48 protein-coding genes and 2 pseudogenes (1 of these 50 running past the window's edge) are annotated in these 57671 nt (G+C 53.4%); 28 read left to right on the top strand and 22 right to left on the bottom strand.

The genetic code is table 11. The features are described from left to right. The 22 genes and pseudogenes from MKleb_RS11445 to MKleb_RS11545 all read left to right on the top strand — a co-directional run. Positions 1–357 (top strand): annotated as a pseudogene (locus MKleb_RS11445) (DUF2345 domain-containing protein); its annotated part reaches 1425 nt to the left of the window's first position; the annotation flags it as partial. 9 nt (positions 358–366) lie between these two features. Further along, positions 367–2727 (top strand): hypothetical protein, encoded by a 2361-nt coding sequence (locus tag MKleb_RS11450; protein ID WP_025105897.1) that lies wholly within the window; start codon positions 367–369, stop codon positions 2725–2727. 2 nt (positions 2728–2729) lie between these two features. Next, complete coding sequence (locus tag MKleb_RS11455; RefSeq protein WP_025105896.1) at positions 2730–3659, top strand: hypothetical protein; 930 nt, start codon at positions 2730–2732, stop codon at positions 3657–3659. A 359-nt stretch (positions 3660–4018) separates the two neighbouring features. Next, positions 4019–4153: a hypothetical protein gene (locus MKleb_RS30140; RefSeq protein ID WP_256204533.1), complete on the top strand. Its 135-nt coding sequence runs from the start codon at positions 4019–4021 to the stop codon at positions 4151–4153. Between the two features lie 11 nt (positions 4154–4164). Then, positions 4165–4353, top strand: coding sequence for a hypothetical protein (locus MKleb_RS29905; protein WP_224226604.1), 189 nt, complete (start codon positions 4165–4167; stop codon positions 4351–4353). A 485-nt stretch (positions 4354–4838) separates the two neighbouring features. Beyond that, complete coding sequence (locus MKleb_RS11465) at positions 4839–5330, top strand: hypothetical protein (RefSeq protein WP_025105894.1); 492 nt, start codon at positions 4839–4841, stop codon at positions 5328–5330. Positions 5331–5567: 237 nt separating this feature from the next. Continuing rightward, on the top strand, positions 5568–5753 hold the full coding sequence (locus MKleb_RS11470; RefSeq protein ID WP_129896991.1) for a hypothetical protein: 186 nt from the start codon (positions 5568–5570) through the stop codon (positions 5751–5753). 90 nt (positions 5754–5843) lie between these two features. Further along, positions 5844–8186 (top strand): type VI secretion system Vgr family protein, encoded by a 2343-nt coding sequence (locus tag MKleb_RS11475; RefSeq protein WP_406740809.1) that lies wholly within the window; start codon positions 5844–5846, stop codon positions 8184–8186. A gap of 6 nt (positions 8187–8192) precedes the next feature. After that, the gene (locus MKleb_RS11480) at positions 8193–8738 is read left to right on the top strand and encodes a DUF3828 domain-containing protein (RefSeq protein WP_224226603.1); all 546 of its coding nucleotides are present in this window, start codon (positions 8193–8195) and stop codon (positions 8736–8738) included. A gap of 73 nt (positions 8739–8811) precedes the next feature. Then, complete coding sequence (locus tag MKleb_RS11485; protein WP_025105892.1) at positions 8812–9282, top strand: DUF3828 domain-containing protein; 471 nt, start codon at positions 8812–8814, stop codon at positions 9280–9282. A gap of 342 nt (positions 9283–9624) precedes the next feature. Beyond that, positions 9625–12198, top strand: a complete 2574-nt coding sequence (locus tag MKleb_RS11490; protein ID WP_258182381.1) for an N-acetylglucosaminidase — start codon at positions 9625–9627, stop codon at positions 12196–12198. 2 nt (positions 12199–12200) lie between these two features. Next, positions 12201–12977: a hypothetical protein gene (locus MKleb_RS11495; RefSeq protein ID WP_217076672.1), complete on the top strand. Its 777-nt coding sequence runs from the start codon at positions 12201–12203 to the stop codon at positions 12975–12977. A gap of 27 nt (positions 12978–13004) precedes the next feature. Continuing rightward, on the top strand, positions 13005–13268 hold the full coding sequence (locus tag MKleb_RS11500; RefSeq protein ID WP_071998059.1) for a PAAR domain-containing protein: 264 nt from the start codon (positions 13005–13007) through the stop codon (positions 13266–13268). A 2-nt stretch (positions 13269–13270) separates the two neighbouring features. After that, positions 13271–14479, top strand: coding sequence for a membrane protein (locus MKleb_RS11505; RefSeq protein WP_025105889.1), 1209 nt, complete (start codon positions 13271–13273; stop codon positions 14477–14479). After that, entirely contained in the window at positions 14472–17843 is a 3372-nt protein-coding gene (locus tag MKleb_RS11510; RefSeq protein WP_217076674.1) for an ImcF-related family protein, read from the top strand. Before MKleb_RS11505 ends, MKleb_RS11510 begins: the two co-directional genes overlap by 8 nt. Positions 17844–18233: 390 nt before the next feature. Continuing rightward, positions 18234–19490, top strand: coding sequence for a type VI secretion system baseplate subunit TssF (locus tag MKleb_RS11515; RefSeq protein WP_217076676.1), 1257 nt, complete (start codon positions 18234–18236; stop codon positions 19488–19490). Next, positions 19454–20536: a type VI secretion system baseplate subunit TssG gene (gene tssG / locus MKleb_RS11520; protein ID WP_116281042.1), complete on the top strand. Its 1083-nt coding sequence runs from the start codon at positions 19454–19456 to the stop codon at positions 20534–20536. The genes MKleb_RS11515 and tssG overlap by 37 nt, the downstream gene beginning before the upstream one ends. A 160-nt stretch (positions 20537–20696) precedes the next feature. Further along, entirely contained in the window at positions 20697–21221 is a 525-nt protein-coding gene (gene tssJ, locus MKleb_RS11525; protein ID WP_025105885.1) for a type VI secretion system lipoprotein TssJ, read from the top strand. Between the two features lie 4 nt (positions 21222–21225). Then, a pseudogene (locus tag MKleb_RS11530) lies at positions 21226–22697 on the top strand (type VI secretion system Vgr family protein); the annotation flags it as partial. Between the two features lie 587 nt (positions 22698–23284). Beyond that, positions 23285–24373 carry an ABC transporter substrate-binding protein gene (locus tag MKleb_RS11535; RefSeq protein WP_004851647.1) on the top strand — a complete coding sequence of 363 codons (1089 nt, stop codon included), beginning with the start codon at positions 23285–23287 and terminating at the stop codon, positions 24371–24373. A 71-nt stretch (positions 24374–24444) separates the two neighbouring features. Further along, positions 24445–26214 (top strand): ABC transporter permease, encoded by a 1770-nt coding sequence (locus MKleb_RS11540; RefSeq protein ID WP_025105882.1) that lies wholly within the window; start codon positions 24445–24447, stop codon positions 26212–26214. Continuing rightward, positions 26207–27277 carry an ABC transporter ATP-binding protein gene (locus tag MKleb_RS11545; RefSeq protein ID WP_064357249.1) on the top strand — a complete coding sequence of 357 codons (1071 nt, stop codon included), beginning with the start codon at positions 26207–26209 and terminating at the stop codon, positions 27275–27277. Before MKleb_RS11540 ends, MKleb_RS11545 begins: the two co-directional genes overlap by 8 nt. 56 nt (positions 27278–27333) lie before the next feature. On the opposite strand, the gene MKleb_RS11550 is transcribed toward MKleb_RS11545, so the two are convergent. Genes MKleb_RS11550 through budA form a run of 3 tightly spaced genes read right to left on the bottom strand, consistent with a single transcriptional unit; the run spans position 27334 to position 30597 of the window. Beyond that, positions 27334–28104: a (S)-acetoin forming diacetyl reductase gene (locus tag MKleb_RS11550; RefSeq protein ID WP_025105880.1), complete on the bottom strand. Its 771-nt coding sequence runs from the start codon at positions 28102–28104 to the stop codon at positions 27334–27336. Between the two features lie 23 nt (positions 28105–28127). Further along, positions 28128–29807 (bottom strand): acetolactate synthase AlsS, encoded by a 1680-nt coding sequence (alsS, locus tag MKleb_RS11555; protein WP_014838692.1) that lies wholly within the window; start codon positions 29805–29807, stop codon positions 28128–28130. Positions 29808–29817: 10 nt separating this feature from the next. Then, complete coding sequence (gene budA, locus MKleb_RS11560) at positions 29818–30597, bottom strand: acetolactate decarboxylase (RefSeq protein ID WP_004851637.1); 780 nt, start codon at positions 30595–30597, stop codon at positions 29818–29820. 106 nt (positions 30598–30703) lie between these two features. Between budA and MKleb_RS11565 the strand changes: the two genes are divergently transcribed. Then, on the top strand, positions 30704–31576 hold the full coding sequence (locus MKleb_RS11565) for a LysR family transcriptional regulator (RefSeq protein WP_025105879.1): 873 nt from the start codon (positions 30704–30706) through the stop codon (positions 31574–31576). A gap of 28 nt (positions 31577–31604) precedes the next feature. Here the strand turns inward: MKleb_RS11565 and cspF are convergent, their stop codons facing one another. Then, complete coding sequence (gene cspF, locus MKleb_RS11570; RefSeq protein ID WP_004136705.1) at positions 31605–31817, bottom strand: cold shock-like protein CspF; 213 nt, start codon at positions 31815–31817, stop codon at positions 31605–31607. Positions 31818–31987: 170 nt separating this feature from the next. After that, positions 31988–32158 carry a YnfU family zinc-binding protein gene (locus MKleb_RS11575; protein ID WP_213220741.1) on the bottom strand — a complete coding sequence of 57 codons (171 nt, stop codon included), beginning with the start codon at positions 32156–32158 and terminating at the stop codon, positions 31988–31990. A 464-nt stretch (positions 32159–32622) separates the two neighbouring features. On the opposite strand from MKleb_RS11575, the gene MKleb_RS11580 reads away from it, so the two are divergent. Both MKleb_RS11580 and MKleb_RS11585 read left to right on the top strand, forming a co-directional pair. Continuing rightward, positions 32623–33810 (top strand): trans-sulfuration enzyme family protein, encoded by a 1188-nt coding sequence (locus MKleb_RS11580; protein ID WP_025105878.1) that lies wholly within the window; start codon positions 32623–32625, stop codon positions 33808–33810. Continuing rightward, on the top strand, positions 33803–35221 hold the full coding sequence (locus tag MKleb_RS11585; RefSeq protein WP_217076678.1) for a Na+/H+ antiporter NhaC family protein: 1419 nt from the start codon (positions 33803–33805) through the stop codon (positions 35219–35221). Before MKleb_RS11580 ends, MKleb_RS11585 begins: the two co-directional genes overlap by 8 nt. 121 nt (positions 35222–35342) lie before the next feature. On the opposite strand, the gene MKleb_RS11590 is transcribed toward MKleb_RS11585, so the two are convergent. Next, entirely contained in the window at positions 35343–35483 is a 141-nt protein-coding gene (locus MKleb_RS11590) for a hypothetical protein (protein ID WP_004851627.1), read from the bottom strand. Between the two features lie 315 nt (positions 35484–35798). Between MKleb_RS11590 and MKleb_RS11595 the strand changes: the two genes are divergently transcribed. Then, positions 35799–36707 carry a DUF535 family protein gene (locus MKleb_RS11595; protein ID WP_025105876.1) on the top strand — a complete coding sequence of 303 codons (909 nt, stop codon included), beginning with the start codon at positions 35799–35801 and terminating at the stop codon, positions 36705–36707. Positions 36708–36822: 115 nt separating this feature from the next. Here the strand turns inward: MKleb_RS11595 and MKleb_RS11600 are convergent, their stop codons facing one another. After that, positions 36823–37494 carry a helix-turn-helix domain-containing protein gene (locus MKleb_RS11600; protein WP_025105875.1) on the bottom strand — a complete coding sequence of 224 codons (672 nt, stop codon included), beginning with the start codon at positions 37492–37494 and terminating at the stop codon, positions 36823–36825. A 404-nt stretch (positions 37495–37898) separates the two neighbouring features. Between MKleb_RS11600 and MKleb_RS11605 the strand changes: the two genes are divergently transcribed. Beyond that, positions 37899–38450, top strand: coding sequence for a tyrosine-type DNA invertase (locus tag MKleb_RS11605; RefSeq protein WP_014838689.1), 552 nt, complete (start codon positions 37899–37901; stop codon positions 38448–38450). Positions 38451–38487: 37 nt separating this feature from the next. On the opposite strand, the gene MKleb_RS11610 is transcribed toward MKleb_RS11605, so the two are convergent. The 6 genes from MKleb_RS11610 to MKleb_RS11635 all read right to left on the bottom strand — a co-directional run bounded on the left by MKleb_RS11610 (position 38488) and on the right by MKleb_RS11635 (position 45022). Next, complete coding sequence (locus MKleb_RS11610; RefSeq protein WP_025105874.1) at positions 38488–39015, bottom strand: fimbrial protein; 528 nt, start codon at positions 39013–39015, stop codon at positions 38488–38490. 45 nt (positions 39016–39060) lie between these two features. After that, positions 39061–40062 (bottom strand): fimbrial protein, encoded by a 1002-nt coding sequence (locus MKleb_RS11615; RefSeq protein WP_025105873.1) that lies wholly within the window; start codon positions 40060–40062, stop codon positions 39061–39063. A 15-nt stretch (positions 40063–40077) separates the two neighbouring features. Then, a complete protein-coding gene (locus MKleb_RS11620; RefSeq protein WP_025105872.1) occupies positions 40078–42648 on the bottom strand; it encodes a fimbria/pilus outer membrane usher protein in 2571 nt (856 codons plus the stop codon). Positions 42649–42708: 60 nt separating this feature from the next. Further along, positions 42709–43398 carry a fimbrial biogenesis chaperone gene (locus tag MKleb_RS11625; protein ID WP_025105871.1) on the bottom strand — a complete coding sequence of 230 codons (690 nt, stop codon included), beginning with the start codon at positions 43396–43398 and terminating at the stop codon, positions 42709–42711. A 100-nt stretch (positions 43399–43498) separates the two neighbouring features. Further along, positions 43499–44017 (bottom strand): fimbrial protein, encoded by a 519-nt coding sequence (locus MKleb_RS11630; RefSeq protein WP_025105870.1) that lies wholly within the window; start codon positions 44015–44017, stop codon positions 43499–43501. 456 nt (positions 44018–44473) lie between these two features. Continuing rightward, on the bottom strand, positions 44474–45022 hold the full coding sequence (locus tag MKleb_RS11635; RefSeq protein WP_025105869.1) for a tyrosine-type DNA invertase: 549 nt from the start codon (positions 45020–45022) through the stop codon (positions 44474–44476). A gap of 424 nt (positions 45023–45446) precedes the next feature. Between MKleb_RS11635 and MKleb_RS11640 the strand changes: the two genes are divergently transcribed. After that, positions 45447–47852: a membrane-bound PQQ-dependent dehydrogenase, glucose/quinate/shikimate family gene (locus MKleb_RS11640; RefSeq protein ID WP_025105868.1), complete on the top strand. Its 2406-nt coding sequence runs from the start codon at positions 45447–45449 to the stop codon at positions 47850–47852. Positions 47853–47927: 75 nt separating this feature from the next. Here the strand turns inward: MKleb_RS11640 and MKleb_RS11645 are convergent, their stop codons facing one another. The 9 genes from MKleb_RS11645 to MKleb_RS11685 all read right to left on the bottom strand — a co-directional run bounded on the left by MKleb_RS11645 (position 47928) and on the right by MKleb_RS11685 (position 57477). Continuing rightward, entirely contained in the window at positions 47928–48893 is a 966-nt protein-coding gene (locus MKleb_RS11645; RefSeq protein ID WP_217076680.1) for an ABC transporter ATP-binding protein, read from the bottom strand. Then, positions 48890–49870, bottom strand: coding sequence for an ABC transporter ATP-binding protein (locus tag MKleb_RS11650; protein ID WP_049083735.1), 981 nt, complete (start codon positions 49868–49870; stop codon positions 48890–48892). Before MKleb_RS11650 ends, MKleb_RS11645 begins: the two co-directional genes overlap by 4 nt. Further along, a complete protein-coding gene (opp4C, locus tag MKleb_RS11655; protein ID WP_004851599.1) occupies positions 49867–50814 on the bottom strand; it encodes an oligopeptide ABC transporter permease in 948 nt (315 codons plus the stop codon). The genes MKleb_RS11650 and opp4C overlap by 4 nt, the downstream gene beginning before the upstream one ends. Next, on the bottom strand, positions 50814–51773 hold the full coding sequence (locus tag MKleb_RS11660) for an ABC transporter permease (protein WP_025105864.1): 960 nt from the start codon (positions 51771–51773) through the stop codon (positions 50814–50816). Before MKleb_RS11660 ends, opp4C begins: the two co-directional genes overlap by 1 nt. A 43-nt stretch (positions 51774–51816) precedes the next feature. Next, a complete protein-coding gene (locus tag MKleb_RS11665) occupies positions 51817–53520 on the bottom strand; it encodes an ABC transporter substrate-binding protein (RefSeq protein ID WP_025105863.1) in 1704 nt (567 codons plus the stop codon). A gap of 149 nt (positions 53521–53669) precedes the next feature. After that, positions 53670–54716: a methionine ABC transporter ATP-binding protein gene (locus MKleb_RS11670; RefSeq protein ID WP_217076683.1), complete on the bottom strand. Its 1047-nt coding sequence runs from the start codon at positions 54714–54716 to the stop codon at positions 53670–53672. Positions 54717–54778: 62 nt separating this feature from the next. Further along, positions 54779–55555, bottom strand: a complete 777-nt coding sequence (locus tag MKleb_RS11675; protein ID WP_217076685.1) for a MetQ/NlpA family ABC transporter substrate-binding protein — start codon at positions 55553–55555, stop codon at positions 54779–54781. 22 nt (positions 55556–55577) lie between these two features. Next, entirely contained in the window at positions 55578–56252 is a 675-nt protein-coding gene (locus tag MKleb_RS11680; RefSeq protein ID WP_025105860.1) for a methionine ABC transporter permease, read from the bottom strand. A gap of 1 nt (position 56253) precedes the next feature. After that, the gene (locus tag MKleb_RS11685; RefSeq protein ID WP_217076687.1) at positions 56254–57477 is read right to left on the bottom strand and encodes an SfnB family sulfur acquisition oxidoreductase; all 1224 of its coding nucleotides are present in this window, start codon (positions 57475–57477) and stop codon (positions 56254–56256) included. Positions 57478–57671 lie beyond the last annotated feature (194 nt).

The following is a 57671-nucleotide window of genomic DNA, read 5'->3' on the forward strand; positions in this document are numbered from 1 at the left end:
CTGGGTATGTTTGTCTATAAAGAAGGGGGTAAGCTGGTCGCCAACCAGGGAGATATCGAAATTCAGGCTCAGCACAACACAATGGTGCTTATGGCAAAGCAGCAGGTGGCGATAACCAGTAGTGAGGATGGGATTTCCATCAGCACGCCGGAAACGCTGACGCTGAATGGCGGCGGATCGTATATGAAGCTGAGTAAAAACGGGATTGAGCATGGTTCTGAAGGGATGATGGTGATGAAAGTGGCTAACTACCTGGTTACCCGTACCGGGGCATCATTGAAAGGTGTCACGGAGGCGTTCAGGAAAACTACACTGGAACTGGTTCCTCCCCAGCGGCGTGGAAGGATTTCAAGGTAATAATTTCATATGAAAATCAGTTACCCCCTCAGGGACACCAGCGATAAAGAATTTCGCTCACTGGAAGATGTTATGCGGCTTATCGACGGGGAAGCGCACGGGACCTGGCTGCTGGGGGCGAATGGCCTGTGGCATGGCGGGATCCATATCAGCGATATCTCTAATCCCTTTTCCGCCCTCAATCCAGATGCGACTAATACCGGGGAGCCTGTACCGCTTCAGTTTATGGCAGACGGTATTATTGTGGCGTACCGGGTAAACAAAGAATACCTGACAGCACCCTACTGTGGACAACAGCTGCGCTACAGCAGCAGCTTTGTGCTGGTGAAATCGCAGTGTAAACCTGATCCACAAAAGGAAAAGAGCTGGCTGGAGTTTTACAGCCTGTATATGCATCTGGCACCGGTTGCTGATTACCCGAAATCTCCCTGCTATAAAGTCAGGGGCGGTCACAGTGGCATACTGTTACGCCAGTATAAAAACGGGCAAAACGGGTTGCCCGAGGGGGAGCCGGACAACGGTGAGGCCGGGACATATGCTGCTCCGGCAAAAACGAAAAAGAGCCTGAAGGCGGGGGATCGTTTTGTCTCCTCCCGGACGAGGCGTTTTTACGTCACGAAGAATGGCAAAGCCACCCTGACAACCTTTGGCCTGGTCCGTTTGCTGAAAGAGAATATTCCGGGCAAAGTACAGTACTGGGTGACGCTGGATCCAGAACTGATGGAGCCGGATGGTGAAATGCAGGCGCTGATGCCTGGATGGATGCAGAGGGCAAAACAAAAAGGCGCTTTTGACTCTGTGGAGCTAACTGGCGAAACGGAAGAATGGAATGTCAGCGCCGGAACGCCTGTCGGGTTTATGGGATGTACGGAATCGCCCGGTGAGGGAAATACCCTGCTGGATAAAGAGTGGTTCGTGCATCTGGAGGTGCTGAGTACAGACCCGAACATGCCGGGATTTTTATCTAACCCTGAAAAAGTGAACGGTGATAAACGCTCCGTTCTGGCAGCAAAGGGAAACGCCCTGTTTATCCGGCAGGATACGACGGGACAACCCGTCTTTACCGCGACATCAGCACGACTGAGCGCACAGTGCCTGCTTCCTCGGGAGTCAGCAACGCCAGTCGGGGATGAATCGCAAAAATGGTGGTATAAGATCAGCGGAAGTGGCTGGCTACCGCAAAGTGATGTGGAAGAAGTGAGTCAGTACGACCTGCTGAAACTCGGGTTTCAGGCGCTGGAGGAAAGCAGCGGCGGCGATGTAATGAACAGCCCGTATGAAAGCTGGATACCTCAGGCGTTTGGGACGATAAGCCAATCAGCGGAGCAGGGAGCCGATTATCAGTACGGCCTGGTGCCGCCGTTTTATCGTGACCTGATGGCGGAGATGGACAGCAACCGTGACGGGAAAGTGACGGCAGAGGAAATCAGGCAGGCGCTGGCGGTGCGTGATCCGCTGGTGAAGAATGTGGTCAACCGGCTGGTGGTAAAACATCACAGCGAGTGGTGCGGTGGACGTTCGACGGGGCGCTGGGAAGGGTTTTATAAGGCTCTGGACTTGCTGGAAGTGAAATACTGTGAGAAATGGCAGGCGGATCTGGAATGGATGAGTAAGGTGCCGCCATTTGATAAGGATGAGGCGGTGTGGCATTTTCATCCGGTAATTTTTTTGGATTCTCTGAAAGATAAATCAGAGCTAATTAATGTTGATGCTTTTATTTCCCAGTATGAAAACGAACATGTTTCCTTTGCTCCAGGTACGCCGATTCTATCCCAAGGTTCAAAAAATAATTTGCGAAAAATTTTGGAAAGTATAAATGAATTTTACCCTCACCATATGGAGTATGTGCCGAATTTATATGGAATTTCGTATATGCTAGCTACAGCGAGGCATGAGACATATTATTTCCCAACCGGCGAGTATTTTAGTGAACAACCAGAAGTAGGTAGTGTGATTTATTTTAATAAATACGATCCAGTACTTGCTGCAACACAAACATTAAAGAAAAGAGCAATAGCTAACGGCAATACGCAGCAGGGGGATGGATATAAGTATCGAGGTAGAGGTTGTGTGCATCTTACCTGGAAAAATAACTATCAGAAAGCGAAAGATAAATTTGGAGTAGATTTTGTGAATCAACCAGAACTTGCGGCTGATTTTAAGCATGCTGTGCGAATTATGATTTGGGGTATGGAGGAAGGTATATTCACTGGGAAAAAACTTTCCGCATATATGATTAATAATGGAATGGATTATGAGGGTGCTCGGCAAATAATTAATGGCAATGATCAAAAAACTCTAATAGCTTCCTATGCCAAGAAGTTTCAATCAATTTTAGAAAACACATCCTCTCTTTCCAGTGGGCTTTAAATATGAATAAATATATTTTTTTGTTGGTGTTTTTTTTAAGTGGATGTTCCATGCTAAGTTTTGCGGATGGCTCAATAAATTATGGCTATGATAAATCAAATGATTTAATTTATGCAAAAAAAGACGGCAAAGAAGATGTGTTGAAATTTATTGAAGATTATACAGGTAATCCATCCTACTCATATGATTTTTTTTCAGGTTCCCCTGCGATTATAGCTGATAGTAGATCTCTTCATGATTCTACCGTTTATGCGACATTGAAATATAACGACAATAAATTCATCATTGATTGTTTGTATTTGAATGTGAAAAGTAAAAAGAACGGAGTCTTGGTTAAAAAGGGTTTTTGTAGCTTAGATATGTCGCCAGCGAAAAATTACGCTGATTTTATAGAGGAGAAAGTAGGTAAAACTGAGGATGACATGGATTCTATAGATACAGGCTTAATCTTAAGTGGCAAAAAAAATTATCTACCCATTGTTATTTATAATAGTAAAAATAAAATGATATACCAATTGTATCGTAATAAACAAGCATTGTTAGATGACGATTATTCTGTTTTTATCTTAGGTAGCGATGGTGAGTGTGATGTTTTTGTAAATTCCCCATGGGTTGTATACAACAATAAGGAATTAGAGGGGGTTGAAATTATGAGTGAGAGAATTTCAGATGGTAAGATTGCACTAAATAAATTAGTCCCACATAAAGTCGATTCTAATGAATGCTCATCATATCCTGCGATAAATGTCATAAAACTTAAATCCTATTTTTATGACTCCTCGTACAAAATAAAGAAATCTTACCTTGTTAAAGGAGATAAGGTTAATTTGTTATCTATTAGTGCAGATGGTAAATGGTGTAAGGTAAACTATATTAACATTAAAAACATATCTACTAATAACATCATGTTGTGTGCGGATCTAAGTATTTAGTTTGTTCTTACAATTTTTTTTGTGAGCGTCATGTGGACAACAACTGCGCTACAGCAGCAGCTTTGTGCTGGTGAAATCGCAGTGTCAACCCGAACCACAAAAGAAAAAAACTGGCTGAAGTTTTATAGTCTGTATATGCATCTGGCTCCGGTCGCTGATTATCCGAAGTCTCCTTGATATAAAGTCAGGGATGGACACGGTGGTATACTGTTACGCCAGTATAAAAACGGACAATACGGCTTACCGGAGGGGGAACCGGACAACGATGAAGCCGGGACATATTCTGCTCCGGAAAAACGAGAAAGAGCCTGAACGCAGGCGACCGTTTTGTTTCTTCCCTGACGGGGCGTTTTTATATCATGAAGAATGGAAACACGATCCTGACAACCTGTGGCCTGGTCCGCTTACTGAAAGATAATATTCCGGGCAAAGAACAGTACTGGGTAACACTGGATCCGGAACTGATGGAACCGAAGGGCGAAATACAGGGCTGATGCCGGAATGGATGCAGAAGGCAAAACAAAAACGCGCTTTTGACTCTGTGGTGCTAACGGGTGAAACGGAAGAATGGAAGGTCAGTGCCGGAACGCCTGTCGGCTTTATGGGATGCATAGAATCACCCGGCGGGGGAAATAAACTCGTGGATAAAGAGTGGCTTGTGCATCTGGAGGTGCTGAATGCAGATCCAAATTAGAAATGTTGTTGTTCTTCTTCGATGGCATGTAAATTATAAAAATAATAACATCTAGTATCCATATTATTATGAGGTTAAAATATATAAACACGCACGAAGTGCGAGGGATATAAAAATTTTGGATGGGGAAAAAGATCCTGAATTATCTGGTTATCAAATCAAAAGCAACGGAAATATTAAAAACTTTCCATTGGATAATGCGGTGAAATAAATCACTTTTTGCGCGTGAAGTATAGTATGCGATTTTATATCTACTGTGTAAAAGAGCAGGATTAGAACAACCTGATTTAGTGATAAGCAATACTGAATATGGTGTAGAGTCAGCATTTTCCTTCTGGGTAAGTAAAGGATTAAACAAAACTGCCAAAACATTGAGTGTCCAAGATGTCACACAAAAAATTAATGGTGGGCAGAATGGTTACTCTGATCGCCTACAGAGGTTTAATGCAGTGGCCCCATTATTGAGAGTAGATAAGGAGTAATTTATGTGTGGCTTTATTTTGGGGTTGTCCTTATTGATTTCTTCTTTTTATGCACTAGCTAAAGCCAACATAGCGCAAGGACCATTCAAAATTCATTTTTTAATTCTTTTGTTGTTTTTTTCTTTTTTGCCAAAGATAGCCATTTCTGATAATGGGGTAGATCATAAGCTGTGGGTGCATGAAAAAGTTTCTGCTGTTGATGTTTTTGGTAAGCGTGATTTAGATACGATCAAAAAATTAGATGAAATATACAGTAAAGTAACTTTTACGTTTAGTGGTAAAACGCTAACAATAAAAATGATTTTCTTGAAGATAACAATGTGTGTTCAATTGACTATGTTAAAATTAAAAAAAACACCCATATCATATTATTTGTTTGAGAAAACAGTAGCATTATATGAATGGCTTTTTAAGTATGAAGATGTGTCTCTGCCTAAGTATATTTATCTTTTGATAGCTCTTTTACCGGGGGATGAATGTCCACTTCACTTATAGTGAGATCCTCGAAGTTAATGATTATCTGATTGTTTCGGATCAAAGCTATGTTTTATTTTTTAAAGAAGCGGATGCAAAGAATAATAATCAAAAAAAAGATGGCTGGGCAACTTATTGTCAGAAGGGAAATCCTACCCACGAATATGATGGTATAAGTGAATACTCTTGTTTTTTTCTGATTTGAAATTAAGAGATGCTTATAGGGAATTCAGGAGGATTCAATGTGATAATACGCTCTTGAAAAAAACAACCCCCGGTACAAATAAAGCCGATAAATTTAATGATACAATGGTTAGTTATGAATGGCAGGAGAGTAATTCGTTAAAAATAACAGTAATAAGAGATAATGAGAGTACGACTTTTTATTTTAATGAAGATTCAACGGGAACCAGCCTTGAAGTTACAGAAGAAACTCAATATTAAATTTGAAGAAATATATTTTGCCTGACCAAGAAACATTGTACGGATATTTAACTGGCAGACAGAAGGAGCAATGCAATGAACGGATCACGGATGAATAAAGGACTCAGTCTGACAGAAAAGCTGATCGGCCAGTCACGGTATTGTGTTGACGTTCATGGCTGCACGGAATTTCTGGATGTGTTGCGTTACAACGCCGTTGAATCACTCAGCCAGCCATGGCGCTATGACGTGGCGGTCACCTGCTCTTCTGCGGATATTGCCTGTGACGCGTTACTGTTGAAGCCCGCGTCATTTACTTTCCAGACCCCGATGTTTGACGGAACACCGGCCCTGCCGGTCAGGACGGTATTCGGCGTGGTGGAGTCGTTTCGCCGCGTGTCCACCTCGAATGATGAGACCCGGTACGCGCTGACGATCGTTCCCCGTATTGCTCTGCTGGGCTATACGAAAGGGAGCGAAATCTACCTCAATCAGTCGGTTATTGAGGTGGTTGAACAGGTCCTGCGTAAACACGGGCTGGAGGGGGCGGACTTTGAGTTTCGGCTGTCCCGCGAGTATCCGGTGCGGGAGCTAATTACCCGGTGGCGGGAAACCGATCTTGAGTTCATTGAGCGTTTGCTGGCTGAAGTCGGCATTTACTGGCGCTTTGCGATGGACAGTCGTCTTGAACAGGACGTGGTGATTTTTCAGGACAGCCAGCAGCAGTATGAATTTGGCGTCACCCTGCCATTGCGCAACCAGGCCGGGATCAGTGACAGCGGGCAGGAGAGCATCTGGGGTATTCAGACCGCATATAAGGTGGTGAGCGGGAGTGCGGCCACCCGGGACTACAACTACCGTGAAGCGCTACAACCTCAGGACAGTGCCGAAAGCATATTCAGCAAGGAAGGGATCACCACCGGAGAAACGTACCATTATGCTGAACCCTTCCTGACGGCAGGTGACGCTGAAAGCCCGGAGACCGGGGCATACTTCGCCCGTCTGCGTCATGAGCGCATTCTCAATGAGCAGTATCGCGTCAGCGGGCGTTCCTCCAGCCCTCATCTCGCTCCGGGTCAGGTACTGGAAACGGACGGAACGCTTCCCGATGCCGTCAGGGAAGGCATCGTCATCACCACGGTGCGCACCAGTGGTTCGCGCAAAAGTAGCTTTACGCTGACGTTTGAGGGCATCCCCTACAGTGAAACCGTCTGTTATCGTCCGGCACTGCTCAATCGACCGGTGATATCCGGCTCGCTGCCTGCCCGGGTGGAAAGCACACAGAAAGGCGACACCTATTCCTGGCTCGACCCGGACGGGCGATACCGGGTAAAACTGGACTTTGACCGCAGCAGTACTGAACAGGGCTATGCCTATTTGTGGCTGCGGCTGGCTAAACCGTATGCCGGTGATACGTACGGATTCCACTCCCCGCTTATCGACGGAACGGAAGTGGCCGTCGTTTTTGACGGCGGAGACCCGGATCGTCCCTACATCGCTTATGCCCTGCATGATTCAGAACATCCGGACCATGTCACCAGTGACAATCATACGCGGAACGTGTGGCGTACCCCGGCGAACAATAAGTTGCGGATGGAGGATAAGCGCCAGGAAGAGCATATCAAGCTCGCGACGGAATATGGCAAAACGCAACTGAACCTGGGACACCTGGTCAACAGCCAGCGTGAAAAGCGCGGCGCCGGTTTTGAACTGCGTACGGACGAGCATGGCGCGGTTCGTGCGGCAAAAGGGCTGTTCCTGACGGCGGATGCCCAGGCCAAAGCCCAGGGCCCGGTGCTGGAAATGGCGCCTGCCATTAACCAGCTTAACCAGGCCAACAGCCAGATGCAGGCGCTGAACAGCGCTGCTGAAGCCGCCGGAGCCCTGATCTGTGACATCAATACCCAGATTAGTCTTGTGACCGACAAAATCAAAGATCTCCAGTCTTCGGTCCTGCTGGGTAGTGCTCCGCAGGGGGTGGCAATGACCTCAGGTGAACACCTTCAGCTCAGCAGTAGCCGCAATACCATGATCAATGCCGGTCAGCATCTTGATGTCGGTGCGATGAAGAATCTGTCTGTAACGGTAGAAAAAGCCCTGCGTATGTTTGTCCATAAAGAAGGGGCTAAGCTGGTTGCCAACCAGGGAGACATCGAGATTCAGGCTCAGCACAACACGATGGCACTGTTTTCTGAAAAGCAGCTGACGGTGACCAGTAGTGAAGACGAAATTATTATCAGCACGCCGGAAACACTGACACTTAACGGTGGCGGGTCTTACCTGAGGCTGAGTAAGAACGGCATTGAACATGGTTCATCAGGTGAGTTCATTATGAAAACGTCTGACTATCTGGTACCAGGCACCGGCGCGAATCTCCCCAACGAAACACCTAATTTCAGCCTGACGGATATCACCCAGGAAAATAAAATCAGCAGCAAATCTTTTAATGACTAAGGGCTGATGATGGATCCATTAATTCCTCATATGCGTAATGTGTTTTTATTTGCATTTTTGCTTTGTTTATCAAATTTTACACAGGCATCCGAGCAAACAAGCCCAGAAAGCATCGTGTACAATTTTTATAAGTCATATTTGAAAGAAGAATCATCGGACAACAGTCGATTTCTCAGTCAATATGTTTCTGATGAATTAATGAAAAGCATTAACGACTCTATGATGTGTAATTATGATTCTGATGATTCAGCGTCGGCAGAAGAACTCGAAGGGAAATGTTCACAAAAGCGCGAATGCAAGCAGTTTAAAGGGCGTTATATTTGTAACTGGCATGGTGCTTGGGTTGATACTGATGTTGATTATTTTACAAAATCACAAGATGTGTATCCTTCATGGAAAGCAAGTATAAGTACCTTTGATGTATATCGGAAAGAGAATGACTCTTCAGTCAACGTTATTTTAGGAGCAGGTTCCGAGCCTAAAGTTAAATTTAAGGTTGTGCTAGAAAGAATTGATGAGAAGTGGAAAATCACCAGCGTAACGGAACAATAAGAACGTGGTCATTTTCTAAATTTCTCACCTCGACTACTTATACAAATACCAACATATCTACGGAGAGACGTTCATGTTGAAGAAGATTATTTTTGCTTGTTGCTTATTCTGCGTGGCCAATATAGCCTCAGCTTCAGCAAACGATAGTTCAATGCCTCGGGAAATTGTTGCAAAATTTTATCATGATTACCTTGTTGCGTCTGAAACGCCTGATATGGAATCAGCTGATAAACTAACTCAAAAAGCTATTTTTGAATATACAACTGAGCATCTCAGAAGTCTGCGGGATAATGATGAATCGGGTGCTGATTATTTTGTCGATGCTCAGGATATTTGTGAAGAATGGAAAGACAGCATTAATGTGGAAACTGTTTCAGAGAATGACCAGGTCGCACAAGTGAAGCTAACATTAGGATATGGTAAGGGCGTATCCCTGTATGCCGTTAACCTGGTTAAAGAAAAAGGGAACTGGTTAATGGATTCTGTTAAGCCCATATCTCATAGTAGTATTTATTGCCCTCGACAAGCAGAGGGGGGAGAATAAATGCTGGACAAGAATGTAGCAGTTAGTGTTTTAAACACTCAAGCCCTGGCCAGAGCGAAAATTAACGCTGAAAATTTTAAAAATGGCATAGATAAAAAGCTTAAATATGGCGAGTCAAAATGTGCCCGCTATGTTAAAAAAGCATTAATCGCTGGAGGGGCATCTGCAAAAAATTCAGGAATTGAATCAGCTAAAAATTATGGCCCATGGCTGCTTGAAAATAACTTTAAAGTTGTGGATAACGCTACAACAGTGCGTACTGGCGGTGTATTCACAATTTCTGGTCAGCAAGTGGGGGATGTTGTCGTAATCCAGGCAGCACCACATCATGTGCATGGTCATATGGCGATGTTTAATGGTACACACTGGGTATCTGATTTTGTCCAGGAAAGGGGGTTCTATCCTGCCCAGATATATCGTGATCAAAACATACCCTATGCACTTTATCGTTATGGCGCTAATACCACATCAGAGCAGAACGCCACGGCTATCCGAAAAGGAAAAATCAAAATAGTCTGGCCGATCCCCTCCAACAGTCGGGGAAGTGAGTTCAAAAATCAGGAAGAGATCCTCTCTCATATTGGGGGGGAATCCACCGGGCAGTATATGATTGGTCGCAGTGGGATGTGGCATGGCGGGATCCATATCACGGAAGCAACGACCCCGTGGTGTGCTCTGAGTGGCAAGTCTCCTCTTGAAGCATTAGATTTCCCAGTTCCCTTTAAAGGTGAGCAGGCTGTGCGATGCATGGCTGACGGCGAAGTGGTTGCTTATCGTGTCTGCAAGGATTATCTGACGCTTGCATGGGAATCCGGCCCACTGAGCTTTTCTGGTTCGTTTGTTCTGGTTAAACACTTTATTCAACCGGGGGAGAAAGAATCCAGCGGGCTGCATTTCTACACCCTGTATATGCATCTTGCGCCGTATTCAGCTTATGAGGCTGAAGCAGAAAATCAGTGGGCCATTCAGAATACTCTAAGAGCATATTCTGAAATGGACTGGCTGACGGCAAAACTGACTTCAGATAAAACTTCTCCACAAATTGCAGGGCACATACCTAAAGGGGCAAGAGTGGAGTGGGACCCGGCAGACAGCAATCTTAACGCCACAGGAAATAACAAGCGAAAATATGGTCTTGTAACACTGAAAGGATTACCAGAAGAAACCAGCAGTACCCTCACACCTGGTCAGCGCTATTGGGTTGTTGTGGATAACAACAATATTAAGCCAGCGCCGGGGGCTGGTCCAGGCTGGTGGCGGCATTTGCTTCCTCCCGCAAAGGAAGTCATGGTATTCGATAAGACAGTAAGTCTCAGTTTTCCATTTGCTATTAAGGCCGGTGACCCGATTGGCCACATGGGCTACTATCAGGCACCAAAAGATGGTGGTTATGAGGCACGATACCAGGTACATATCGAATGCACGAGCATGGATGATAATCTGGAGAATTTCCTGACCAACCCAGAAAAAGTGGGGGAGAAAAACCCGCTCTGGTTGAAGTATTCTCCTGGCCTTGCTCTTTTCACAAAAGATGTTGCGAAGGGCACTTTCGCAAAGGGCTCGACGTCGACAACGCGGACAGGCATTCTACCGTTGAGTAAGGTCACAACTGAAACTGATACCTCAACAAAGCAAGAATACTGGCAGCTGCGACCAGAAAATGCTTACGTCCCCAAAGGCCAGGCGGAACCTCAACTCTTGTCGCAGTATGATCTGGCAAAGCTGGGCTTCAGAACTGAAACCTCAGAGCCTACCAGTTTTGATTACTTGGATGGAAAAAACCAGCCTGTTGGATTCTTCCGCAGCCTTATCAACTCGCTCTATGAGGTTGCGACCAGTGATACGCGAACCAGTCATGCCCTGGTTAAGCATAATTATCAGCGCCTGCTGGATAAAATTGATAGTGGAAGCGACCGTTACTCTCCGATGGAATACTGGAGAGCACTTCATAATCCCGACTATCGTGACACCATCCAGAAAACAATCGTAAAACATCCCAGCGATTGGTACTTCAAAAAAGATGATGCTATCTGGCAACCTTTCCTCAATGCGCTGAAAAAAGAAGCCCCAGAATGGAAGAAATATAGCGAAGATTTTCTTGATAAAATGGCATGGATGCAGGATGTGTCCACTGAGAAACTAGGGCCTTCACTGTGGCATATGCATCCTATCCTTTTTTTGGGTACGTTAAAAAGTGCTAACCGGATTACTATCGTCTACAAGAATTACGATTATACTTTAGATTATGCCTTGAACAAGCAAATGTCACTTACTGGCGATAGTGTTCCTACATATGGCAATTATGGTGCCGTAACACGTGAGCAAGTTCGGGACTATATGAATCCTGAGCTTCATCAGGAAAACAGTGAAATATATCAATTCCTCGACATTTCTGCACCTTCGGGTATTTCTCGCGAAGATTTAGGTAAGTTACTTTCCGGTCAAGGTGTGTTATCAGGGAAAGAAGATGTATTTATTGCTGCTGCACAAAAATATAATGTAAGCGAAATTTATTTAGCATCACATGCAATTCTGGAAACTGACCGTGGTAGACATGCGTTTGCCAATGGAAGCAAAATGTATAACAACAGGCATGTTTATAATATGTACGGTATAGGTGTTTTTCCTGGCAACACTCAAAACGGGGTTGTAGTTGCTTATAACAAAGGTTGGTTCTCAGTAGATGAGGCTATCGATGGTGGCGCAAAATGGATTTCGGAAAAATTTGTTAATAATAGTAAAAACCAACAAAACACGTTATATAAAATGAGATGGAACCCATCCAATCCCGGAACCAGGCAGTATGCAACATCGATAAACTGGGCTCTTATACAAAAAACTGACATGAAGAAAATGTTTGATCAGTTCCCGGATGCAAACTTACGTTTCGAAATACCTGTTTATAAGAAGGGCTAAAAATGATGAAAATCTTGCTATTAATAATGTCTATGCTGTCATTTCATTCTTATGCTGCTTGCGATGAGTCTTGGAAAAAAGCTGACTACGAACAAAACATACACTCATATAAAGTGATTAACAAAACTTTTTTCCATTCAACGCCAGATGACAACTCAAGAAATAATAAGCTTTTTCTAATTAGTAACAACACGTTTGTCGGCTTTTTGAAATCCGGAGGATATGAGTTCGGGAGATATACAAGAAAAGATGGCAGCATTGTCATGGGATGGCTTAAAGACGATGATCTCTCTGAAACGGAAAAAACAAACACACCAGAATTTAATGGCGCTGACTTAAGCATTTACTCCCCAAATGGAAATATAGAATTAAGCTCTTCGTTCGAAGGGTTTTATAAAGCATGGGGTAGGTGTGGGAAAAAAGAGCAACTTGAAACGGGGGCCTGGAGCAACTATATATCGAAAGGTGATGAAACGTACAAGTATTTTGATAACTACTGGAAAGGATTCATTGTTCGCTCTTCAAATATAAACTACAAGCATTTTGGTGATGATTTTGATTTATATCGAATTACTACCATAACTGTAATAAATAATAAGTACATCACTGGTCGTGGTATATATGTTGGCATGAATGAAAATGAAATAATAAATGCTTATGGAGAACCCACATCAAGAAGCAAAGACAAAATAAGCTATCATTTCAAAAATAACACCCTGAGTTTCATGCTAGATAATGATGTAATTAAAAATATCATTTTGGAAGAGAGCATCCTGTAAATCCCCCCTATAAATAAAAGGCATAGTATGCTTCAGATAATACGTAAAGGCGATAAAACCACTCACGGCGGTTCTGTACTGACCGCTTCTGAAACGATGAAATTCGGTGGTATTGGTGTTGCCCGCAAAGGCGACAAAGTGTCCTGCCCGGTTCCGGGACATGGCCCTACAACTATCATAGAAGGCAATCCTGATTATCTTGATCATGGTATCCCGGTTGCATTTCACGGCCACAAATGCGCCTGTGGTTGCACGTTGATCAGTTCATTTTCCGCTGCAAAGGTTGCCTGATTATGCCCGTTTGGCTGGATGCCATCCCTGAAAAGGCTCCTAAGGTAGCGCGTCCCGGCACCGGTCGTTGGTTGCTATTCCTCGCGTTTATCATGCTGGGGGGCATAGCGCTCACGCTATGGTGCTGGACGTCAGAGAGAACCGGATTTGTCTTCTGGTTCACCGCTTTGGGTCTTCCATTTTGTACCTGGGGGCTTATTTTCGGCTTACGCCGGTTTGCCTACAAAGCCGAACAGGTGGGGGCCGAGTCCCGAAATGTCGAGCGAGAAGCGCTTATTGACAGTGAAATTCTGCGCGGTCAACGCTGCGCCTGGATCCTCGGTACTTATATTCAGAGTCCGGCCGGAAACAGCGCTGATGACCTGCTGAAGGCAATGAAAGTCGCGGCCCCCGCTATCGACTTCTCTCGCCCAAGAGGATATGACAAACCGGTCAGATACGCGGCATTAACAGAATACCAGACTGATTTAACAAAGGCCCTGACAGCGGCGGTGACTAAACTGACAACGCGTGTAGAAGGGATCGTTCAGCCGCTTCCGCCGGAGTTGCCATGCTGGCTGGTACTGGATTGTGATAACGACCTGTACCCCTTGATTGAAGAGCAGCTTAAGGCCGCTCTCTCACTAAAGACCGGCAGGATTTTTCGCCTGATGGCCGGAAAAGGTCTGGGGGCGTTTGATGCCTGGCTGGACAAGCGATGGGACAACCCGGGCATTCTGGTTGCCATTACCGTGTCGTTACCGGCGTATCCCCGGGAAGAAGATGCTGATGCTGTCTCAATGGTGGTATTAAGCAACCGCAAAGCCCATGCCTGGCCGGATGCTCTCCGCCTTCATCGCCCCGAAAGGGGAACAGAAACAACGCTCACAAAGACGCTCACCCGGGCGCTGCTCTGGTCGAAGACCCTGCCCAATGAACTCAAAGGAAGCTGGATCTCCGGTCCCACATTGACGTCGGACAGCGGCTGGAATAATGCCTGCGAAGAGAGCGAAGTGGAATTTAGTCTTTCAGAAGACAATTCCAGTATCGATCCCGTGCTGGGATATACCGGCCATGCTGCTCCATGGCTGGCCATCACGCTTGCTAATGCTGACGTTGAACAACGAGGGGCGCAGGTTATCGCCGCACAACCCGCCGCTGATAAGGACGACATCTGGGTCGCCGTCATCACCAAAGAAGAAGTTCGCAAGGAATCGCCTAAGAATGTCTAAGGTAAAAGTAAAAACTCTCATCGGCTCGGTTGTGACTGTCGCCTTTTTCCTGACAGTCATCGTGGCATTTTTGTTTTATGCCTTTCCGGAAAATGTGGCCTCAGCCACCGGCTTCGGACCGTATGACGGTCAACGGATACTCACATTCTGCGCCATACTGGTTGCCGCGATATTTTTGATCGGCTGGCTAATAGAGAAGGCTTTCGACCACGCGGGTAAATCCGGGTTGTATTTCCAGTGGGGCCAGAAAAAGGCTGAGAGTATCACTCCGGTGACGAACACCATTCTCAGTGAAGAAGATGACGATGAACCGGTCTTCAGCGAAGACGCCGTGTCCGAACACCTGCGCTTTCGCTATGGACGCCGCTGGCAGCGTAAGGTGCGACTCCTGCTGGTGATGGGCAACCCGGACGATGTCCATAAAGCAGCCCCGGGTCTGTGCCATGACCTCTGGCAGGAAGGTGACGGCAACGTACTGATTTATGGCGGTGATGCGCAGTCACTTCCGGATGAGATCTTCCTTTCAAAACTGAAGCGTCTGCGATCTGGCCAGCCGGTTGATGGCATTATTCAGGTGATGAGTACTTCAGCCCTCCCGACGGATAGCGAACGGGATGCTTTCTTGCGTTGCCGCCAGAAAGCCGATCATCAGCTGGGCTGGCAGGCGCCTGTCTGGCTGTGGCTGACTGATAAAGCGAAAGGTGCTCAGCAGGACGCGGACACGGCTGCGACAGGGGTGATATTCGGACCGGAAGGCACTATAAAAGAGGCGGATAGGGCATTGACTACGCTGTCTCAGCGCCTGCAAAAAGCCGGTATGGCACAGATACTGAATAATCCGGCTCATAACGGCCTGCTCCAGTTATCTTCCCGTCTGCAACACGAACTGAAAGCCAGTCTGACCGTTTTGCTCAGTGGGTTGATGCAGGGATCTGCGGCCTGGCGTTTACGCGGTGTCATGTTCAGCCCTGAACTGGCCGTTGCCGGAACGGTACCGAACACGCGCCTCGACACACCGACATGGAAAGCCGTCATTGATGACTGTGATGCCATCAGCGGCAGGAAGCTGGGCTTCGACTGGCAGAAGATGCTGAGGTTAATTCTGCTTTCCCTGATTGTCCTGTGGGGGACCGGTACATTGCAGTCCCTGATCGTTAACCGAACCCAGATTTATGAGGCACAGGAAACGGCGAGGCAGGCAGCGGATACCGCAAAACCACTTGCTGAACGCCTGCACAACCAGCTCGTACTCCAGCAAGCTATTGCCCGTCTGCAACATCGTGAGGCGACCGGAGCTCCATGGTACACCCGTTTTGGTCTTAATCAGGACAGCGATACGCTGGCCGCACTTTGGCCCCTGTATGCGAAAAATAACGCACAGCTGATGAGGGATGCCACAGCCGATAGTCTCAGGCAGCAGCTGAATTCGTTTGTGCAACTTCCTCCTGCCAGTGATGCCCGAACGCAGGGCACACAGCATACCTACGACGTGCTCAAAAGTTATCTGATGCTGGCCCGTCCTGACAAAGCAGACGCAGACTGGCTGGCAAAAAACGTCCTGAAAGCCTTACCGAAACGTCAGAATGTGCCGGATGGCACATGGCAGGACCTGGCACCGAAACTGCTGGGCTTTTATGCGCAGAACCTCCCGGCTCATCCGGAATGGAAAATTAAGCCTGACGCTGAATTAATCAGCACGGTCCGTCAGATCCTGCTCAAGCAGATTGGCCAGCGGAACGCTGAGTCCGGGTTATATCAGGACATGCTTAAGCGCGTGGCCAGCAACTGGCCTGATTTAACGCTTGCCGATATGACCGGCGACACCGATGCCTCAACGGTATTCAGCACTGACGAAGTCGTCCCGGGTATGTTTACGCGTCAGGCCTGGGAAGAACAGGTTCAGGATGCGATTAACGAGGTCGTCAAGACACGCCGCGATGAAATTGACTGGGTACTGACGGATAAGACGCACCAGACAGGGGGCGATATCTCCCCGGAGGCGCTGAAAGCCCGTCTGACAGAACGCTATTTTACCGATTTTGGTAACGCCTGGCTGAATATGGTCAACAGCATTCAGTGGCAGGATGCGACTTCGCTTGCGGAAGCCATTGCCCAGCTCAGCCTGATCGGCGATGTGCGCCGGTCGCCCCTGGTGGCCTTGATGAACACCCTCAACTACCAGGGAAAAACGGGCGAGAAGGGCGAAGCGCTGGCGGATTCGATAGTGGATTCGGCGAAAAAACTGGTTGGCCGGAAAAAATATGCCCGACAGTTCATTGAGCAGGCGCAGGGGCCGAAGGGGCCGCTGGAGGACGTTTTTGGTCCCCTGACGGGTTTCATGGAAGGAAAGGAGGGGACCGGACGTAATGGTAATCTGAGCTTCCAGTCCTGGCTTGCCCGTGTTACACAGGTCCGCCTTAAACTTCAGCAGGTCACCAGTGCGCCGGATCCGCAGGCGATGTCCCAGATGCTGGCCCAGACCGTGTTTCAGGGCAAAGCTATCGATCTCACCGATACGCGTGACTATAGCAGTCTGGTGGCGGCAAGCCTGGGTCAGGAGTGGAACGGGTTCGGTCAGTCATTGTTTGTTCAGCCACTGGATCTGGCATGGCGACAGATACTTGCTCCGGCAGCAGGAAGCCTTAATACCCGCTGGCAAACAACTATTGTCGATCAATGGAACAAAGCGTTTGCCGGTCGCTACCCATTTAAAACTACCGGCAGCGATGCCTCATTGCCTCTGCTGGCTCAGTTCCTGCGCAGCGACTCAGGTCGTATTGCTACGTTCCTGAAAACTAATCTCGGCGGCATACTTCACCAGGAAGGGAATCGCTGGGTCGTCGATCCTTCAGCAAGTCAGGGGATGGAAGTGAGCCCGGATTTCCTGCGGGCCATCAATCAGCTGGCTGAACTGGCGGATATCATTTTTGCTCAGGGAGATGCGAGCGTTCATTTCGAATTGATGGCGCGCCCTTCCCGTGATGTAGCCCGCATGCAGCTGACGCTTGACGAGCAAAATCTGGACTTCTTTAACCAGATGGAAAGCTGGCAGAGCTTTACCTGGCCGGGAAACACGTACTACCCGGGCGTCAGCCTCCGCTGGCGTAGCGTAAATAGCGGGATGCAGCTCTATGCTAATCACCAGGGCAACTGGGGATTCATCCGCCTGCTGGACAAAGCCCTGCTCACTCCCCTTGACGCGAGCCGCACGCAGCTGGTGTGGATCACCCCGGACGGCAATCCGCTGAAGTTTGTGATGCGCAGCGAGTTGGGTGATGGCCCGCTGGCCTTGCTGAAGCTCCAGGGCTTTAAGCTGCCCGAAGCCATCTTCACGGTTGCAGCCAGCGCTGAATACGTCGAATGATGAGACAAGGGAAAATGCGCTCACCCCAAATCCTTGTATCGGCATATGCCACAAATCACGAACAGCAGTAAGGCCTTATCGAAAGCGCCTCCAGCACTTTGTCTCACTCTGGATAACGAGCTAAAACCCGTCAACCCTGAAACGGAAACGGACGATGCTCCAGTTTATGACGATAATTTTCCGCTAATGCACACAGAGCTTAATACGCTCTCGGGTACCGATCCGAAGCAGCTCTGTACACGGGCGAAAATAGTGTGTGAACCCGCTAAAGCTATCCGCGTCGACACCTCTGCGAGGGATGTTCTACCGGCGAGGCGGGTTGTTGTCGAACCGGCCAGAACCAGCGGTTGTGTTTGGCTAATATTTTGTTAACTATCAGGAAATTTGTGCATGGATGATTTAACCCTGCGCTACTATGAAGCCGAAATGCGCTATCTGCGCGAAGCGGGTAAAGAATTTGCCCGGGCCCATCCGGACCGGGCGGCGATGCTTAATCTGGATAAACCCGGCGCGCGCGATCCTTATGTAGAACGTCTGTTTGAAGGATTTGCCTTCCTGATGGGCAGACTGCGTGAAAAGCTCGATGACGATCTGCCGGAGCTGACCGAGGGGCTGGTGAGTCTGTTATGGCCACACTATATGCGGACCATTCCGTCACTTGCCATCGTAGAGTTTACGCCGGACTGGCGCAGCCTGCGTCAGGCAGAAACGCTGGCCGAAGGCTTTTCTGTTCTTTCGCGCCCGATTGAGACAGAAAACTTCCGGCTGCACTGTGCGCCGGTTATCAATCTCTTTACCCTGGAAGCCGATCCGCTGACGCTTAATCCTCTGGATAACGAATACCTGCTCAGGCCGCTGCGTCTTCAGGATGGCCACACCGAGATTTACAGCGTCGATAACATCCATGGCGCGGTGAAGAATGGCAAACACCCCTATGTACCGTTCACCAGCTTCCGGCACCGGGGCGGTATGATGCGTCATGATGCCCCTGAACGTTATTACCACACCCGCGTGAAACGCGGCCCCTCTGGTCTGTATGACACCTGGTTAATTCTCGGGGGGCGCTCGTTCGAGCTGGAGCAGCTGTCCGATAAACTAGAATCCCTTTCGATGCGAATAACCGGTACCAACGGGCAACTTCCGCGAAAAGCGCTGGAAAGTACCCTGCTGGACAGGGTGGTCAAAACCGGCAAAGTGCCCGTCAGAGTATTAAACGTCACAGCACCGACAATGCCGCTATATCCCCCGGCAAATGACCGTTTTCACTGGCGAGTGATGAGCCACCTCGGATCAAACTTCCTCAGCATGATGGACAATCCGGAGGTTCTGCGGGGAACGCTGGCGCTCTATGACTGGACTGACGATGAGATGAACCGCCGTCGGCTTGAAGCAATCGTCGCCGTGAAGCACACCCTGATCCGCCGTTTTGAGAAGGGCTTTATGCTCAGGGGCGTGGACATTGAGGTTACGCTAAATACGGATAATTTTGCAGGCGAGGGCGATGTGAATCTCTTCGGGGAGATGCTGCACCGGTTCTTTGCGCTCTATGCCGATATTCACCTCTTTAACCAGCTCACGCTGGTACTGCAACCGACAGGGAAACGACTGAGATGGCGCGAGAATCACAGCCAGCACGTACCCGGCTGACGCTGGCCCTTAACAAAGATATCTGGCGGGCCAATTTCTATCGTTTCTGCCAGCTGCTGGAACAGGAAAATCCGGACGCGCCCAAACTGGGCGCCACCAGCCATCCGGGCGACGATCCGGTACGATTCAGACCCTGGCCTGGTATGGGTTTCCCGGTCAGTACCCTGAAGGTGGTGGAGACCGACGAAGACCATCCGACATTACCCCCAACGGTCCGCACGACATTTCTGGGGATGTATGGCGTGGACTCCCCTCTGCCAACGTCCTGGCTGGACGACATTGCGCAGCGCCGGGAAGGACACGAGGCGGTCACCTTATTCCTGGACATTTTCAGCCACCGCATCACCACGCAGTATTACCGGATCTGGCGAAAATACGCGTATCCGGCCACCTTCGAGGCCGGTGGGCGAGATGCCATATCACAGTGTCTGCTGGGGCTGGTGGGACTCGGTATACCGGGTACGTCTGAGCAGGTGGCAACGCCGGTGTCCCGTTTCCTGGCCCTGCTGGGCACCATGCGTTTGCCCACGCGTAATGCCGAGGGCATCCGGGCTGTGGTGAGCCTGCTGGCGCCGAATACCCGGGCAATTATCACCGAACCGGATCCGGTTAAGGTCCATATCGATAATCGCAGTGGGCTGGGGGCCGGAAACCGTATCCGTCTTTCGCAGCGGGCCACGCTGGGTAAAACGGCCAGGGAAGCATGCAGCCGGGTACTGGTGACGCTGGAGACAGCGGATCCGGACGAGGCGGAAGGCTGGTTACCCGGTGGTGTCCTCCATACCGATTTTCTTGTTCTGTTACGCGTCTATCTCGGCTACCGCAGTGACGCCCGACTGCGCCTCACTGTACCCGTACGGCTGTTGCCTGAGCCCCGCCTTGGCAAAGGCAGGCGTATCCAACTGGGCCGCACCGGTTTGCTGGGTCTGAAAGCAGGCAAACTCAGCAACAGCCAGGAGAGTCTGACCGTCAGTCTGGGCTGTTATGAAGGGTTGCAATGGTCTGTGTTACCCCCTGCTGAAGACGGACATTACCGCTTCGACTAATCATCAATCATTAATTCTCCCCAAAATAATTCTGATTGCAGGAAGGCGGCAAACGCGTGAGTCCCCGGGAGCATAGATCACTATGTGACCGGGCGGGGCGAGTGCGTGCAGCCAACGCATCTGCAATCAGAAGTATGAAGGGGATAAAAGGAACTTTTGAATGGCAACAATAACCCGCTGGCGGGTGCTGACGCTTATTGCCTGTGGTCTGCTCGCAGGCTGCGGTCTGACGCAGACCGTCACGGACGGTACGGTCAGCATCACGAAATCCATCTTCTACAGGAAAATTAAAACGCTGCATCTGGATTTTACCCCGCGCACGGCCATTAACGCCGATGGCGCACAGACGCCGCTGGCGACCATGGTGCGGGTTTATCAGCTCAGGGATCGTAAAGCGGTTGATGCCGCCGATTACCAGACGCTGCTGCGCAAGGCCGATACGGTACTTAAGGACGATATGCTTGCGTCAAAATCGCTGCTGGTGATGCCCAACGGCAGCGTGACGCTCAATATGCCCATGGATGAAGATGCTCAGTTCGTGGCGGTGGTGGGATTATTTAACCGCCCGGATCAGAAGGACAACCGCTGGCGCCTGGTGCTGACCCGTGACGACCTCGACCCGGACAAACCCCGCACGATTGAACTGGGTGATGGCTGGCTCAGCCTTGTGCCGGTAAAGGAGTGACGTAATGGATAACTGGTCAGCGCTTTTCGACGGACAGACCCGATACTTTCTGGATATCAATGACAGCACAGTGAAGCCGGATGTCCTGCGCTTTTACGGCAGGGAAGCCCTGAGCGAGCCGTTCAGATGGGACATTGAGTTCACCACGCTGCAGGCGAACATTCCCCCGGAGCAGGTGCTGATGAAATATGCCTCTTTCCGGATGCGTGGCGGCAAAAGCGTTCATGGCATGGTGACCCGCCTGGAATGGCTTTCCACCTCAAAGGATCAGTCTCACTACCGGCTTACGCTCAGTTCGCGCCTGGCGCTCCTGGGATACACCCGACAGTGCGCGGTATATCAGAATCAGTCCGTTCCTGAGGTGGTTGAGCGGGTGCTGCGTAAACACGGTCTGGAAGGTCCAGATTTTGAATTCAGACTGGAGCGCACCTATCCGGCGCGTGAAATTATCACTCAGTGGCAGGAGACGGATCTGCAATTCATCCAGCGCATTCTGTCTGAGGTGGGAATTTACTGGCGCACGGAGATGGACGACGTGCGCGGTCTGGATACGTACATTTTTGCCGACAGCCAGCTTAACTACCAGTTTGATGTGCGCCTGCCGTACAGCGAGCCATCGGGGTTGTTCGACGGCGCGGCAGAATCGGTCTGGGATGTGCGGACCTGGCACAACATAGCCACCGGCACTGTCGTCACGCGGGATTACAACTACCGGACCGCCACCACGCCGATGGATGCGGCGGTGAGTGTGCGCAGTGATGCGGTCACCACCGGGGAGCATTACCGCTACGCGGCACCTTATCGTGAAGCGGGCGATAACGCCAGCCCGGAGCCGGAAACCGAATCTGGCGCATTCTACGCCCGACTTCACCACGAGCGGGAGCTCAACAAATCAGCCCGTATCCACCTGTTCAGCAACGCCTCACACCTCACTCCCGGGCAGGTGCTGGAGCCGCAGGGCGATGTCATTACGGCCCTGCAAGAAGGCGTGATCCTCACGCTGGTGACCTTCCGTGGCGCCCGGGATTCCCGTCTGCATGTGTCAGTCTGGGGCCAGCCTTACACCGAACGTTACTGTTTCCGCCCGGCGGAAATCCCGCGTCCGGAAATTCACGGCACGCTTCCGGCCCGGGTTGAGAGCCGGGAGAAGAATGATATCTACGCTCACCTGGATGAGCAGGGGCGCTACCGGGTGAAGCCGGACTTCGACCGGGAGAGCACGGAGCCGGGCTACGGCTATCTTTGGCTGCGGATGGCGAAGCCGTACTCTGGTGATACATACGGCTGGCACACCCCGCTCACCGACGGTACCGAAGTGGCCATCGCGTACAGCAGAGGCGACATCGACCTGCCGTATATTTCCCACACTTTACATGACTCTGAACATCCGGACCCCGTTACCCGTGACAACCACACCCGCAACGGGCCACAGCCCCGGCAAACAACACGCTGTGGATGAGGGACTGCCGGGGAGAGGTCCGGTCAAACTCGCCACGAACTCCCTTTATCTCGTCTCTGTGGGTTGTGCCCACCGCCATTTCAGCTCCTGAGCGCTTTCGGGCTCGTCAACGCATTCTTCCTCCCGTGCTCGTTTCTTGTTCACGATGGCGATGACATGGTGAACAGCGATCTTTTCTTCAAAACAGTGGCTTCAGCGTGTTTTTGTGATTTTTGTCATATTCATATCAGCTGTCATTTTTTAGTTCATTTGATGAAATGCCTTTTCATTACGTTATTTAACAGCTCAATTGTAAGGCCGATCGCAAAATTTACCCTGATGGCAATATCCATAAGCGCGATTGATGTTCGCCCGGTGCCAGCGGGTGTTATTTTTGTGTGTAAGAAAACGCAATACTGAGGGGGTAAGAAACAGAAAAACTTAATCTTTTCTTAATATTTCCGCCCAACAACCTTTATCTCTTTAGCCGCGCCCCACGAATCTTCCTTTAAATTACGCCAGCGTCACAAAAGCCGTAAAAAAACAAACCCCGGCGTTGCAAGGCTCTGGCGTCCCGCTATATGTTAAATTTAAGTTTAATAATTGATATCTAAAGGTTGATTTTATGTATATGAAAATTAGTGGGTTAGTGATTTCACTGACGGCAGCTATCTCCGGACAGGTCCTTGCCGCAGTTCCTCAGGGCTATCCGGCGGATTATCAAAAGGTGGTGGATGCCGGGATTAAAGAAGGCAAAGTGGTTATCTATTCAACGACCGATACCAAGGCCGCAGGCCCGTTAATTAAAGGGTTTGAAGCGCAATATCCCGGCATTAAAGTTGAATATAACGATATGAACAGCACCGAATTGTACAACCGCTATATCAGCGAACAGGCGGCGGGCGGCGGCAGCGGCGACGTGGTCTGGAGCTCTTCCATGGATACGGCGCTGAAGCTCGCCACCGATTACGCCGAAGAGTACGCCTCGCCGGAGCGGGATAAGCTGCCAAAATGGGCGGTCTGGCAACAGAAAGCCTACGGCACGACCTACGAGCCGGTGGTCTTTATCTACAATAAGCGGCTGATCCCTCAGGGCGAAGTACCGGACTCGCATACCGCGCTGGCGAAGCTGATCGCCGGCCAGGCCGATAAATTCAAAGGTAAGGTCACGACTTATGACATTGAAAAATCGGGTCTGGGTTTTATGCTGGCGGTACAGGACAGCAAAGCCGATGCCAGCTACTTTGACGATCTGGCGGGCATAGCGAAAGGCGGCCTGACCGTGCAATCGTCCACCGGTACGATGATGGAGCGCGTCTCCTCCGGGGAAAACCTGATTGGCTACAATATTCTCGGATCCTACGCGGAGGCGCGGGCCAAAAACGATCCTTCGCTCGGCATCTCCTATCCGAAAGATTATGTACTGGTGCTCTCGCGGGTCTCTTTTATTACCGCAGAAGCCGAGCACCTTAATGCCGCGAAGCTGTGGTTTGATTACGTGCTGTCGGAAAAGGGACAAAGCATCCTGGCGAACCAGGCCGATATTCCCTCCCTGCGCAATGATATCGAAGGTAAAAATGATATCGACGGTATGACCAAAATGCTCGGTAGCGCGCTGAAGCCTATTCCGGTCGATGAAACGCTGCTGGCGTATCTTGAGCCGAAACAACGACTGGAATTTATCAAACAGTGGCGCACCGCCGCGGCGAAATAACCCCCGGGCGCTGCGCATCATTTCAGGATGCGCAGCCCGCTTAACGCCCGCCAGGTTTAAAGGGATCGCTTATGAATGTCTTACGTCGAAAATGGCAGGGTTTGCCGCGCGGTATCGTCGTCGTGATGACGGCGCTGGCGATTTATGTTCCGCTGTTATTTATCGTGGTGCAGAGCTTTCTCTCGGCGCCTTTTTTTGCCCGCACGAAATCGTTCAGCCTCGAAGCCTTCGCCTTCATCTTTAGCGACCCGGATTTTTATCTGGCGCTCAAGTCCGGGTTTATTCTGGCGTTTGGTCTGGTGGCGATTGCCATCCCCCTCGGCGGGATCCTCGCCTTTTTAATGGTACGTACCGATTTACCCGGGCGGCGGTTTATCGAGCCGCTGATTCTGGTGCCGATTTTCGTTTCGCCGATGGTACTGGGCTTTGGTTACGTGGTGGCGGCCGGGCCGGTGGGCTTCTTTTCGCAGTGGGCCGAGCAGCTGATCGGCTTCGTGCCGTGGAATATTTACTCGATGTTCAGCATCGTGGTGATTGCCGGGCTGACGCACGTTCCGCATGCCTATCTCTATATCTCTTCCGCGCTGCGCAGCGTCGGATCGGATGTCGAGGAGGCCGCGCGGACGGTGGGCGCATCGCCGCTGCAGGTGATGACCTCGGTGAGCCTGCCGATGGTGCGACCGTCGATACTCTACGCCTGCGTACTGCTGTTTTTCCTCGGCCTGGAGGTATTTGGCCTGATGCTGGTGCTGGGCGATCCGGAAGGCAACATGGTGCTGGCGACCTATCTCTATAAGCTCACCAACAAGCTCGGTACGCCTTCTTATCACCTGATGGCGGCGGTGGCGGTGGTCCTGATCTGCATCACCGTTCCGCTGGTGATGCTCCAGCGCCGCCTGATGCGCACCGCCAACCGCTTTGTCACCATGAAGGGAAAAGCGTCCCAGGCCCGCGCGCTGCCGCTGGGGAAATGGCGCTGGGTCGCCGGGATTGTGGTGGTGGCATGGCTGACGGTCACCATTGGGGTGCCGCTGATCGGCGTGGCGCTGCGGGCCTTTATTTCAAACTGGGGCGTGGGCGTTTCGCTGTGGGATGAACTCTCGCTGGCGACGTTCCGTAACATCTGGCAGCAGCCGAATCTGCTGCGCGCCATCGTTAACTCCATGGCGATTGGGGTGATTGGCGGCGCGCTGGCGGTGGTCTGCTATCTGTTCGTGGGCATCGCGATGCACCGCAAACCGGATAACGTCACGCGCTTTCTGGACTATAGCGTGCTGGTGCCGCGCGCGGTGCCCGGGCTGCTGGCCGGGCTGGCGTTTCTGTGGGTATTTCTGTTTCTGCCGATGTGGCTCGATCAGTCGCTGAAAAACGGCTGGCTCTCGGCGCTGCCGGTGGCAGACTGGCTGCGTGAACATCTGATCGTTCAGCTGCGCGCGCTGCGTAACACCATTTTTAGCGTCTGGCTGGCCTATACCGTCGTATGGATGGCATACGGGCTGCGGCTCATCTCCTCGACGCTGCTGCAGGTAGCGCCGGAGCTGGAGGAGGCCGCACGCAGTACCGGCGCATCGCGCGGGCAGATCACCCGCCACGTCACGGTTCCGCTGTCGCGCTACGGCTTAATCGGCTCCTGGCTGCTGATGTTTCTTATCTTCGAGCGCGAATATTCCACCGGGGTTTATCTGCTCTCTCCGGGCACCGAAACCATCGGTTCGATGCTGGTGTCGCTGTGGGCGGCGGGGGCTATCGATATCGTTGCCGCGCTCTCCTTTATTAATATTCTGCTGGTGGTCGTGGGCCTGGGTATCGCCCTGCGCTTTGGAGTGAAATTACATGATTGAATTATCGGTAGAAAACCTGCATCTGACCTACGGTGATAATCCGGTGCTCAAGGGCGTGTCAATGGAGCTGAATCGGGGTGAGGTGGTCTCGCTGCTCGGGCCATCGGGCAGCGGAAAAACCACGCTGCTGCGGGCGGTCGCCGGGCTGGAGAAGCCGACCAGCGGCATTATCACCATTGGTAAAACCCGCGTTTATGACGGCAACCCGCGTAGCGAAATCCCGGCGGAGGCGCGCAACCTGGGGCTGGTATTTCAGTCCTACGCGCTGTGGCCGCATAAAACGGTGTTTGAAAACGTGGCGTATCCGCTGAAGCTGCGTAAGGTTGCCGCCGCGGAGATCAAGCAGCGGGTGCAGACCGTGCTTGAACAGCTGGGTCTGGGGCATCTTGGCAATCGCCATCCGCACCAGCTCTCCGGAGGGCAGCAGCAGCGCGTGGCCATCGGCCGGGCGCTGGTTTACAACCCGCCGGTAATTCTGCTGGATGAGCCGCTGTCGAACCTTGACGCCAAGCTGCGGGAAGAGGCGCGGGTCTTTTTGCGCGAGCTGATCGTCAAGCTGGGGCTGTCGGCGCTGATGGTCACGCACGATCAGAACGAGGCGATGGCGATTTCCGATCGCATTCTGCTGCTCAATAACGGGGTGATCGAGCAGCAGGGAACGCCGCAGGAGATGTACGGTAGCCCGAGAACGCTATTTGCCGCCGAGTTTATGGGCAGCAATAACCGGCTGCATGGCACCGTCACCGCTCTGGATAATGGTCGGGCGCGAATTGAGGGCGCCAGCTGGGCGCTGTGGGGGATGGTCGGGGAGGGGGTCAAGGTGGGGGAAGAGGCGACGGCGGTGATCCGCGTTGAACGCCTGCGCATCGCCTCAGCGCCTGAGGAGAATATGCTGGCACTGCCGCTGCTGACCAGTATGTATCTCGGCGACCGCTGGGAGTACCTGTTTCGCACCGAGGGCGATGATTTCGCCATTCGCGCCTACGGCAGCGCGCTGCGCGATGCCGAGCGCTGCCATCTGGCCTTGCCCGTCAGCGACCTGTGGATCTTCCCTAAAGGATGAGATAAAAAAGCCCCGGCGCTGAAGCCGGGGCAAACCATGTCAGAGCTTATTTATTATTAGCTAAATACCATGCCGCCATCGATCAGCAGCGATTGGCCGGTCATATAGCTGGAGTCCGGACCGGCGAGATAAGAGACGCAGGCCGCGACGTCTTCCGGCTCGGAAAGCCGTCCAAGGGTAATGCGTTTGGCGAACTCCTGGGTCCCGTAGCCCAGCGGTTTACCCGCCGCTTCGGAAACCTGACGGTCGATTTCCGCCCACATTGGGGTTTTAACGATCCCCGGGCAGTAGCCGTTAACGGTAATTCCCAGATGCGCCAGATCGCGGGCGGCGGTTTGCGTCAGGCCGCGCACGGCAAACTTACTTGAGCTATAGACCGCCAGTTCCGGGTTACCCACGTGGCCCGCCTGGGAGCAGGCGTTGATGATTTTGCCGCCGTGGCCCTCTTTTTTAAACGCCTCTACCGCGGCCTGGATACCCCAGATAACGCCTTTGACGTTGATATTGTAGACTTTATCGATCACGTCCTCGCGAATCTCTTCGATAGGCGTGGAGGGGGCCACCCCGGCGTTGTTCACAATCACGTCAAAACCGCCCAGGCCCTTCCGCGCCTGTTCTACGGCGGCAAAAACCTGGTCGCGTTTAGAGACATCCACCTTCACCGCCAGCGCCTGACCGCCGCCGCGGTTAATTTCATCGGCGACCGCCTGTGCGGTGGCGTCATTGTAATCGGCGATAGCCACGGCAAAACCATCTTTAACCAGGCGAAGGGCGATAGCTTTCCCGATGCCCTGGCCCGCGCCGGTCACGAGTGCGACTTTTTTCATTGCTGGATTCCTTCTGTAGTGACTCAAAGTATTTGACTGAGATGAAGCTGGCCCATCAGCAGCGGGTTGTCGCTGTAATCAACGGGGATGGCGACCACGGCGGGGCCGTCGACGTCCATCGCCGCCCGCAGCGTCGGCTCAAGGGCGGCAGCGCTCTCTACCGCAAACCCTTTGGCGCCGAAGGCTTCGGCGTAGGCTTTAAAGTCCACCGGACCGAACTCAACGCCGGAGAGCCGCTGGTATTTTTTCTCTTCCTGAATCGCCACCATGTTGTAGCCGTTATCGACCCAGATGATATGCAGGACGTTAGCTTTTAGCCGTACGGCGGTCTCCAGCTCCATACTGGATTGCAGGAAGCCGCCGTCGCCGGAAACCGAAACCACTTTGCGCTGCGGGTTCACAAGCCAGGCGCCAATCGCCCACGGCAGCGCCACCCCCATGGTCTGCTGGCCGTTGGAAATCATGACCTGACGGGCGCGGAAGCTGTAGAGATAGCGGGCGATCCAAATATGAAAGCTCCCCATATCGACGGTCAGCGTCACGTCGCTGTTGACGATGTCCTGCATGGCGCGAACGATGCGCAGCGGATGAAGGGCAAACTGGTTCAGCTGCGCGCCGCGGCGGTCGAGCAGCTCCCGCTGATGCTGGCGGTCAACCAGGATCTCGGCGGCCTGCGGCGACAGCACCAGCTGGTGGTCGATACGCTGAGAGAGTTTGTTCAGGGTGGCGGCAATATTGCCGACCAGCTCGATGTCCGGGGTATAGTTGCGCTCTTCGTAAGCCGGCAGTACGTCGATATGCACCAGCGTGGCGTTGCCGTTATTCCACATGGCCGGTTCGTACTCCACCGGGCTATAGCCGATGCAGATGACCAGGTCGGCGAGATGCAGGAGTCGATCCCCCGCCTGGTTATTGAACAGCCCAACCCGCCCGGCGAAGCGGGTAAAGTGGTCCTGATTCACCGCGCCGGCGGCCTGATAGGTGCTGGTAACCGGGATATGGCTTTTTTTCAGCAATTCACGCAGCGCCGCGCTGTTTTCCGCCTGGCTGGCCATCAGGCCGAGCAGGAATATCGGATTTTTAGCGCCGGCAATCATCTTCGCGACTCGCTCAATGGCTTCGTCCGGCGCCGCGCCGGTCTGCGGCGCATCGCTGGCGGGCAGAACCCTGGCGTGGACCGGCCCGTCGACCACGTCCTGCGGCAGGCTGACGAAGGCGCTGCCGGGGCGTCCCTGCTCGGCTGCGCGAAACGCGTTGGAAACCACTTCCGCCAGCGCTTCCGCGGCGGTGACTTCCACCGAGTATTTGGTTACCGGACTAAACATCGCCACCGTATCCATACTCTGGTGCACCTGTTTGGCCTTGTCGGCGCGTTTTACCGCACCGCCCAGCGCCACCACCGGGTCGCCTTCGCTGTTTGCGGTGGCCATGCCGGTAATCAGGTTGGAGCAGCCGGGGCCGGACGTGACCAGCGCGACGCCCGCTTTCCCGGTGATGCGGCCAACCGCGGCGGCCATAAACGCGGCGTTGGCTTCGTGGCGTACCGGAATAATGCGAATGGAGGAGTCCAGCAGCGAATCGAAGACTTTATCGATTTTGGCCCCTGGAATGCCGAACACCTGTTGTACGCCCTGCGCCTCAAGCTGGCTGACGATAAGGTCGGCGCCGTGCGCCCACTGGCGCGGTTGATGTTGATTATCCACGAGAATCTCCTTAGTTTTCGACTGAGCGAATGGCGGCATCAAGATTGTCAGGATGCAGATCCGCCTGCAGGAAGGCGCTATCGGCAGGAAGGTCAATCATCAATTTGTGGATCTCACCAAAGGTCAGCACGCCGTGGTCGAGCTGATAATCGAGCAGATGGCCGCCGCCCTGGCGGTCATCGGTGATGAAGTGTTCGTGGTAGCCGGCAACGTTAATGCCCTGCATATGCTGCGGCGTGCGAAACCCCACCAGTACCCCTTCGCGCTGGTTGAAGCGGAAAACGGGCTGGTCGTCGAGCACGTCGGTCATCGCCCGGTAGGGCGGCGTCTGGCGCGGTACGGTGCGGGTATGGGCGTGGCGAAAATGGCCGTTGATACGCAGGGCGCAGAACAGATTATCGGAGGGGATTTGCCGGTCGATAATGTCGTGCAGCTGTTCGCGGCTGACCGGTTTATCAAACGTTTTGCGGTACTGCGGCTGAAACCAGGTCATCACCGCGAAGGGCGTACGCTGCTCCATGCGGGCTTTGCGGGCGCTGCCGTCGGCGCGCAGCTGGTAAACCTCGCTGCTAAACGCGATCAGCTCGCCGTCCAGTTCATTAAAGGTGCCCAGGCCGAAATCGCCGTGGGTGAGCAAATCGGCGATGGTGGTATTGCCCTCATAAACGCCGCTCAACAGCGCGCTCATCAGAGAAGTCTGGTAGATGACGCTATCGGGATGTTGCGCGGAAAATCCTCGTAGAGTTTCACACAGGCTCTCTTCGCAAGAGCATTCAGCAGAATGGTTCATTACCCGCTTCCTCGTTCAACGAATATCAGAAAGGTTAAATAAATGTTGACCCGATTCAGCTCACAGTTCCAATATAGAATCTATGATTGTTTGAGACGTTTTCGATATGGAACTTCGTTATCTGCGCTACTTCGTCGCCGTCGCCGAGGCGCGACACTTCACTAAAGCGGCAAAAGAACTTGGCATCTCCCAGCCGCCATTAAGCCAGCAAATACAGCGACTTGAACGGGAAGTTGGCACGCCGCTTTTCCGCCGTTTAACCCGCGGCGTCGAACTGACGGAAGCGGGAGAGTCGTTCTATGAGGATGCCTGCCAGATCCTGGCATTAAGCGACGCGGCGCTGGAAAAGACCAAGGGGATCGCCCGCGGCTTGAACGGCCGACTCTCGCTGGGCATTACCAGTTCTGATGCCTTTCATCCGCAGATCTTTAGCCTGCTCCAGCAGTTTCAGCACAGTCACCCGGGAGTCACGTTGCATCAGGTCGAGGGCAATATGGCGACGCTGATGGGGGCGCTTGGCGAAGCGGAGCTGGATATCGCTTTTGTGCGCCTGCCCTGTGAAAGCAGTAAAGCGTTCAACCTGCGAATTATCGACCAGGAGCCGATGGTGATTGCGCTGGCGCGTTCGCATCCGCTGTCGTCCCATAGCGAGCTGACGCTGGAGCAGTTAACGGACGTGGCGCCGATTCTTTTCCCGCGGGAAGTGGCTCCGGGGCTGTATGAGCTGGTGTATAACAGCTATCTGCGCGCCGGTATTGATATGCAACGAACGTATCAGTCATCGCAAATATCGTCGTCGTTAAGCATGGTGGAGGCCGGATTCGGCTTTGCGCTGGTGCCGCAGTCCATGACCTGCATCACGCTACCTAACGTCAGCTATCACCCTTTGTCGGGCACGCCGCTAAAAACCGATATTGCTATCGCCTGGCGACGCTACGAGCGCTCGCGCACGGTGAAGCGTTTTCTGGCCATGTTTTAATCCGCTCGGTAGCGCCTGGAGCCGGTGTTTATGAAAGATAGACATTGGCGGCGGTTGGCCCTCGCAGTCCGTTAACGCGACGAAATTCAACGCGGATTCCTGGGCTGATTGTGGTGGGTTCGCCGGGCGATAATGCGGAAATATGAACCTGAACGTCTTTACGACCATCGGAGGGGATTATCAGGCCTTTGCCTGTTTTATTATCAAATGCTTTGACAATACCTGTCATTTTTTGGAACAACGAAATACCTTTTAAATATGAAAACCGGCACGACTATACAGTAAGCGCGCGGGAAGTCTATTCAAATCAAAATAAAACCCGCGCTGGCGGGCTTTTTTTCGCCAAAAGAGATCGGCGCTGGCTGATTATTGCTCAACCATGCGCGGCAATCGGCATCTGGCAAGAGAAAATTATGCAGCGGGTCGTGATGAGGACTGAAAGAGTTTATGGCAGTAGGGACAAATGAGTTGCGCACCTTTTTGGACTCGGCTGAAGCTGTGTTCTGAATCCTGGGAGCAGTTAGGGCAGGAGCATTTAACGAGATAATTACGGCGAGTTTTAGCGTCTTTGCGTTCTGACATATGATATTTCCTGATTTAAGAGCGTATGACCATACAGCATTCTACAGAAAATAGCTCTAACTCATTCTTCGCAGCGGTGGTTCAGGCTGTGAGCGGCAGGACGAAAAAAAAGATCCAGCGGAAGCGTGCAGGAGAGGATTTTTCCCCTATTTTTTGTGATTAACATCACTCTTTAAAATAAAATCAATTTATATCAATTAATTAGCGATCATCGATTTTGGCGTGTAGAGAACATTTTTCTCCATTTTTCCCGGAATAGAGTGAAAATAGGCAAAATTTTCTTCCTCGTCTGATATACATTTTAATAGTGATTGAAGGACGCAAATCACGCTGTTAATGATGAAATAGCTATTCCTTTTTGGCTATTAAACGGAGTTTTGGCTGTTGTTTTATTCGCCAGCTCCGCCGAAGGCGTCAATAAAAAATCACGACCTTTATGTCTAATAATAATTTGAGTGTACTCTATGAAAACCAAAACTAAAGATATTGCAACCCTGGCGGTACACGCTGGAAATCAATCCGATCCGGTAACTAACGCTATATTTACGCCGATCGTCACGGCCAGCTCATTTATTCAACCTAACCTTTATGAAGGCGGCGATTTTTGTTATTCCCGGGTCTCTAATCCAACGCGTCAGGCTTATGAATCGGCGCTTGCCGAGCTGGAAGGCGGCATTTACGCCACCGCCACCGCATCGGGAATGGCGGCCACCAATATCGTGATGGAACTCTTGCCCAAAGATGCCCATATTATCGCCATGAAAGGCGTCTATGGCGGAACCTGGCGGCTGTTCGAAAAATTAAAAACGCGTACCACCGGCGCCACGATTTCCTATATCGATTTGAATGATGAGCAAAGCCTGATGGCCGCTATTCAGGAAAATACCGCTTTAATCTGGATTGAAACGCCGACCAATCCCTTACTGGAACTGGTCGATATCGCGAAAGTGTGCCGTATTGCTAAAGCACGCGCCATTACTACCTGCGTCGATAATACCTTTGCCAGCGCCTGGAATCATAAGCCGCTTGAAATGGGCGCGGATATGGTCATGCTCTCTACCAGTAAATATGTCGGCGGACATTCAGATTTAATTGGCGGCGCGGTAATCACCAATAATGAAACGCTGGCGTCGAAGCTCGACTTTATTAAAACCACCATCGGTTCCATTGCCTCGCCATTCGATGCCTATCTTGCCCTGCGCGGTATGAAAACGCTGGATCTACGCATGGCGCGTCAGTGCGGCAATGCGCTGCGGGTGGCTGAATATCTGGAAAACCATCCGGCGATTGCCAGCGTCTATTATCCCGGCCTGCCGTCGCACCCGCAGCATGCGCTGTGCAGAAAGCAAATGCGTTCAGGCGGCGCGGTGGTAACCGCAACGCTGAAGGGGGATATCCAGAGTCTGAAACGCTTCATCGGCGGTCTGCACTATTTTGTGCTGGCGGAATCGCTTGGCGGGGTGGAGAGCATGATCAACCATTCGGCTTCTATGTCCCACGGGTCGATGTCAAAAGAAGAGCGGGAGGCTATTGGGATTTACGACACGACGCTACGTTTCTCCGTCGGTATTGAACATATCGATGATTTGCTGCAAGACCTTGACAGCGCCTTCGCCGCGATGGGCATCGCACAGGATAATCATCATGCATGACTATGGCATCTGGACGATTATTACCCCGCTGGTCACCATTATTCTGGCTATCCTGACTCGCCAGGTGATCCTTTCCCTGCTCACCGGCATTTTCGTTGGCTACGCGGTGATTTACCACAGTATTATCCAGGGCGTTGGCGCTACCCTGAACGGGATTATCGAAACCTTCGCTTCCGCCGGTAATGCGCGAACGATTGTTTTTATGGTGATGATCGGCGGTATTATGCGGCTGATTGTGGTGACCGGCGGCGTGCGGAAACTGGTGCAGTTTCTGTCGGAAAAAAACGATTTCGTCACCAATAAAAAATCGGTCCAGCTGCTGGCGATGCTGGTGACATCGTTGATTTTTATCGAGAGCTCGATAAACCAGCTGATCGCCGGGGCATCGACGAAAAACCTTGCCCGACGCTATAAAGTCTCACCGGAAAAGATGTCCTATATTATCCAGACATCCTGCGTCTCCGTCTGCTCATCGGTGATGATCAACGGCTGGGGGGCGGCGATGATGGGCGTTATCGGCGTACAGATTGCGCAGGGGTACCTGACCGGCGGGCCATTTGAAGTCCTGGCAAGCTCAATGATCTGGAACACGATGGCCTGGTTTTCATTAGCCTCGGTGCTGTTTTATATTCTCTCCGGCTGCAGCTGGGGGCCGATGAAAAAGGCGGAGGTGAAGTTTGAAACGATCCAGACCGAAATAGAACAAGAGCATGGCGAAGAGGAGGCGGACTCGGTAATTGACCATCCGGCCTGCAATTCATTGCTGAACTTCTTTATTCCCATTCTTTCCACTGTGTTAATGGTTCCGGTTGTTCTGTATATTACCGGCGACGGACAATTCTCAAAAGGCAGCGGCTCGATGTCGGTCTACTCCGGCGTTATGTTTGGTACCGTCGTCTCTTTTATCTGGTTCCGCGCGTGCGGTATTCTGAACGTTGAGAACTTTTTCAAAGAGCTGTATATCGGCTACGCCAGCATGGTTAAAATTAGCTCAATCATGATCCTGGCTTTCCTGATGGGGCATATTTCAGCGGAACTGAATACCGGGCAGTATATCGCCTCCATTACCTCCGGCGTTATTCCATCCGGTTTCGCGATCGGCTTTATCTTTCTGATTGCCGCGGTGATGTCGCTGGCCACGGGCACCTCATGGGGGACCTTCGCCATTATGATTCCGATTGGCGTTCAGCTGGGCGTCTCAATAGGTATCGACCCGCACTTTATGATCGGCGCGGCGATTTCCGGCTCAATTTTTGGCGACATGACTTCCCCTATCTCCAGCGATGCCATCGTGGCCTCGATGGCGACCAGCTGCGACCATATTGAGCATATTCGTACCCAAATGCCTTATGCGCTGGTGACGGGTAGCCTGGCGCTCGTTGTTTATTTAATTGTCGGTTTTACGCTTTAACCTACAGATTTAAGGACGCAGGGCGGCGCCCGACCGGTAAAATGGGCGCGTTGAAGGCGTTTTTATATCCGTCCCTGGAGAGAGGCAGGTAAAAAAACCGGCAGAGCTGCCGGTTTCGTCGTTAGATCTTACAGGCGTCGCCGCAGTCATCGTCGGCAACAACGGCCTGCGCTTTTTTATCGGCCTCTTCAAGGCGCTCAGCGTTGCGCTCTTGCGCTTCTTCCAGCCCGCTAAAGACGAGGTTATCGAGATCAATTTCCATGCGTTACCCACTTAAGTTCTGTTTTGACCGTGAGCAAGTATAGGCAAAACGCCGGGGGGATGCACCCGGTGTGAACCCGTGTAGCACATAGCGATAAGTGCGGGTGTGTTATTGCGTGCTGTCGGGAGCGAGCGCGGGTCGGGATCCTACTAATAATAATAGTTGAAAGCATGTTTTATAACCTGCCGGTGATTATTATAGTCGCGATCAAATTATTTATTAAACGAATCGACAACGAGCGCTGGGTTAGACATTGACTTGTATAAAATATGCTAATATTGACCGGCTTATGGATGTATCTATGGATTATGGTCAATGGTCTCGACAACAGCAGTAGCCGCTATCAAAGAATGGCGGAAAACTAATAAATTTATTTGTCACGTTAAACTCAACTATAAAAAGGTATTGCGGAAATGCAGAGAGATATCTTTAATTGGAGGGAAATATAAGGAATATCAGACGTTATGTGAAAATTACGCTTGCGCAAAACTAACAGGAGCAACCGAGGGGCTGGTTAACTTTGAAGATAAACCCTTTAAGGCCTATTTAAATAAAAAGATGTCAAAAAGAGCGAAGCTCAATATTGCTCATGGCGCTTTGAATTTTATAGAGAAAACCTTTCTTCCCGAGGCGTTGCCGCAGCTGTACGATATGAAAGCATTTGGTCGTTCGCTAATCACTATTCCGCTGAAAAACGGTACCTGCATTGATGTGAAGCTGCTGGCATCGCCTTTTCAGGAGGAGGGGGAGCTGATGCTATTAATGTTCCTGGGTGATAAACGCGTCTACAGTATCTGTTTTTCCTGTACCGAAGATGGCCGGGCCTGGATTGGCGGCATCCAGGGTGGGAAAGACATTGATAATGAAGAAGTGAAAGCGCTGACCAAGGAGCTTTACGGCATCCGACCTAAGAACTTAATTATCACGCTGCTGTACGGTTTTTTGTCGCATTTCAATATCAAGGAGATCTATGCGATCGACAGCCATTACCATGTTAAAAGCGACAGAGTAAAAACCAGCTATTCTGAGCTTTGGCTGGAAATTGGCGGTGAGAAGCATCGTCGCGGCTGGTATAAATTACCGGCGAACGAGATAAAGAAAAGCCTGGAAGAGGTTAAAAGCAAGCACCGGAGCCAGTTTATCAAGCGAGAAGGCTTGAAAGAGCTGGCCCAGCTGGATATGGCCGCCGCGCTACGCGACATTAGCGTGGATCGTCACTGCTGATTATCCTCGTTTCGCATTTGCCGGTGGGCAGGGGGCTGCCCACCGGCAATGGCGGAGTCAACGCAAGCTGAATGCGGCCGGCGCCTTCATCGCGGTGGCCGCTCGGCGAAAGACGTTATTCACTAAGCTTTAGGCTGGGAGGCAGTTGATTCATCGTCACCAGAATCCCTCGATGGAGCTGAATAGCGCCCAGCTGTTTTAATTTGGCCAGGGTTCTCATGACCCCACTGCGCGACAAAAAGGTTCGCGACAGAATATAATTGGCGGCGGTGATTTTATTTTTGATCGCTTCCGGTTCATTGTTTAATTCTATAAGCTGATGAACGATAATTTCATAACAGGAAAGTTTAGAAACCTTAAAGCAGTGGGCGTAGACTTTTGCCGACGAATATTCCAGAAGTCGTGAGACATTTTCCCATAATTGCTGTTCGGCGATGATCTTATGCGCCTCGTTAATTGATATCAGACCAATAGAAGATGTTTCCTGGGTGCGCAGGTAAATATGCCGAGAATAACGTAGCTGACTATTCATGCCAAAGATGAATGGACTCGTTTCGGAGTTGATGATGAGTCCATCGTTGTTGCGATATAAAGACATCGTGCCACGGAACAAAACCAAGCATTGATGCTGGTTTTCTTTTACTATGCCGATGTTTCGTCTTCCATCCATTAACATTTGGTTACATTTGGGTGCCAGGCAGCGAATGAGTTTATCAATGTCGTCTATGGGTTTGGTGATGGTCCGGAGCAGATCTGTGTCATGTTGCACACGAGGGATTGTTTCCATGCTTATGATTTCCTTATAAAAAAGAGAACTCCCAAAAAACAGCAAACTGTAGCCAAAACATTATCGATGACGCTGAGGGGGCGAATAAACCCCCAATGAGTCTACACATAGACTTAAAAAAACTTGCCGCCTCATCAGACTTAAGATAAATATTAATAGCATAAGCTTATAAATCTCCTTATTTACATAATAGCTAAATCTATTTGGTTTTAATTTTATCGATGTGGCATTTGGGCTATTCCTGATATTTGATATTATTGGGCGGTAGCGTTTATGACTATTAACAGTGTTCAGGACTTGCAGTTATCAAGGATTGCTCGACAGTGGATTGCCAGTAGCCATGAGCAGAGTCAATAAAGGAGCCAAATCTCAGGGGCTCCATTGAAGAAACCGTCAGGTTGGCTATGAAAAAACGAAAATATTTAAGTAAAAAAGAGGTGCAGGCATTAATTGATGCTTCGCAGCAGCAGGATGGCTCGCTGCGTGATTATTGCATGCTCCTCATGTGTTTTATTCACGGACTGCGCGTAAGTGAATTACGTTTTTTAAAAGTGAGCGATATTGATTTATCCAGCCAGCGGATCGCCATTCGGCGTTTAAAAAATGGCTTTTCAACTATTCATCCTCTTCAGCCCCGTGAACAGCTGGCGTTAAGCCAGTGGCTGGTTAAGCGCACGAGCTGTTTAAACGCCGATCTTCCCTGGCTGTTCCTGTCGCGAAAAGGCACTCCGCTTTCCCGACAGCACATTCACGTTATGATGCGAAATTATGGCGTGCAGGCCGGCATTGCCGTTCCGGTACACCCGCATATGCTGCGCCACGCCTGCGGTTATGCGCTTGCGGAAGAGGGCGTTGATACACGCCTGATTCAGGATTATCTCGGCCATCGCAATATCCAGCATACCGTCTTGTATACGGCGAGCAATCCGGCGCGCTTTAGCTCGATTACCCTCTGAAGCCGGAGTATCTGGCTCGATAAGAGCCAGATACCCTTTAGTTATAGGTAAAGTTCATAACGACCATCGCGCTGATATGACCCGCGGTGGCGTCCCCTGCGACGCTAAATATGCGCGCGCGCATATCGAATATGGCCTGACGGTTATTATCGACGTCGACGGCAATAGATTTTCCGCTGCCTGCATTAATTGAACCGGTTATACGCTGAAGTTCTATCGCGACATTGCGTGAACTGTCCGGGCTGCTCACGTTGGCATATAAATCAGGGTCAGCTCCGTCGACAGGGCCTGTAAAGTGAGCGGTAACGCTTGATGTTCCTACAGGGCAGTGGCTCAGCGTGACGTAAAATTCTTTCCACTCGGAGTAAGAGTTGGCCGCGCTAAGCCGGCGGCTGGGAATATTTTGTCCGAGATCGATATTATAAATACCGTTGTTTTCGACGGTGCAGGAAGACGCAACAATATCGCCGTTGATATAAAGAGTGACATCCGCGGCATAAGCGGGTAATGACGACGAAATCGCCGTAAATAACGTTATGACGGCCGGGCTGGCGATAATTCTCATTATCGACTCCTTAAGTAAGCAGTGAGAAACGAGAGCGGGATAAACTCAGTTGTACATCATCGTTAAGGTGGCCACCGCGTTGGCGTGGCCGGGATGGATCTCCGGCGTGTTCTGGTAATAGCGAAAGGTGAGCGGCAGGGTTATCGATGCGCCAGCCTCAGGGATGGTGCCGACCGGGAAAAAACGATCGAACTGGACGGGCGAGCCGTTATAAAGCACCTGAACGCCGACCCCCTGGGCTACGCCGGTTTCATTGCTTAAGGCCACTACGCCGAGCGTCGGGGAGAGATAACCTTGACTGCTTATTGACGTATTCACGGCGACCTTATCGTCGCACCGCACCGGAATTGACAAACTCTGCTCGCCGCTGGTGCTGCCCGGACCAGAGAATTGGCCCACCGGAACAGCACCCATGTTGACAGTTAACGTCGAGGGGACGGTGCAGCTTACCGCTTTATAAACAATATCTCCGGCATAGCCGATATAGTTTTGCTGCCCCTGGCTGCCGATGCCCAGACCGGTATCATAGACCCCCATACCAAATTTGGTTTGCGCGACATCGAGAGTGCCGCTCGTTGCCGTATCCCCCGTTTTTACCAGCGTTAGTGTGACCGTATATCCAAAGGTCATGCTGGCGTCGCGGGAGATATACCCCAGCGCCTGCGCGCGCGTATCGCAATCGCTGCCGATACCACTCACCCTTTGGCCGGCGCTATTTTGCAGCGCAATACCGATGCCTTCGACGCCGGTTTCATAGACCCCCGGAAAACCCGCGACTTCTTCGCCGCTGCCGTAATAGCAGGCGATAATGGGGTGCCCCGGGGTGACATCCGCCCAACCGCTGCGGCCTTTGCAGTTTCCGTTAAAGGTGAAGACCCGCTGCGTGCCGGGAATATCGCTGCCTACCGGCAGCGCCCGCGATACCGCGATCTGCGCGAGCTGCTGGGTAAACGGCGTGGGCGGAGAACTGGGACAATAGTTGTTCTCCGCGTGGGCAGCGCTGGCGATCAGAGTAACCAGCATAAGGGGGACGTTGACTCGTTTCATATCGTCATGCTCCTGCTATAAACACTGTGCATTAAGGTTGATGATCCCGCTGGCGCTTTGCGTCAGGCTGTAATTCACTCTGCACCGGCCATCAGGGTCGTGACTCCAGCTAACCTCCAGCTGACCCGCGTCTTTTAGCCCCGTCAGATAAACCTGTCCTCCATCGCCTACGATGAAGCTTTTTGGCGTCGGGGAGGCGGGATCGATAACCGTTGCGCCGAACGGTACCGACGCGCCGTTGCGTTTTCTCAGGGTCATCAGGACCCGTTTACCGAGGCTGGTTTCATAGCTGGCCTTCACCAGCGCGCCGCGCGTGGGGATGACCGTCTGCGTTGCCAGCGCCAGTTCGGCATCATCGGCCAGGGTTTCGGTATTCAGCGTGAGATCGTTTTTGCGATAGGGGCTGAGGTAGGGGACGACGGTGTAGCCGAAGCGATCGGTTTTGACGCCTGACTGCCCAAGCACCGCTACGTTTTGTGCGCCGGGCGCGGCGATCAGCGCCATCGTTTCGCCGAGGGGCTGGCTAAAGGTGAGGCCGTTGCGATGCGCCACGATCCCGCCCTGCAAACCATAGTTAAAGCGTTCGCTGTAGCGATCGCGGGCGTAGCCGACGAGGGTCTCGGCGTAAGAGGCGCGCCAGTCGGCATTAATCCCGCTATTGCTTCCCTGGCCCTGAGAACCATAGCCCTGCATGACGCTCCAGCTCAGATTGTTATCGGCCAATAAGGTACCGCCCAGGCTCAGATTATTGGTGGTATTCCCCTGCTTACTGGTATTCATCATGTAGCTGACGTAGGTGGGATGGCCGCCGAATAATTTCTCCAGAGGAATGCTCATGGTGAGCGCAAACAGCCCATCGCGGTCGTAGATGCGCCCGGAGCGCTGGCCGTAGCGTTCCGCAGAGTGAATGTTATAGCTGTAGCTCAGACCGAAACTGATGCCTTTATACGAACCGTTGTAGCTCGCGCTATATGACTCCATGCGCTTGTTTGTATCCCAATAGTCTTCCACGATGGCGCTAAGCGCGAGGTTGCCTGGTATCTGAAACAGGTTCTGGCTGACGGTTAACTCGGCGCGGTTGCGCCTGCGTTCCGGCATCACGTAGCGCCGCCCATCGCGCCAGGTATTAAGAACGTCCTGCATATCCCAGTAGCCGCTGGTGGCATAGCGATAGCCCGCGAAGGTGAAGTTAGTCCCGGTCTGCACCAGGTTTTTGCTGTAGCGAATACGCCAGGATTGGCCTTCTTCTCGCGGTCGATTTTTTTGCTGCGACCAGGCCTGGGTGATATCGGTGGACAGGGCGCCAATGGAGCCCAGGTTTTTACCTATGCCCAACGCTAACGCCTGGTATCTGTTACTGAACTGGCCGCCGCCGTATACGGTGTAGCCGGCGGGAAGGCCATAAATCGCCGTGCCGGCGGCCAGCGGGGCTTTATCGATGCCGTTGTCATAGGCGCGGTATACGCCGGTGGTCATGGCGTATTTTAACCGGCCTTCGCGCTGCAGCACCGGGACCGAGGCGTAGGGCACCACGAGGAATTGTTCGCTGCCGTCAGACTCTTTGATGGTGACGTACAGATCCCCGGAACCGCCGGTGGGGTACATATCGGTGATTTCGAAGCTGCCGGGCGAAACGTAGGTCTGATAAATGATGTATCCGTTTTGTCGGATCGTGACCTGGGCATGGGTACGGGCGATCCCCCGCACTACGGGGGCATAGCCGCGCAGGCTCTCCGGCAGCATATCGTCGTCAGACGCCAGCTGGCCGCCGCGAAACGGAATACTGTCGAAAATATCGGAAGGCGTGGTGCTATCGCCCAGCGTCAGTCGGCTCTTCAGCGAGCGTATATCGCGCTGGGCGTAGGTATAAACGGTATCCCATTTTGTTGAGGTGCCGCTTTCACCGTTCTGGCTGTTGCGGTTCCAGGTGGTGTAATTACGCAATCGCCAGGGACCGATATTAAGACCGGGGCGTAAATTAATGTACTGCGCGTTTCCGCCGCCGCCGCCGCCTTTTTTGTCCCGGTTGTTGGCGCCGCTGACGCTGTAATTGACCAGCGCCGCCGGAATGCCGTCATCCCACCGCGCCGGATCGACCCAGCCGCGCGCGGCGTTGGTAAGGGAAGATTGGGGAAAACTTAACAGCAGCTGCTGGTGCGAGAAACGAAAGTCGGCGCTGGCCTGAGGAATCGCCGACAGCCTTGCGCAGCTGGCATCGGGCTGGCCTAACGTCGGATAACGCTGGATCATGACGCCCCATGAGGCCAAATCGTTCAGGGACAGGCAGGGCTGTAATGTGTTCTGTCCCTGCGCGTTTTGCTGTATGCGGAACTCAACGTCCCGGGTATCCACCTTGCTGTCATTGACATAAATATCCACCCTGTAGCGTCCGGGCTGCTGCCCGCCATGCTCCTCGAAGGCGGAGAGATCGGTGGTGGCCAGCCCGCCTGCGCCGGTTTCCAGATGGGCGGGGTTGAACCGTTCCCGGGCGTTAGCTGAGGGGCTTATCCCCACAATCAGGGCAATCTGGGTGGCGATAAGGTAAGCTAAATTCAAGGGCGAGTCGCTTGAGGTTCTTTTGTTCATCCTGAAATGCTCCTTAGCTGACGGCAAATCGCCGCAGCGCAAACCGTCGGCAGCGGCGGGTTAGCGAACCTGCGTGTGGCTTTTTCCCACGCCGCCAAAGTCGCTAATGATTTTCCATGACACCAGGCCGGTCACCTTGCCAGGGGTAGCAAACGTGGCTGAGCTCATTGGTGCGACAAAGGTGGCTTCGGTAATGGGATGATTGCCCACCGTGACCTCGTTGAAATTCATGTAAAACGGCGTCGGATTCGATACCGTTAGCCTGCTGCCCGTCAGGCTCCATTTCAGCTTATGGGTCACCTCTTCCGGGATACCCTTCAGCGTTTTGGGACGATAAATAAGCTTGAGGCGCGTTCTTACGGCGATTTGCAACGTGTTCGCGTCTTCCGGGGCGGTATTTGTCGGAATAGCTTTGACGTTTAGCCAATAAAGCGACTCGCGATCGGTAGGGAGCTGGCCGCCGGTATTGACGATCCGCAGCAGGTTTTGCTGATTGCCGTCGAGGCGGAACAGCGGCGGGGTAATAATAAACGGCGGCCTGGCCGGATCGTTATTGCGCGGCTCCACCCACGACTGGATCAGATATGGGCCGGTATCCGAATTGCTGACGCTTAAAGAGGCCTCTTTTTTGCCGCCGTCAAAAATCAGTCGCGTGCCGCCAATTGTGACGCCGCCGCTTTCTGTCGCCGCCGCTAATTCGCTCGCCAGCACCAGGAGGAGAAGGGGAAATATTCTATATCCTTTATGCATGATAGCTATTGACTCCACAAATACGAAAAGGGACGGACCGGCCGCTGCCGGTCCGCGGAAATAACGCCAGCGCAACAGAAATACGCCGACGAAATATCCGTTAGTTGTAATTGAGGGTAAATGTGCTGGTAGAGTTAGCGAACCCTGCGTTTACGGTGCTTGATGTCGCATAATAGCGGGCGACGAAAGCGAGACTATTTTCGCCCGGCTGCAGCGGGTAAGCGGACGAGGCGGTATATAATGGGACGACGACGTTTTTATTGTCCATTAACTGGATCCCGACGCCCTGTGCCACGCCAGGCTCTTGGGTGAGCGCCAGAATAGTGCCGACGCTGCTGTCCGCCGTGCCGTCGAATTTTACCGTGGCCGACTTAGCGGATTTCGGGCAATCTTTCAGCTCAATAATAAATTTGGTCGCCGAGGCCGTGGAGCCCGCGCCGTTGAAGGCTTTGCTGGAGACATTCCCCATCATAACCGACAGCGGGTTGGTCATATTATTGATCACGGTACAGGCGCTATCGGTGATGGAGCCGTAAAAATTAATACGGCCATCATCCGCGAATACGGAGGCGGACATGACACCGGCTAACAGACCAACAGCAATAAGACTCTTGTTCATAAGGTAGTCCTTATATGCAATATAGAAAGGTAATAGCCTCACAGAAATAAATTTCTCATGAGCCTTTATTAATCTGATAGCCAGATGTCGTGCTGAAATAGATTCAGTGACGCTGAGGTTTATTTCTGCAGAAGACATTTTGTATCAAAGTGTCATGTTTAGTTTTATCTATTTTGTTTGTTGATTTTTTAGATGTAGATGCCAGGGATGGCGTTTTTTGCAATATTAAAAACCATAAATTCAGGATTGGATGGTAAATAATCTGGTGTTTCGGAGGGTGACGTCTGAGGTCAGGGTTTGCTGGAAAATGCGCGTCAGTTTCTAATCTATTGATAATTAATGTTTTTAATTTTTCGAGATGCGAAAAACCTTACTGGTTGACAGGTTATTGGCGATTTATTATGTTAGTGACAATCTGATACATTATGTCAAGTAAGAAATATATTGGTTATTGCGTCACCATATATTTTTAAATCTTGCAGCATTGCTCGCAGTATAAAGCACCGTATGCTGAATATTTCTGTGACCGAGATAATCCTGAATTAGCCGGGTATCCATGCCCTTATCGGCCAGCGAAAAACCGCAGGCGTGGCGCAGCATATGCGGATGGGCCGCAATCCTTAAACCCGCACTTTGGCTATAGTGGCTAATCAATACGTGGATCCGCTGACGCGATAGCGGCGTTCCTTTTTGCGAAAGAAATAGCCAGTCGCTGTCGCTGTTGCGATAGTTTTTACGCGCCGACAGCCATTCACGGATAAACGTCATCTCGCTGGAAAAGAGAGGATGCGTGGTGGAAAACCCATTTTTAAGCCGTTTGACGTAAATTGAGTGGTTATGCAAGTCAAGGTCAGATAGCCGCCAGTGGCGAATTTCGCTGACGCGGCAGCCGTGAATGAAGCACATCCAGATTAAACAACGATCCCTCTCCGGGTTCGCTCCCTTATACGCCTCGTTGATGATTTTTTTTATCTCAGTTTCGGTGAGATATTTTCGTTTATTCATGTTTACTCTCCTGAACAGCCATGAAATTTTTCCCCTTCAGGTGTCAAGGCGAATGGCTTCGCCCGATGTAAGCGGTCAAATGAACGCGCCGGGTATGATTAAACAGCGGGGGGAGGATAGCAAGACGATCGGACTGATTCGCCTGGATCGAAACGGGCTTAACAGCGGATGCAACGCGGGCTTTGCGGCTTTCGTTATAACCCATCATTCGTTCAACTTACTTTTATAAATTAAAAAATTTTAAACATTTAATGCCTGATAGTTTTACATTATTTTTACAAATACATATAATTCCTTACGTTCTTCGCTCTGTCCGAGAGCGTCCAACCAACATGATATGCGGTATGCGCTTTTCTTGGTCTGATAACGCGCTGTTTATATGAGATGTTTTGGTTTTTTCGACTGACGTCGTATGGGATGAAATATGGACGAACAACAAGGTAGCGGTAGGGGCCTGTTCTTTACCGTTTACCGGGTACTTTTTGCATTACTGAGCTTTGGCACTGGACTCTTTTTCACTATCTGGGGGGGCAAACTCTTCTCTCTCGGCGGCAGCGCCTGGTATCTGTTAGCCGGTCTCGCTTATCTGCTTATCGCCGTCGGCTATCTTGTCCGCAGCCGCTATGTCCTGCCTTTTGCCATTCTGACTTTCCTGTTGACCCTTTGCTGGGCGCTGTATGAAGTGCAGCTCAGCTATTGGGGCCTGATCCCCCGGCTGGTCGTTCCCGCGCTGATGCTGATGCTGGCGCTGTGGCTGGCGGCGACGCTGCCGATCCCGCCTGCGCGCAGACGCTACGCCAACTGGAGCGCCTCGGCGATTTTCCTCCTGCTGCTGGCGACGCTGGTTTCCACCTTCTACCCGCACGGCGGTATTCATCACGGCGTGGTGAAAGCGAGCGACGACAGCACGCCGACCCTGGCTGCCAAAAGCGATAACTGGGCGTTCTTCGGCCGCGATGCCTCCGGCACCCGTTTTGCGCCGTACGATGAGATCACGCCGCAAAACGTCAAAAACCTGAAAGTCGCCTGGACGTATCACACCGGCCGCCGGCTAACCGGCGCCGGGATTGGCGTCGATGAAAATACCCCGCTGCAAATTGGCGACACGCTGTACTCCTGTACGCCGCTGAACGTGGTTACGGCGCTGGATGCGGATACCGGGAAAGCGCGCTGGCGTTTTGACCCGCACGCAAGTACCGCCGAACACGTCACCTGTCGCGGGGTCGGCTATTACGATGTACAAAGCGATGATTCGCTGAGCGCAGAAGAGAAGGCCAGCCCGGCGCTGCAGCAGTGCCCGCAGCGTATCCTGGTGTCTACCGTCGACGCCCGTTTGATCGCCCTGAACGCCAAAACCGGCGAACTGTGCGATGACTTCGGCGATCACGGTAGCGTCGATCTGAAACAGGGTATGGACAATACCGAAAACAGCAAACGCTACCACCCGACCTCAACGCCGGTGATTATGGGGCATATTGCGGTGCTCGGCGGCTGGGTGCGCGATATCGTGCACGGTGAACCGTCCGGGGTGGTACGCGCGTTTGACGTACGTAACGGAAACGTGGTGTGGGCGTGGGACGTCGGCCAGCCGGAAAACGTTACCGACCCGGTAAAAGGTCGCGTCTATACCCTCGAAACGCCGAACGTCTGGACGGTGCCGGGCTTTGACAAAGAGCTGAACCTGATTTATCTGCCGACCGGTAACGGTCCGCCGGACTACTGGGGCGGCGATCGCAACGCGGCCAAAGAGAAATACGGATCTTCCGTGGTGGCGGTGGACGCCAGCAGCGGCGAGACGAAGTGGGTCTTCCAGACCGTGCATCATGATATCTGGGACTATGACCTGCCGTCGCAGCCGGTACTGTTCCATATGAAAAACGAGCGGGGCGAAGAGGTTCCGGTTCTGATCCAGACCACCAAAACCGGGCAGATTTACGTACTCGACCGGCGTACCGGTAAGCCGGTGACCCGCGTGGAAGAGCAGCCTGTCGCCCATGACGGCGCGGAAGGCGAGCATCTCTCCGCCACCCAGCCTTTCTCCACCGGCATGCCGCAGCTGGGCGTCGAGCCGCTCACCGAGAAATCGATGTGGGGCGTGACGCCGTTCGATCAGCTGATGTGCCGTATCGACTTCAAAGCGTCGACTTATCTGGGCATGTACACGCCGCCGTCAGAGAAGCCGTACATCGAGTGGCCAAGCCTGCTGGGCGGCATGAACTGGGGCGGTATCACTATCGATGAGCGCACAGGAACGCTGTTCGTCAACGATATGCGGATGCCGTTGAGAATGTCGCTGGTGCGCAAAGAGGATATGGCGAAATATAACGTCTCCACCGACGAGGTGCCCGGCTTTATGGGAACCGTGCGGCCGCAAATTGCCGGGCCATACGGCGGCGTGCGGATCGATATTTTGCAGTCGGCGCTGGGCGTTCCCTGTAATACCCCGCCGTTTGGCACCATGAGCGCCATTGACCTCAACACTCGCCAGCTGTTGTGGCAGGTGCCGATGGGGTCGGTGGAGGATACCGGTCCGCTGGGGCTGAAAACGCACATGCATATCCCGCTGGGTATGCCGACGCTGGGCGGCCCGACGTCAACCGCTTCCGGACTGGTGTTCTTCGCGGGAACTCAGGATAACTACCTGCGCGCGCTGGATTCCGCCACCGGTAAAGAGCTGTGGCGCGCTCGTCTGCCGGTTGGGGCAGTGGCGGCGCCGCTGATCTATAAATCACCGAAAAGCGGTAAAGAGTACGTGGTGATCTCCGCCGGGGGCGCCAGCCACTCGCCGGACGTGGGCGATGATATTATTGCCTTCGCGCTGGAAGAGTAGCCGCAGCCGTTTCGCTCTTGCGCAAGTAACCGCCCCCTGTGGGCGGTTTTTTTATGGTCCGAAGCCTGGCCGGCGCTAAACCGCGTGACAGGCGACGTGGTGGCCGTCGGCGACCTCCCTTAATAGTGGAATATCGCGACGGCAGCGGTCGCTGGCCTGCGGGCAGCGGGAGGAAAAGTGACAGCCGGAAGGCGGCCGGGACGGGTCGGGAATTTCACCTTGTACCACCGCGACCGGCTCGCTGTCCGGATCGAGGGTCGGTACCGCCGCCAGCAGCGCCCGGGTGTAGGGATGCAAAGGCCGGCTGAATAGCGCATCGCGGCTGGCAGTCTCCACCAGTTGCCCGAGATACATCACCGCCACGTCATCGCAGAGATGTTCTACCACCCCGAGATCGTGGGAGATAAACAAAAACGTCACCCCATGATCGTCGCGCAGATCGGAAAACAGATTAATAATCTGCGCCTGAATCGACACATCGAGGGCCGAAATCGGCTCATCGGCAATAATAAAATCCGGGTTTAAGATCAGCGCCCGGGCAATGCCGATGCGCTGACGCTGGCCGCCGGAAAATTCGTGCGGGAAGCGGTTGTAATGCTGCGGGGCCAGCCCGCAGATGCGCATCACCTCAAGGGTTTTGTCATACAGCTCCGCCCGGCGACAGAGCTTGTGCTCCAGCATCGCCTCGCCAATGGCGTCGCCGATGCGAATGCGCGGGTTTAACGAACTGTAGGGGTCCTGAAACACCAGCTGGATTTTGGGCCGCAGCGCGCGCATTGCCCGCGGCGGCAGTTCGGCAAGTTCCTGACCGCGAAACTTGACGCTGCCGGCGGTCTTCTCATACAGCCCCAGTAGCGTACGGCCAACGGTGGTTTTCCCGCTGCCGGATTCGCCCACCAGGCCAAAAATCGTTCCCCGGCGAATCTTAAAGCTCACGCCATCCACCGCCCGCAGTACGCCGGTCTGCTGACCGAACAGCCCATCGCGCAGCGGGAAGTGTTTTTTCAGCCCATCCACTTCAATCACGTATTCATGACTCATGTCACGGACTCCGAAAGTTCACTGTAAAAGCAGGCGGCCTGCCGGTCTTGCCCTGACAGCGGCGGAATGCTCTGTCGGCAGCGCGCGGTGGCTTTTGCGCAGCGCTCGGCGAAGGCACATCCGGCGGGAAGGGCGGCGAGGTCCGGCACCTGGCCGGGGATTGAATAGAGGCGTCGGCGCCGGGCCCCCGGCACCGGCCGCGAGGCAATCAGCCCCTGGGTATAGGGATGCTGCGGGTGACGCAGAATCGCGGCGGTCGCGCCCTGCTCGACGATACGCCCGGCGTACATCACCACAACGTGCTCGGCCATCTGCGCGATAACCCCGAGATCGTGGGTAATCAGCATCATCGCCATCCGGTTGGCCCGCGCCTGGTCGCGCAGCAGGCGCAGGATCTGCGCCTGCACGGTGACGTCCAGGGCGGTTGTCGGCTCATCGGCAATCAGCAGCTTCGGCTGGCAGCTCAGCGCCATGGCAATCATCACCCGCTGCAGCATGCCGCCGGAAAGCTGATGCGGATAGCTGGCCATCAGGCTCTCCGCGCGCGCCAGCCCGACATCCGTCAGGCGCTGGGTAGCGTGCCGCCATGCGGCCTTCGGCGGCTCGCCGCGGTGGCGAATCAGCGGTTCGCAGAGCTGCTCGCCGACGGTGAGTACCGGATTCAGGGCGGTCATCGGCTCCTGAAAAATCATCGCCAGCTGATTGCCGCGCAGGTCGGCCATACGGGCGTTTTTCAGCCGCAGCAGGTCCTGGCCCTCAAAAAGAATTTCCCCGCCGTCAATGCGCGCCGCCTGCGGTGGCAGCAGACCCATTAACGACATGGCGGTGACGCTTTTGCCGCAGCCGGATTCGCCGACGACGCCAACGGTCTGCCCGGCGCGAATAGTGAACGACACATCCTGTACCGCGCGTACCCGGTTTTTGTCGGCGGCAAAAGAGACCGAAAGCTGATTAAAGGTGATTAATGCGCGACTCATTTCAGCCTCTGTTTCATTTTAGGGTCCATGGCGTCGCGCAGGCCGTCGCCCAGCACGTTAATGGCGATGACGGTGATAAAAATGGCGATCCCCGGCGGCATCCACAGCCAGGGCCGGCGCTGAAAGTCGATCAGGCTGTTGGCGGCGTCCATCATATTGCCCCACGACGGCGTCGGCGGTACCACACCAAGCCCGAGGTAGCTGAGCGCCGACTCGCTGAGGATGGCGTTCGCCACCGCCATGGTCGCCATGACCACCAGAATCGGTACCGTATTCGGCAGCAGATGACCAAACAGACGGCGTCGCGCCGACAGTCCCAGCACCTGGGTCGCCAGCATAAAGTCGCGCTCGCGCAGGGAGAGGCACTGCCCGCGTACCAGCCGCGCCAGCTTCGGCCACTCCAGCAGGCTCAGCATAATCACCACCATATAGATGCGTGAGTCCGGCGAGAAATCGAGCTCCGAGAGCATCGCGCCCGCGACAATCAGCAGCGGCAGGCCGGGGATAGTCATCACCAGATCGGCAAAACGCATAATAAGTTTATCGGTCAGGCCGCCGGCGTAGCCCGACAGCGCGCCGAGCAGATAGCCAAGGGTGACCGACAGCAGCATGGTCAGCAGGCCGATAATCAGCGAAATGCGCCCGGCCAGCAGCAGGCGGGTGTAAATATCGCGACCGAGAAAGTCGGTACCCAGCCAGTGTTCCGCGCCGGGCGGCCTGTTAATCATCAGCGCGTCGGTGGCATCGTCTTTCCACGGCGACCACAGCGGCCCCAGTATGCACCAGAGGGCCATTACGACCAGCAGCAGCAGGCACAGCATCGCCAGGCGATTGCGGCGCAGCGCCTGCCAGGCCTGACGCCAGGGGGATGGGGTCACCTGCGCCAGCGCCGGGATTTCCGCCTTGCGCAGGCGTCGGTTAGCAGAAAACAGAGAGCTGAGCATCAGGACCTCACGCGAATGCGCGGGTCGACCCACGCGTAAAGCACATCGGCAATCAGGTTGCCAAGAATGGTCAGCACCGCCAGAAACAGGGTGAAACCCATTAACACCGGGTAGTCGCGGGCGGCCAGCGAATCGATATGAATATGCCCGGCCCCCGGCCAGTTAAACACTTTTTCGGTGATGATCGCCCCGGAGAACAGCCCCGGCAGCTCGAAGCCGAGCAGGGTGATGATCGGCAGCAGGGCGTTACGCAGGGCGTGCTTGAGGATAACCGTGCGTTCGCGCAGCCCTTTCGCGCGGGCGGTGCGGATAAAATCCATTTTCACCACGTCGAGCATGCTGGCGCGAAAATAGCGGGTCAGGCTGCCCGCCTGGAGCATCACCAGCGCCAGTACCGGCAGCACCAGATGGGCGGCGACCTGCAGCACATACCCCCAGCCGCTGTCGTCGCTGCCGGTATTGGTCATGCCGCCCACCGGCAGCCAGTGCAGGTCGACGGCGAACCACTTGATGAGCAGCAGACAGAGAAAAAAGGTCGGGAACGACATGGCGGCGAACACCGCGACGCTCACCAGATGATCGAACGCAGAATTGGGCTTCAGCGCTGAGACCACGCCCACCGTCAGGCCAATTCCCCAGTAAAATACCAGCGCCACGCTGGCCAGCAGGAAAGAGTTCCAGATGTACTGGTTGAGCAGCTGGCTGACCGGGATCTGGTACTGCAGCGAAAACCCGAGATCGCCGCGCAGCAGCTGGCCGAGCCAGTGGATATAGCGGGTGAGCAGCGGCTGATCCAGGCCGTAAATGGCTTTCAGTTCGGCGGCGCGGGCGGCGGTGAGGGTGATATTGCCGTCGATAAAATCGCCCGGCGTTTTGGCAAACAGCATAAAGATAATAAAGGAGGCCAGCAGCAGCATCGGCAGCGTTTGCAGCAGCCGTCTCAGGATGAAATTTCTCATGACATTCTCACGTCAGCCGCCGGTCATCCCGGCGGCCGGGGATTTACTTAACGATTTTGACATCCGGCAGGCTGCCGGTCAGGCCGTTGTAGATATCCGGTTTGAAGCCGGTGACCCGGGCGCTGCTCGCCGAGAGAATTTCACGGTAGCTGAGAAGGATCACCGGCGGGTCCTGCGCCAGTACCTGATACAGCTGGTGGTAGATAGGCTTACGCTTCTCGACGTCGAGCACCGAGTTACCTTCGGTAATCAGCTTATCGACCTGCGGGTTGTTATAGCCGGACTCTTTCGCTTCCGCGCTGTAAAAATCCCACACGCCATCATGCGGGTCGTTAAGGGTGCTGGTGCTGAACGACGCCAGATCGTAATTACCCGACTTACGCTGCGCCATCAGGGCGTTGAAATCGACGACCTGCGGTTTTAACAGGACGCCAATCTGCTGCCAGTTCTCTTTGGCGATGGGGATCAGCGCATCGTTGAGCACTTTCTTGCTCACCAGCAGCGTTAACTCCAGGCGTTTGCCCTCTTTAACGCGGATACCGTCCGGCCCCGGTTTCCAGCCGGCTTCGTCAAGCAGCTTTTTCGCCTGCGCCGGGTCGTAGTGATACGGGTTTACCCCGTCGGCGTTCCAGGCCCAGGAGATCGGCGCGATAGGCTCAATCGCCACCTTGCCGTAGCCCTGGTAGACCACATCAATCAGCTTCTGGCGGTCGAGGCCGTAAATCAGCGCCTGGCGTACCTTCACGTCCTTCAGCGCCGGGCGGCGGACGTTAAATTCCACCTGGCTGTAGTCGCTGGAGCCGTAAAGGTTGATGTTGGCAAAGCCGAGCATTTTCAGCTGTTCGATATCGTCAGGACGCGAGGTAAAGGCGTCGTAGTCGGTTTCACCCGTCTGGAAGAGCTGGAAGTTGGTTGACGGGTTGGTCACGCGATAGATAAAGCGCGGGGTGGGCGGCGTACCGCGATAAAAATGGCTGTTGGCGTGGAAACGAATCTCCTGGCCGGGGATGTATTTGTCGTAAACGTAGGGACCGTTGCCCAGCGGTTTGCCGTGCAGGGTGCGCAGATAGTCGAGGTTGCCGCGCTGGTAGCCTTTGCCGTAATAGGCTTTGGAGAGTACCGGACCGCCAATTTTTGCCAGCGTCGTCGCGCCCGGCTGGGTGGTGGTCACCTGCAGCGTTAAGGGGTCAAGCACTTTCAGACCGCTGACGCTATCGGCTTTCCCCGCTTTGTACTCCGCGCCGCCGGCAATATTGGCGAGCGTGATATCGGTATCGCCGTCGTATTTCGGATCCAGCAGCACGGTAAGGGTAAAGGCGACATCGTCGGCGGTCAGCGGCGAACCGTCGCTAAAGGTCAGGTTGGGGCGCAGCTTGATGGTGTAGACCTTGTTATCCGGACTCACCGTCCAGCTTTCGGCGAGGCCCGGCACCAGATTGCCGTGGCTGTCCCAGTCGATCAGGCGAGAGAAAATCACGTTGGTGACGTTCTCATCCCAGCCGTTGACGAAAAAGTAGGGGTTAAAAATGCCCTGCGGCTCGGAGATGCCGGCCACGACGGTATCTTTGCGCAGCTTCGCGGCGGCGGGGATCTGGCTGGCATCGCTGGCCGGGGTGATCCCTTCTTTTAAAATGTCGTCGGCGATGGCGACCGAAGAAAATGCCACCGCGCCGCCGAGCAACGCGATTTTCAGAGCAAGCGCGAACCGCGTCTGTTTGGTTTTTAACCCGTGCAGTAGTCTGGACAAAAGTGCTCCCTCATCAAAGAATTGCGTAAAATATTTACAAATCATGACGAAAGATAAGAGGCGCACCGCGCACTGTCTAACACCGAAAAGCTATGGCTTATAGCGATTTAGCATTAGCAATAATTCAGCATTAATCTGTCATTTTTGCGCTAAGCGCCAGCATTCTCTGCTGTCGGTTCGCCGGAGAAGGTCAGGCGGTCTGCTACCCAGCCGGCATGCTGCGCTAAGCGCTGATTTGCCAGCGGTGTCGCCAGGCGTACCCGCAGCTGGCCAATCACCCGTCCCTGAATCTGCTCGCAGCTGCCGTAAAGCAGGCGAGCATCGTCGCCCAGCAGGGCGGCGATATGCTGTAAGTTGGGTTCATGTCCGCTGCTGCCGTCAAAATGCAGCGTGACCAGCTGCTGATTTCCGCTCAGCGGCGGACGCTCGTCCGGGCGGTCATGGTGCAGCGTGCCGAGCAGGCTTTGGGTGACTTCGTGCCGGGGATGGCCAAATACTCGCCACACCTCCCCCTGTTCGATAATTTCTCCGCGCTCAAGCACCGCGACCCGGTCGCAGAGGGTGCGAATGACGTCCATCTCATGGGTGATCAGTACGATGGTCAGACCGAGGCGCTGATTAATCTCTTTGAGCAGTTTTAGCACCGCCAGGGTATTTTCCGGGTCGAGGGCCGAGGTGGCTTCGTCGCACAGCAGGATCTCCGGCTGCGTAACCAGCGCGCGGGCGATGCCGGTACGCTGCTTTTGTCCCCCGGAAAGCTTAGCCGGCCAGCTGTCGCGCAGGGCGCTGAGGCCGACCAGCTCCAGGATCTCATCGACCCGTCGCCGCCGCTCCGCCCGCGGTACCCCGGCCATTTTCAGCGGCAGCTCAACGTTCTGCGCCACCGTTTTGGTGGCCATCAAATTAAAGTGCTGGAAGATCATCGCGACCCGGCGGCGCAGGTCGCGCAGCTGGCTGCGGGAGTAGTGCCGCGTATGCTCGCCGTGAATGATAATTTCACCGCTATCGGCATTTTCCAGGCGGTTGAACAGGCGCAGCAGGGTTGATTTTCCGGCGCCGCTGCGCCCGATAATGCCGAAGATTTCTCCCTGCGCGATCTGCAGATTAATAACCCGCAGTGCCTGCACGCCGTTGGGGTAGGCTTTACTTATCTGGCTTAGCTGAATATGCGTTGTGGCGTTGGGTTTTTGCGTCACGATAGCGGCTCTGTTAACGAAATTAAGCGGCAGCCCGCAGGCTGCCGATGAACATCCGGCGATTAAAAACCGGGCAAAATTTTGCCTTTATAGCGGGTGAGAATAAAGCTGCGCACGCGGTCTGAGTTCAGGGCTTTCGCCAGCGTCTGAATGCCGGGATCGTTGATGTTGTCGGGACGCGCCACCAGATACTCGACGTACAGGTCGCTGCCTTTTTCCACCAGCAGCGCCTTGTCGGTATCAATTCCGGCCTCCAGCGCATAGTTGGCGAAAATAAACGCCAGATCGACCTGATTCACCGCCCGCGCCAGCATCGCGCCTTCCAGCTCGCGAATTTTAAAACGGTGCGGATTAGCGGTGATATCTTTGGTCGCCGACTGCGGATCTCGCGGGTTTTTCAGGGTAATCAGCCCGGCATTGCTGAGCATCACCAGCGCGCGACCGGTATTCACCGGATCGTTCGGAATGGCAACGGTGGCGCCATCCGGTACCTCTTTGAGCGTTTTATATTTACTCGAATAAGCGCCAAAGGGTTCAATATGCACGCCGACCACCGGCAGCAGATGGGTGTGGCGGGTCTGGTTGTAGTTATCGAGGAAAGGGCGGTACTGGTAGTAGTTGGCGTCGAGATTTTTCTCCGCCAGCTGCTGGTTAGGCTGGATAAAGTCGTTAAAGACTTTAATTTTCAGATCGACCCCCTGTTTCGCCAGCTCGGGCTTCACGAACTCGAGAATTTCGGCATGGGGGACCGGCGTCGCGCCCACGGTCAGCGTCTCGTTGGCGCTGGCGGATAAAGCGAAGAGGGCCAGGAGCCCGGCTGCGAGTGTTGTTTTTTTCATTGTCTTATTCCTGAAGCTATTGTTATTTGCGGCTCATCGCCTTCACCAGACGATCGCCGCTCATCTGTACTATCTGCACCAGAGCAATCAGCAGCAGAACGGTTATCACCATCACGTCCGTCTGGAAGCGCTGATAGCCAAAGCGGATGGCCAGGTCGCCCAGCCCGCCGCCGCCGATGACCCCCGCCATGGAGGTATAATCGACCAGTAAAATCGCGGTCACGGTCACGGCGGCAATAAGCCCGGCGCGCGACTCCGGCAGCAGGGTGTGCCAGATTAGCTGCCAGGTGTTGCCGCCCATTGACCAACTGGCCTCCACCAGACCGTGCTCCACCTCGCGCAGCGCGGTCTCAACCAGCCGGGCAAAGAAAGGCGCGCAGCCGACAACCAGCGGCGGGATGGTGCCTTCAACGCCGAGCGAAGTGCCGGTAATCAGCGTCGTCACCGGGATCATCACGATCAATAAAATGATAAACGGCAGCGATCGCAGGACGTTGACCCCCAGCGACAGCAGGCGATAGAGGCGCGGCGCGTGAAGCAGGCGAGGCTGGCCGCTGAGATAGAGCACAATCCCCAGCGGCAGGCCAATCAGCACGGTAAAGCCCAGCGACCAGCCCAGCATGGTCAAGGTATCGACGCTGGCCTGCGCCACGTCGCCCCAGTCGATATTCGCGAAAAAAGCCAGCGCGCGGTTCATCTCAGTTCCAGTCATGGCGTTGCGGACGAATGCCGTTGAGCACCCAGTTGCCCAGCAGCTGATATTTCCAGCGCACCGGGTCGTGCAGGGTGTGGACGCGCCCGTTGCGCCAGTGGCGGTCAAGATTGAGGGCGATGCTGGTCGAGCGAGTGCCGCTAAGCTCAAACAGGCGGCTGGCGGCTTCCAGCGCCGCTTCGGTGGTAAAGACCTTGGCGCGCGCCACGGCGATAGACGCCTGGGCGACGTTATCCTCGCTCAGATCGTATTTATACCGGTCGAGCACCTTCCCGGCCCGCTCCAGCAGCGCGTCGGCGGCCGCCAGGCGGCTGTCAAGCTGGCCTATCTGATAGATAGTCAGCGGATCGTCGCTGGCGCGCTCAACGCCGGCATCAATCCACGGCCGGGCGAATTCGCTGACAAAGCTTACCGTATCGCTAAGCGCCGCGCGGGCGATCCCCAGATCGATGGCGGCGGTGGTGAGCTGGGCAAACGGCCCGGCAAGGGTTGGCGTCGCGTAGGATTTCCACGTCGGGAACAGGTGGAAAGGCTCGACGGCCAGATCCTCCGCCAGGACCGTCCCGCTGGCGGTGGTGCGCTGGCCGAGGCAGGCCCAATCGTCGATGACCGTCAGCCCTGCAGATTCGCGCGGAACAAACGCCAGCTGCGCGTTATTCTCCGCATCCAGCGCCAGAATGCCGATCCAGTGGGCGTAAAGAGATCCGGTGCAGTATCCTTTACGACCGGTGATGCGCAGACCGCGATCGCTGGCCTCCAGGCGGGTGCGGATATCAAGCACCGTCTTACCGCCGGTCTCAGAAAGGGCATTGGCGAAGCGATAGCCTTTCAGCACCTGAGCGAAGAAAAAGGCCTGCTGCGCTTCGCTGCCCTGCAGACGAATATCCTCCAGCAGGCAGTAGTGGTTCTGCGGGATTTGCCCCAGCGACGGGTCGGCGGCGGAAATAATCGCAATCACCTGAGCCAGCGTCGCGGCAGAAACCTCGGCTCCGCCCCACTGCCGCGGGACGGTAATCCCCCACAGGCCGCTGTTGGAGTAGGTATCGATAATCTCCGGCGGCACGCTGCCGCTGCGATCGCGTTGCGCCGCGTCGGGCTGCAGTACCGCCGCGATCTCATGGGCGATGGCGATCGCTTCGTCATCGCTGCGGATAACGTATGCCTTTGGCGTCTGGCGGGTATAGCGAAGGGTTAGTTTTTCGTCGGGCATAGTCACATCTCACGGTTCAATAAACGGTATATGCAAAAAATAACTATCTAAATAGTTAATAATTCCTGTGGGTTATATGACAGCTAAAGCAAAGGCTATGCCAGAACGCATTTCATTTTTAATGTTTATTAATCAGTGAGATAGGTTTTGTGGAAAGCGCGCGGGCTGCTGCAATTGCAACCTGAGGCAACCCG

The sequence above is a fragment of the Klebsiella sp. PL-2018 genome, assembly GCF_019048985.1.
GTDB classification, from domain to species: domain Bacteria; phylum Pseudomonadota; class Gammaproteobacteria; order Enterobacterales; family Enterobacteriaceae; genus Klebsiella; species Klebsiella michiganensis.

What these genes read in the sequence shown, in the direction of transcription:
- MKleb_RS11450 (WP_025105897.1), top strand. Translation starts at nt 367, where the DNA reads ATGAAAATCAGTTACCCCCTCAGGGACACCAGCGATAAAGAATTTCGC.
- MKleb_RS11455 (WP_025105896.1), top strand. Translation starts at nt 2,730, where the DNA reads ATGAATAAATATATTTTTTTGTTGGTGTTTTTTTTAAGTGGATGTTCC.
- MKleb_RS30140 (WP_256204533.1), top strand. Translation starts at nt 4,019, where the DNA reads ATGAAGAATGGAAACACGATCCTGACAACCTGTGGCCTGGTCCGCTTA.
- MKleb_RS29905 (WP_224226604.1), top strand. Translation starts at nt 4,165, where the DNA reads ATGCAGAAGGCAAAACAAAAACGCGCTTTTGACTCTGTGGTGCTAACG.
- MKleb_RS11465 (WP_025105894.1), top strand. Translation starts at nt 4,839, where the DNA reads ATGTGTGGCTTTATTTTGGGGTTGTCCTTATTGATTTCTTCTTTTTAT.
- MKleb_RS11475 (WP_406740809.1), top strand. Translation starts at nt 5,844, where the DNA reads ATGAATAAAGGACTCAGTCTGACAGAAAAGCTGATCGGCCAGTCACGG.
- MKleb_RS11480 (WP_224226603.1), top strand. Translation starts at nt 8,193, where the DNA reads ATGATGGATCCATTAATTCCTCATATGCGTAATGTGTTTTTATTTGCA.
- MKleb_RS11485 (WP_025105892.1), top strand. Translation starts at nt 8,812, where the DNA reads ATGTTGAAGAAGATTATTTTTGCTTGTTGCTTATTCTGCGTGGCCAAT.
- MKleb_RS11490 (WP_258182381.1), top strand. Translation starts at nt 9,625, where the DNA reads ATGGCGATGTTTAATGGTACACACTGGGTATCTGATTTTGTCCAGGAA.
- MKleb_RS11495 (WP_217076672.1), top strand. Translation starts at nt 12,201, where the DNA reads ATGATGAAAATCTTGCTATTAATAATGTCTATGCTGTCATTTCATTCT.
- MKleb_RS11500 (WP_071998059.1), top strand. Translation starts at nt 13,005, where the DNA reads ATGCTTCAGATAATACGTAAAGGCGATAAAACCACTCACGGCGGTTCT.
- MKleb_RS11505 (WP_025105889.1), top strand. Translation starts at nt 13,271, where the DNA reads ATGCCCGTTTGGCTGGATGCCATCCCTGAAAAGGCTCCTAAGGTAGCG.
- MKleb_RS11510 (WP_217076674.1), top strand. Translation starts at nt 14,472, where the DNA reads ATGTCTAAGGTAAAAGTAAAAACTCTCATCGGCTCGGTTGTGACTGTC.
- MKleb_RS11515 (WP_217076676.1), top strand. Translation starts at nt 18,234, where the DNA reads ATGGATGATTTAACCCTGCGCTACTATGAAGCCGAAATGCGCTATCTG.
- tssG (WP_116281042.1), top strand. Translation starts at nt 19,454, where the DNA reads ATGGCGCGAGAATCACAGCCAGCACGTACCCGGCTGACGCTGGCCCTT.
- tssJ (WP_025105885.1), top strand. Translation starts at nt 20,697, where the DNA reads ATGGCAACAATAACCCGCTGGCGGGTGCTGACGCTTATTGCCTGTGGT.
- MKleb_RS11535 (WP_004851647.1), top strand. Translation starts at nt 23,285, where the DNA reads ATGTATATGAAAATTAGTGGGTTAGTGATTTCACTGACGGCAGCTATC.
- MKleb_RS11540 (WP_025105882.1), top strand. Translation starts at nt 24,445, where the DNA reads ATGAATGTCTTACGTCGAAAATGGCAGGGTTTGCCGCGCGGTATCGTC.
- MKleb_RS11545 (WP_064357249.1), top strand. Translation starts at nt 26,207, where the DNA reads ATGATTGAATTATCGGTAGAAAACCTGCATCTGACCTACGGTGATAAT.
- MKleb_RS11550 (WP_025105880.1), bottom strand. Translation starts at nt 28,104, where the DNA reads ATGAAAAAAGTCGCACTCGTGACCGGCGCGGGCCAGGGCATCGGGAAA.
- budA (WP_004851637.1), bottom strand. Translation starts at nt 30,597, where the DNA reads ATGAACCATTCTGCTGAATGCTCTTGCGAAGAGAGCCTGTGTGAAACT.
- MKleb_RS11565 (WP_025105879.1), top strand. Translation starts at nt 30,704, where the DNA reads ATGGAACTTCGTTATCTGCGCTACTTCGTCGCCGTCGCCGAGGCGCGA.
- MKleb_RS11575 (WP_213220741.1), bottom strand. Translation starts at nt 32,158, where the DNA reads ATGTCAGAACGCAAAGACGCTAAAACTCGCCGTAATTATCTCGTTAAA.
- MKleb_RS11580 (WP_025105878.1), top strand. Translation starts at nt 32,623, where the DNA reads ATGAAAACCAAAACTAAAGATATTGCAACCCTGGCGGTACACGCTGGA.
- MKleb_RS11585 (WP_217076678.1), top strand. Translation starts at nt 33,803, where the DNA reads ATGCATGACTATGGCATCTGGACGATTATTACCCCGCTGGTCACCATT.
- MKleb_RS11590 (WP_004851627.1), bottom strand. Translation starts at nt 35,483, where the DNA reads ATGGAAATTGATCTCGATAACCTCGTCTTTAGCGGGCTGGAAGAAGCG.
- MKleb_RS11595 (WP_025105876.1), top strand. Translation starts at nt 35,799, where the DNA reads ATGGTCTCGACAACAGCAGTAGCCGCTATCAAAGAATGGCGGAAAACT.
- MKleb_RS11600 (WP_025105875.1), bottom strand. Translation starts at nt 37,494, where the DNA reads ATGGAAACAATCCCTCGTGTGCAACATGACACAGATCTGCTCCGGACC.
- MKleb_RS11605 (WP_014838689.1), top strand. Translation starts at nt 37,899, where the DNA reads ATGAAAAAACGAAAATATTTAAGTAAAAAAGAGGTGCAGGCATTAATT.
- MKleb_RS11610 (WP_025105874.1), bottom strand. Translation starts at nt 39,015, where the DNA reads ATGAGAATTATCGCCAGCCCGGCCGTCATAACGTTATTTACGGCGATT.
- MKleb_RS11615 (WP_025105873.1), bottom strand. Translation starts at nt 40,062, where the DNA reads ATGAAACGAGTCAACGTCCCCCTTATGCTGGTTACTCTGATCGCCAGC.
- MKleb_RS11620 (WP_025105872.1), bottom strand. Translation starts at nt 42,648, where the DNA reads ATGAACAAAAGAACCTCAAGCGACTCGCCCTTGAATTTAGCTTACCTT.
- MKleb_RS11625 (WP_025105871.1), bottom strand. Translation starts at nt 43,398, where the DNA reads ATGCATAAAGGATATAGAATATTTCCCCTTCTCCTCCTGGTGCTGGCG.
- MKleb_RS11630 (WP_025105870.1), bottom strand. Translation starts at nt 44,017, where the DNA reads ATGAACAAGAGTCTTATTGCTGTTGGTCTGTTAGCCGGTGTCATGTCC.
- MKleb_RS11635 (WP_025105869.1), bottom strand. Translation starts at nt 45,022, where the DNA reads ATGAATAAACGAAAATATCTCACCGAAACTGAGATAAAAAAAATCATC.
- MKleb_RS11640 (WP_025105868.1), top strand. Translation starts at nt 45,447, where the DNA reads ATGGACGAACAACAAGGTAGCGGTAGGGGCCTGTTCTTTACCGTTTAC.
- MKleb_RS11645 (WP_217076680.1), bottom strand. Translation starts at nt 48,893, where the DNA reads ATGAGTCATGAATACGTGATTGAAGTGGATGGGCTGAAAAAACACTTC.
- MKleb_RS11650 (WP_049083735.1), bottom strand. Translation starts at nt 49,870, where the DNA reads ATGAGTCGCGCATTAATCACCTTTAATCAGCTTTCGGTCTCTTTTGCC.
- opp4C (WP_004851599.1), bottom strand. Translation starts at nt 50,814, where the DNA reads ATGCTCAGCTCTCTGTTTTCTGCTAACCGACGCCTGCGCAAGGCGGAA.
- MKleb_RS11660 (WP_025105864.1), bottom strand. Translation starts at nt 51,773, where the DNA reads ATGAGAAATTTCATCCTGAGACGGCTGCTGCAAACGCTGCCGATGCTG.
- MKleb_RS11675 (WP_217076685.1), bottom strand. Translation starts at nt 55,555, where the DNA reads ATGAAAAAAACAACACTCGCAGCCGGGCTCCTGGCCCTCTTCGCTTTA.
- MKleb_RS11680 (WP_025105860.1), bottom strand. Translation starts at nt 56,252, where the DNA reads ATGAACCGCGCGCTGGCTTTTTTCGCGAATATCGACTGGGGCGACGTG.
- MKleb_RS11685 (WP_217076687.1), bottom strand. Translation starts at nt 57,477, where the DNA reads ATGCCCGACGAAAAACTAACCCTTCGCTATACCCGCCAGACGCCAAAG.